The 57,052-nt window shown below is 61.3% G+C and carries 49 protein-coding genes, 1 tRNA gene and 4 pseudogenes (1 of these 54 cut by a window edge); 11 read left to right on the top strand and 43 right to left on the bottom strand.

The window, feature by feature from the left end; all coding sequences use genetic code 11:
* Together AC0L3B_RS31680 and AC0L3B_RS31675 are read right to left on the bottom strand one after the other, a co-directional pair.
* Positions 1–1,003 carry the 5' portion of an amidohydrolase family protein gene (locus tag AC0L3B_RS31680; protein WP_473381640.1) on the bottom strand. It extends 620 nt beyond the left edge of the window, so only the first 1,003 of its 1,623 coding nucleotides appear in the window; the start codon lies at positions 1,001–1,003; the stop codon falls past the left edge of the window.
* Positions 1,004–1,418: 415 nt separating this feature from the next.
* Positions 1,419–1,613: pseudogene (locus AC0L3B_RS31675) on the bottom strand (transposase); the annotation flags it as partial.
* 253 nt (positions 1,614–1,866) lie between these two features.
* On the opposite strand from AC0L3B_RS31675, the gene AC0L3B_RS31670 reads away from it, so the two are divergent.
* The gene (locus AC0L3B_RS31670) at positions 1,867–2,202 is read left to right on the top strand and encodes a hypothetical protein (protein WP_473381657.1); all 336 of its coding nucleotides are present in this window, start codon (positions 1,867–1,869) and stop codon (positions 2,200–2,202) included.
* Between the two features lie 152 nt (positions 2,203–2,354).
* Here the strand turns inward: AC0L3B_RS31670 and AC0L3B_RS31665 are convergent, their stop codons facing one another.
* A complete protein-coding gene (locus AC0L3B_RS31665; protein WP_473367936.1) occupies positions 2,355–3,143 on the bottom strand; it encodes an IclR family transcriptional regulator in 789 nt (262 codons plus the stop codon).
* A gap of 570 nt (positions 3,144–3,713) precedes the next feature.
* Here AC0L3B_RS31665 and AC0L3B_RS31660 point away from each other — a divergent pair.
* Positions 3,714–4,013, top strand: a complete 300-nt coding sequence (locus AC0L3B_RS31660) for a hypothetical protein (RefSeq protein ID WP_473381639.1) — start codon at positions 3,714–3,716, stop codon at positions 4,011–4,013.
* A gap of 398 nt (positions 4,014–4,411) precedes the next feature.
* Here AC0L3B_RS31660 and AC0L3B_RS31655 read toward each other — a convergent pair whose 3' ends face one another.
* The 8 genes from AC0L3B_RS31655 to AC0L3B_RS31620 all read right to left on the bottom strand — a co-directional run bounded on the left by AC0L3B_RS31655 (position 4,412) and on the right by AC0L3B_RS31620 (position 11,857).
* Entirely contained in the window at positions 4,412–5,014 is a 603-nt protein-coding gene (locus tag AC0L3B_RS31655) for a plasmid pRiA4b ORF-3 family protein (RefSeq protein WP_473381655.1), read from the bottom strand.
* The gene (gene tnpC, locus AC0L3B_RS31650; protein ID WP_473381638.1) at positions 5,011–6,576 is read right to left on the bottom strand and encodes an IS66 family transposase; all 1,566 of its coding nucleotides are present in this window, start codon (positions 6,574–6,576) and stop codon (positions 5,011–5,013) included. Before tnpC ends, AC0L3B_RS31655 begins: the two co-directional genes overlap by 4 nt.
* A 51-nt stretch (positions 6,577–6,627) precedes the next feature.
* Positions 6,628–6,981 carry an IS66 family insertion sequence element accessory protein TnpB gene (tnpB, locus tag AC0L3B_RS31645; protein WP_473381637.1) on the bottom strand — a complete coding sequence of 118 codons (354 nt, stop codon included), beginning with the start codon at positions 6,979–6,981 and terminating at the stop codon, positions 6,628–6,630.
* Positions 6,975–7,397, bottom strand: a complete 423-nt coding sequence (gene tnpA / locus AC0L3B_RS31640; RefSeq protein WP_275174649.1) for an IS66-like element accessory protein TnpA — start codon at positions 7,395–7,397, stop codon at positions 6,975–6,977. The genes tnpB and tnpA overlap by 7 nt, the downstream gene beginning before the upstream one ends.
* A gap of 614 nt (positions 7,398–8,011) precedes the next feature.
* Positions 8,012–9,742, bottom strand: coding sequence for a relaxase/mobilization nuclease domain-containing protein (locus tag AC0L3B_RS31635; RefSeq protein ID WP_473381636.1), 1,731 nt, complete (start codon positions 9,740–9,742; stop codon positions 8,012–8,014).
* 241 nt (positions 9,743–9,983) lie between these two features.
* Positions 9,984–10,682 (bottom strand): lytic transglycosylase domain-containing protein, encoded by a 699-nt coding sequence (locus tag AC0L3B_RS31630; protein WP_473381654.1) that lies wholly within the window; start codon positions 10,680–10,682, stop codon positions 9,984–9,986.
* A 204-nt stretch (positions 10,683–10,886) separates the two neighbouring features.
* Positions 10,887–11,393: a S26 family signal peptidase gene (locus AC0L3B_RS31625; RefSeq protein WP_473381653.1), complete on the bottom strand. Its 507-nt coding sequence runs from the start codon at positions 11,391–11,393 to the stop codon at positions 10,887–10,889.
* Positions 11,393–11,857, bottom strand: a complete 465-nt coding sequence (locus tag AC0L3B_RS31620; protein WP_231189405.1) for a DUF2840 domain-containing protein — start codon at positions 11,855–11,857, stop codon at positions 11,393–11,395. The genes AC0L3B_RS31625 and AC0L3B_RS31620 overlap by 1 nt, the downstream gene beginning before the upstream one ends.
* 326 nt (positions 11,858–12,183) lie before the next feature.
* Between AC0L3B_RS31620 and AC0L3B_RS31615 the strand changes: the two genes are divergently transcribed.
* Positions 12,184–13,233, top strand: a complete 1,050-nt coding sequence (locus tag AC0L3B_RS31615; RefSeq protein ID WP_204513418.1) for an IS110 family RNA-guided transposase — start codon at positions 12,184–12,186, stop codon at positions 13,231–13,233.
* Between the two features lie 587 nt (positions 13,234–13,820).
* Here AC0L3B_RS31615 and AC0L3B_RS31610 read toward each other — a convergent pair.
* The 5 genes from AC0L3B_RS31610 to AC0L3B_RS31590 all read right to left on the bottom strand — a co-directional run bounded on the left by AC0L3B_RS31610 (position 13,821) and on the right by AC0L3B_RS31590 (position 16,329).
* Positions 13,821–14,693, bottom strand: coding sequence for a replication initiator protein A (locus tag AC0L3B_RS31610; RefSeq protein ID WP_204514060.1), 873 nt, complete (start codon positions 14,691–14,693; stop codon positions 13,821–13,823).
* 33 nt (positions 14,694–14,726) lie between these two features.
* Positions 14,727–15,005: a helix-turn-helix transcriptional regulator gene (locus AC0L3B_RS31605; protein ID WP_085398892.1), complete on the bottom strand. Its 279-nt coding sequence runs from the start codon at positions 15,003–15,005 to the stop codon at positions 14,727–14,729.
* A gap of 124 nt (positions 15,006–15,129) precedes the next feature.
* Positions 15,130–15,651 (bottom strand): DUF2285 domain-containing protein, encoded by a 522-nt coding sequence (locus AC0L3B_RS31600; protein WP_204513417.1) that lies wholly within the window; start codon positions 15,649–15,651, stop codon positions 15,130–15,132.
* Positions 15,652–15,709: 58 nt separating this feature from the next.
* On the bottom strand, positions 15,710–15,892 hold the full coding sequence (locus AC0L3B_RS31595) for a transcriptional regulator domain-containing protein (protein ID WP_204513416.1): 183 nt from the start codon (positions 15,890–15,892) through the stop codon (positions 15,710–15,712).
* 158 nt (positions 15,893–16,050) lie between these two features.
* Positions 16,051–16,329 carry a DNA -binding domain-containing protein gene (locus AC0L3B_RS31590; protein WP_231189409.1) on the bottom strand — a complete coding sequence of 93 codons (279 nt, stop codon included), beginning with the start codon at positions 16,327–16,329 and terminating at the stop codon, positions 16,051–16,053.
* 107 nt (positions 16,330–16,436) lie between these two features.
* On the opposite strand from AC0L3B_RS31590, the gene AC0L3B_RS31585 reads away from it, so the two are divergent.
* A complete protein-coding gene (locus AC0L3B_RS31585; RefSeq protein WP_473381635.1) occupies positions 16,437–16,718 on the top strand; it encodes a helix-turn-helix domain-containing protein in 282 nt (93 codons plus the stop codon).
* A 160-nt stretch (positions 16,719–16,878) separates the two neighbouring features.
* On the opposite strand, the gene AC0L3B_RS31580 is transcribed toward AC0L3B_RS31585, so the two are convergent.
* The 7 genes and pseudogenes from AC0L3B_RS31580 to AC0L3B_RS31550 all read right to left on the bottom strand — a co-directional run.
* Entirely contained in the window at positions 16,879–17,199 is a 321-nt protein-coding gene (locus AC0L3B_RS31580) for a DUF736 domain-containing protein (protein WP_007605948.1), read from the bottom strand.
* A 554-nt stretch (positions 17,200–17,753) separates the two neighbouring features.
* Complete coding sequence (locus AC0L3B_RS31575) at positions 17,754–18,233, bottom strand: hypothetical protein (RefSeq protein ID WP_204513413.1); 480 nt, start codon at positions 18,231–18,233, stop codon at positions 17,754–17,756.
* A gap of 140 nt (positions 18,234–18,373) precedes the next feature.
* A complete protein-coding gene (locus AC0L3B_RS31570; RefSeq protein ID WP_473381634.1) occupies positions 18,374–19,297 on the bottom strand; it encodes a DUF2493 domain-containing protein in 924 nt (307 codons plus the stop codon).
* Positions 19,298–19,628: 331 nt separating this feature from the next.
* Positions 19,629–20,691 (bottom strand): annotated as a pseudogene (locus AC0L3B_RS31565) (DUF7146 domain-containing protein).
* Positions 20,691–25,013, bottom strand: a complete 4,323-nt coding sequence (locus AC0L3B_RS31560) for a strawberry notch-like NTP hydrolase domain-containing protein (RefSeq protein WP_473381633.1) — start codon at positions 25,011–25,013, stop codon at positions 20,691–20,693. The pseudogene AC0L3B_RS31565 and the gene AC0L3B_RS31560 overlap by 1 nt, the downstream one beginning before the upstream one ends.
* A gap of 182 nt (positions 25,014–25,195) precedes the next feature.
* Positions 25,196–27,310, bottom strand: a complete 2,115-nt coding sequence (locus tag AC0L3B_RS31555; RefSeq protein WP_204513409.1) for a ParB/RepB/Spo0J family partition protein — start codon at positions 27,308–27,310, stop codon at positions 25,196–25,198.
* 108 nt (positions 27,311–27,418) lie between these two features.
* A pseudogene (locus AC0L3B_RS31550) lies at positions 27,419–27,712 on the bottom strand (zincin-like metallopeptidase domain-containing protein); the annotation flags it as partial.
* A gap of 147 nt (positions 27,713–27,859) precedes the next feature.
* On the opposite strand from AC0L3B_RS31550, the gene AC0L3B_RS31545 reads away from it, so the two are divergent.
* The 3 genes from AC0L3B_RS31545 to AC0L3B_RS31535 are packed head-to-tail and all read left to right on the top strand — an operon-like array spanning position 27,860 to position 30,998.
* On the top strand, positions 27,860–29,071 hold the full coding sequence (locus AC0L3B_RS31545; protein WP_473381632.1) for a tyrosine-type recombinase/integrase: 1,212 nt from the start codon (positions 27,860–27,862) through the stop codon (positions 29,069–29,071).
* The gene (locus tag AC0L3B_RS31540) at positions 29,068–30,009 is read left to right on the top strand and encodes a tyrosine-type recombinase/integrase (protein WP_473381631.1); all 942 of its coding nucleotides are present in this window, start codon (positions 29,068–29,070) and stop codon (positions 30,007–30,009) included. The genes AC0L3B_RS31545 and AC0L3B_RS31540 overlap by 4 nt, the downstream gene beginning before the upstream one ends.
* A complete protein-coding gene (locus AC0L3B_RS31535) occupies positions 30,006–30,998 on the top strand; it encodes a tyrosine-type recombinase/integrase (protein ID WP_473381630.1) in 993 nt (330 codons plus the stop codon). The genes AC0L3B_RS31540 and AC0L3B_RS31535 overlap by 4 nt, the downstream gene beginning before the upstream one ends.
* Positions 30,999–31,080: 82 nt before the next feature.
* Here AC0L3B_RS31535 and AC0L3B_RS31530 read toward each other — a convergent pair.
* The 12 genes and pseudogenes from AC0L3B_RS31530 to AC0L3B_RS31475 form a co-directional block, all read right to left on the bottom strand.
* Positions 31,081–31,734 (bottom strand): annotated as a pseudogene (locus AC0L3B_RS31530) (ArdC family protein); the annotation flags it as partial.
* Positions 31,735–32,241: 507 nt separating this feature from the next.
* Positions 32,242–32,424 carry a hypothetical protein gene (locus AC0L3B_RS31525; protein ID WP_204513407.1) on the bottom strand — a complete coding sequence of 61 codons (183 nt, stop codon included), beginning with the start codon at positions 32,422–32,424 and terminating at the stop codon, positions 32,242–32,244.
* Positions 32,425–33,471: 1,047 nt separating this feature from the next.
* Positions 33,472–33,738, bottom strand: coding sequence for a DUF3551 domain-containing protein (locus AC0L3B_RS31520; protein ID WP_204513406.1), 267 nt, complete (start codon positions 33,736–33,738; stop codon positions 33,472–33,474).
* A 372-nt stretch (positions 33,739–34,110) separates the two neighbouring features.
* A complete protein-coding gene (locus AC0L3B_RS31515; protein WP_231189412.1) occupies positions 34,111–34,338 on the bottom strand; it encodes a hypothetical protein in 228 nt (75 codons plus the stop codon).
* Between the two features lie 502 nt (positions 34,339–34,840).
* The gene (locus tag AC0L3B_RS31510; protein ID WP_231189415.1) at positions 34,841–34,993 is read right to left on the bottom strand and encodes a hypothetical protein; all 153 of its coding nucleotides are present in this window, start codon (positions 34,991–34,993) and stop codon (positions 34,841–34,843) included.
* A gap of 37 nt (positions 34,994–35,030) precedes the next feature.
* Positions 35,031–35,258, bottom strand: coding sequence for a hypothetical protein (locus tag AC0L3B_RS31505; protein WP_204514111.1), 228 nt, complete (start codon positions 35,256–35,258; stop codon positions 35,031–35,033).
* Between the two features lie 264 nt (positions 35,259–35,522).
* Entirely contained in the window at positions 35,523–35,714 is a 192-nt protein-coding gene (locus AC0L3B_RS31500; protein WP_204513402.1) for a hypothetical protein, read from the bottom strand.
* Between the two features lie 498 nt (positions 35,715–36,212).
* Complete coding sequence (locus AC0L3B_RS31495) at positions 36,213–37,034, bottom strand: hypothetical protein (RefSeq protein WP_231189417.1); 822 nt, start codon at positions 37,032–37,034, stop codon at positions 36,213–36,215.
* A 740-nt stretch (positions 37,035–37,774) separates the two neighbouring features.
* Positions 37,775–38,488 (bottom strand): hypothetical protein, encoded by a 714-nt coding sequence (locus tag AC0L3B_RS31490; RefSeq protein WP_204513396.1) that lies wholly within the window; start codon positions 38,486–38,488, stop codon positions 37,775–37,777.
* A gap of 10 nt (positions 38,489–38,498) precedes the next feature.
* Entirely contained in the window at positions 38,499–39,650 is a 1,152-nt protein-coding gene (locus AC0L3B_RS31485) for a hypothetical protein (protein WP_204513394.1), read from the bottom strand.
* A complete protein-coding gene (locus tag AC0L3B_RS31480) occupies positions 39,647–41,938 on the bottom strand; it encodes a sensor histidine kinase (RefSeq protein WP_204513392.1) in 2,292 nt (763 codons plus the stop codon). Before AC0L3B_RS31480 ends, AC0L3B_RS31485 begins: the two co-directional genes overlap by 4 nt.
* Positions 41,939–41,975: 37 nt before the next feature.
* On the bottom strand, positions 41,976–43,253 hold the full coding sequence (locus tag AC0L3B_RS31475; RefSeq protein WP_204513391.1) for an Eco57I restriction-modification methylase domain-containing protein: 1,278 nt from the start codon (positions 43,251–43,253) through the stop codon (positions 41,976–41,978).
* A gap of 206 nt (positions 43,254–43,459) precedes the next feature.
* Here AC0L3B_RS31475 and AC0L3B_RS31470 point away from each other — a divergent pair, with 206 nt between their 5' ends.
* The 3 genes from AC0L3B_RS31470 (at position 43,460) to AC0L3B_RS31460 (ending at position 46,125) form a co-directional block, all read left to right on the top strand.
* The gene (locus tag AC0L3B_RS31470) at positions 43,460–44,596 is read left to right on the top strand and encodes a DNA cytosine methyltransferase (RefSeq protein ID WP_204513390.1); all 1,137 of its coding nucleotides are present in this window, start codon (positions 43,460–43,462) and stop codon (positions 44,594–44,596) included.
* Between the two features lie 18 nt (positions 44,597–44,614).
* Positions 44,615–45,127, top strand: a complete 513-nt coding sequence (locus tag AC0L3B_RS31465) for a very short patch repair endonuclease (protein ID WP_311979633.1) — start codon at positions 44,615–44,617, stop codon at positions 45,125–45,127.
* A gap of 922 nt (positions 45,128–46,049) precedes the next feature.
* Positions 46,050–46,125: transfer RNA gene (locus AC0L3B_RS31460), tRNA-Ile, on the top strand.
* A gap of 653 nt (positions 46,126–46,778) precedes the next feature.
* Here the strand turns inward: AC0L3B_RS31460 and AC0L3B_RS31455 are convergent.
* From AC0L3B_RS31455 to AC0L3B_RS31420, 8 genes are all read right to left on the bottom strand, one after another.
* The gene (locus AC0L3B_RS31455; RefSeq protein ID WP_231189421.1) at positions 46,779–48,074 is read right to left on the bottom strand and encodes a DUF4365 domain-containing protein; all 1,296 of its coding nucleotides are present in this window, start codon (positions 48,072–48,074) and stop codon (positions 46,779–46,781) included.
* Between the two features lie 198 nt (positions 48,075–48,272).
* A complete protein-coding gene (locus tag AC0L3B_RS31450; protein ID WP_204513387.1) occupies positions 48,273–48,593 on the bottom strand; it encodes a UvrD-helicase domain-containing protein in 321 nt (106 codons plus the stop codon).
* Positions 48,590–48,910, bottom strand: a complete 321-nt coding sequence (locus AC0L3B_RS31445) for a 4Fe-4S dicluster domain-containing protein (protein ID WP_204513386.1) — start codon at positions 48,908–48,910, stop codon at positions 48,590–48,592. Before AC0L3B_RS31445 ends, AC0L3B_RS31450 begins: the two co-directional genes overlap by 4 nt.
* Entirely contained in the window at positions 48,907–50,535 is a 1,629-nt protein-coding gene (locus AC0L3B_RS31440; protein WP_231190976.1) for an FAD-dependent oxidoreductase, read from the bottom strand. The genes AC0L3B_RS31445 and AC0L3B_RS31440 overlap by 4 nt, the downstream gene beginning before the upstream one ends.
* A 74-nt stretch (positions 50,536–50,609) precedes the next feature.
* A complete protein-coding gene (locus AC0L3B_RS31435) occupies positions 50,610–51,485 on the bottom strand; it encodes an ABC transporter permease (RefSeq protein WP_204513385.1) in 876 nt (291 codons plus the stop codon).
* The gene (locus AC0L3B_RS31430) at positions 51,478–52,347 is read right to left on the bottom strand and encodes an ABC transporter ATP-binding protein (RefSeq protein ID WP_204513384.1); all 870 of its coding nucleotides are present in this window, start codon (positions 52,345–52,347) and stop codon (positions 51,478–51,480) included. Before AC0L3B_RS31430 ends, AC0L3B_RS31435 begins: the two co-directional genes overlap by 8 nt.
* Positions 52,344–53,381 carry an ABC transporter substrate-binding protein gene (locus AC0L3B_RS31425; RefSeq protein ID WP_231189423.1) on the bottom strand — a complete coding sequence of 346 codons (1,038 nt, stop codon included), beginning with the start codon at positions 53,379–53,381 and terminating at the stop codon, positions 52,344–52,346. Before AC0L3B_RS31425 ends, AC0L3B_RS31430 begins: the two co-directional genes overlap by 4 nt.
* A gap of 46 nt (positions 53,382–53,427) precedes the next feature.
* A complete protein-coding gene (locus AC0L3B_RS31420; RefSeq protein WP_204513378.1) occupies positions 53,428–54,357 on the bottom strand; it encodes a TauD/TfdA dioxygenase family protein in 930 nt (309 codons plus the stop codon).
* A 559-nt stretch (positions 54,358–54,916) separates the two neighbouring features.
* Between AC0L3B_RS31420 and AC0L3B_RS31415 the strand changes: the two genes are divergently transcribed.
* A complete protein-coding gene (locus AC0L3B_RS31415; protein ID WP_085383571.1) occupies positions 54,917–56,260 on the top strand; it encodes an LLM class flavin-dependent oxidoreductase in 1,344 nt (447 codons plus the stop codon).
* Positions 56,261–57,052: the final 792 nt, after the last annotated feature.

Raw genomic sequence — 57,052 nt, 5'->3', positions numbered from 1 at the left:
GATTGGCCTCCAAGATGGCAAGGGTGGGGACGAACGTATGGTCGAGTTCGAGGAAACGGTCGAGCGTTTCATTCCATTTCGCGCTTGCAGGCTCAGCCGCGTGAATGAAGTTCTGGCTGCTGGTATTATACCGCAGGTATTCGTCCATGTAGTCGTAGTTGGCCGGGTACGGCTGTATGCTGGCTCGTTCGAACATGGTCTCGGGGACACCGTAGAAGTGTTCCGTGCTCGTAAGCCCCCACCTGGCCGTCGTCAGTGCGTTCAACCGAGAAAGCGCCATTTGCGGGTGATGGCAGCCACTGCGCAGGCCAAGCGCCTTCGATTCTTCAAGGGCGGCTTTGAAGATCGCCGGCGCGGCGCCGTAGAACTTGACACCGTCAGCGCCTCTTTTGGCGATGGCCCGCAGCCAGGCGCGCCCTTCTTCCGGAGTGTGAATGATGTTGAGACTCTCGTGCGCTGGAAAGCCGGCATAAGCCATGATCCGCGGCGCGGCGATCTCGTTAGCTTCGGACGCGGCCTTCTGCTGGAGCGTCCAGCCCAGGCCGTTTGCCGACCACATATCACGGACGGTCGTGATACCGTGCGCCAACCACAGCTTGTAAACGTATTCGACTGGCGGCTGCTCGCCGTTCGCCGCGTGAGAAGAGATGCCGGTGTGCACGTGGGAATCGACGAATCCCGGAGTTACCCATTTCCCGTGGCAGTCGATCTCGAAGTCCCCCCGAGGCGGGCGGCGTTCGGGGTTGATCGGCATCTTGGGGAAGCCCACGCTTACGATCTGAGTTATGCGGCCCTTCTCAACGACGATGTCGATCGGCCCCATTGGAGGAGCCCCGGTGCCGTTGATGACCGTGGCCCCGCGAAGGACCATCCGAGGAAACGGCCCCACGCCGCGGTCGCGGCCGCGGCCCGGCGCGAGCGAAGGCATTCCGCGGGCGGCCGAGACTATCAGATCTTCGTCGCCGGCCGGAGTTCCGGGGGGTGGAAGGATTGTGTTGGACATACGTAAGCGTTTCTCCCGTTTTTCGGTTATTTTTGCCGGTTTCTGGATTTATTATGGTGGCTACGCGGGAGTCAAGGGCTAACGGGTGTCACGGAGATTGCGAGACGGAATAGCGGCTCGCGGAGCCTCGATCCCGCGATTTGAGTTGGCATTACATTTGCGAGCCGCGGCGCCCGGCGAGCGCAACGGTACAGCCAAGCAAGCCGGGATAAGGCGCTCCGCAAGCCTCTGCTCGGAGAGAGACACGAGCGAGCGGCAGACAGCTTGCAGGTGCCGGCGGCAGGTCTTGTGCGCGCTGAAGGTGCATAGTCGGACGTCCGACGAACGGCCGCCGCATTCCCATAGCTCGCCGCCGAAATCCGCCGGCTAGGAGCCTGTCCAGGGAAGGCGTTTTTATCTTGATAGTGGTGGCGGCTCATTCGGCCCTCGCCAACTTGACGAGGTTGTGAGCGATGCAAATCAGCGCCCATTCGGCCTGCACTGTATCGATGCGGCGCAGCAGTAATTGCCTGAACCCTCTTGCCTGTTTGATCTGTCCGAAGAGGGGTGTGACGATCTGCTTGCGCAGCGGTGACGACTTCGGTAGCCGGCCCGCCTGAGCTTGGTGCTTATCCTGGCGATCAGCGAGCTGAGTCTTGAAGCCTCTTTCGCGCTGGCGGACGTGGTGCCGTGCTTCTGCCTTCCGGTGGCGATGTAACGCTCGATGCGCCGTTTAATGGTTCGAAGATTGGCGTCGGAGCAGTAGCCGGCATCTGCCGATACCTCGTCGGAGAGTCACAGATTGGCCCTGATCCGTCGGCAACGGCAGCCAGTTGCACCTGATCGCTGGAGGAACTGGTAAGCGTCTGCGCCAGGATGATCTGATGGGCACCATCGACCGCGGCTTGGGCGTTGTAGCCGTGAAAGTAACCGTCCTTCGTCTTCAGGATGCGGCTTTATCGGTGAAATTGCGTTGCGCCTTGCCGTCGGGCGCAGCATTCGCGGCGCCGGAGTCTTGCCTCTTCTCCGCCCGACATTTGTCCTCCGCCTCGGCTCGTGCCGTGCTCTCCGCTTCGGCGGCGGCCTTGGCTTCGGCGTCCAGCGCAGCTTGGCCTCGCGATCTTCTCAAGCCGCTTCTGCTTCTCGGCCAGCCAATCGGGCATCTCGTCGCCGCGCTTGTCGCCGTAGAGCGTAACTGGCATGACTCCTCTACCTTGTGATGCGCGGTTCGCTTGGGATACAGTCTGGCATGAGCTGATGAGTGGAGGTGAAGCGCTGGCAAACGCCATGCTTGATGCCAGGCCGGAAGGCGATGCGGCACTTAGAGTGGCAGAATACTCGTTCTGCGCGACAGACGGCCTGACCGTGCCTATCAACGGCCTGCGATGTGGGCACCCGGCATGAAAGCATTTGCAATTTCGGCGGCCGTGGACTTGAGGCGTTCAAGAAACTCCGGGATCGCCCGCGAGCGCACGCGCTCAGCTGGGCCTGTGAGTCCCAAGGCGTAGATCGGCGGTGTTTCCGGTAAAGAAAGTACCGGACAGGCAAGCGTGTAAAGACCTTGAATGTGTTCCCCGTTCTCGACGGCGTAGCCCTGCTTCCGAATCTTCGCAAGTTCACGCTCAAGATCCTGGCGATTGCTGATCGTCCTATCCGTCAACTTGGGGAGTTCGGTATCCAGAATCGCCTGGCGCAACCGGGGGTGCTGCATTGCCGTCAGAACCTTCCCTGAAGCAGTCGCATGGGGAGGCAGCACATGCCCGGGTGCGACATAAACCCCGACACTTGCGTCCGGCGACTCCATCACTACGGAGTGGACGGACGAGCCGGACAGACGAGCGACGAAGCAGGTTTCACCGGTTTGTTCGGCCAATGCCTTAAGCCGGCGCTTGCTTGCGCCAACTATCCAAGATGTGTCGGATTCCAAAATCCGACGGAGTCTCCCCCCAAGCTTGAACTCGCCCCCCCGCCCGCTGCTGGCGACCAGATCACTGCTTTCCAGAGCGTTTACAAGCCGATTGACCGTCGTCTTTGGGAGGTCCAGCACAGCCTCGATCTCGCGGCCGGTAAGCCCATCGAGCGACCCGGCGATCGCTTCCAAAACCTGTGTATAACGCTCCAACGGGCCTGATTTATGCTTCGGAGTCTTCTTGGTTTTCATGGCGGTTCTGCATCTGCGGCATCTTCGGAATTGCCAATATACACATCAAAGTTTCGGAAAGCGAACCTGCGGCCTTCGTGCCGGCAGTTGCGACAATGGGGCGCCTACCGGTGCAGGCTTGATGGCGCCTGTGTATAGGGGCAGATGTCGTCGTCTTTTCTATTCGGGTGGTGAGGTCAAGCACTTCCCTGACTGTGAATACCTCTGGTGATGAAAGTCTCCGCAGTATCCCGCTGCTCTCGGGGAGCGGCCTGTGTGGCCTTCCAATTGAACTAGGAGAAGCCGGTGTCCTGCGAAGACGTCTTTTCAACGGCGGCAGAATCCTCTTGTCTTCCTCGTTCTCATTAGTCTCGTTGCTAAACACGAATTTGCCCCTTACTTTGCGCCGCGACCCTTGGGACCGATAAGGAAGGGGCTATGGAGCTCATCCCAAGAGTCCGAGGTCGAAAGGGTGGCGCAGGTGCTCGCGCACCAGCAATGGGTGGCAGATGCAGATTATGCCGGTCGACGCGCAGAACGGCCCACGTTCTGGGCGTCGCGATTGGCACGAACGCTCTCGCGAGATTCACGATGCTGTGCATCACGCAATACTCATTCAGATCGTCAGGAGCACGGGGCAAACGCACCAAGGCGCTGTGGGTCCGTGCAAAGCCGGCATCGGTCCGAGCCACCCTCGTTGACCACCGCCATCGCTTCCCCGACGTCGATACGCATTTGGTCGACGGATCGAGCGACCATCTTGTCTCCGACCTCGTCAGTTCCGGCATTGACGTCGGCGCCGTGGCAGGGACAATCCAAGTGGAGCGACAGGTCATTATTGGTCTGGAGTCGAACGGGTCGGCGCTGCTCTCCCCGAGAGGCACCCGCTGACAGGTCGTTATGTTGTTCACTGGGGCGAACTGAGGCGCGGAGCGCTTTCGGCACAGCGCGGTACGGGCCGGAATTCCTCAAGCTCCTCATCAGCAAACTGGGCGGCTCCGATCCTTGCCGCTTGTTCCGCACGATGTGGTGCTCGACCGGCTTCTCAGCTTGGTCGGCACGGGCAGGAGTCTCCTGCTGGTAGGAAGCACGACTGGGGCAGCCTATCCGGATGTCCCCTTCCGCGAGGTGCATGATGTCGAGGGGCGGCGCGGCTGTCCGACTGCTCGCCGGCCAGCATACACCGATAGCCTCGCGCGAATGCCTGCACAGTCGAGCAGTTTAAAATCGCTATTCGCCCGCTCGATCGTAAGCGCAGCTCTGCGGCCCTTTTGAATGGCGTTTGACGTCTATTTTGTTCGCGTAGCGCGTCGCCGCGGTTTCCATGTGTCGGACAACGCGTTTACGTCGGCCTCGAGGGCATTCCGGTCGATCACGTTGGGATCGAACCGCTCCGGACCCCAGCGGCGCATATGTTCGTGCTCCGGATGAGCAGGGTCGCTGATGGCGTCGAGGTATTCGGCATAGCCTGGCGCACCGCCGACGCCTTCCGGAGGGCAACGACCGGCGGCCTCGAGCAGGAAGGGCATGCCCTCCGTCGTGGTGTTGTCGAACCATTTTTCGAGCTTGATCACATGGTCCCAGCTGTCGCCGAAGTCATAGAGATAGTGGATGGTCTTGGCGCCGGTCTCTCGAACGATATCGCAAAGCCGCGCTTTACGAGCATCCATGGGCTGGTGGCCGTAATCATTGTCGGGGTCGGGAATCCCCCAATGCGCCTCACCAGCGAAGAACTCGAAGAGGTGGCTGTTCGTCCAGCCAAACGCCTCCTGAAGCGTCAAATGCAGCCGGTCTAGGCGCAGGGTGACGGGTACGACAAGGCGACGCACGACCTCCGGTTTTACGTCCTTGAGGGTCACCTTGATCCGGACCGCGGTCCTGTTCAGGCTCATGCCGCCAGCCTCGGAACGTGTGCATGCATCGTGTAGATCGATGCCCAAGGGAGCAGTTCGTCCAGTCGCGCCGCAGGCCAACCATTGACGAGCTTCGCGAGAACATCAGCGAGCCAGTGCTCGGCACTGACGCCATTGAGCTTACAGGTCTCGATCAACGAAGCGAGAACTGCCCAATTCTCGGCGCCCTCGTCGCAACCGGCAAACAGGGAGTTTTTGGCGTTGAGCTTGATCGGCCGCATCGCACGCTCGACAGCATTCGTGTCCATCTCGATGCGCCCGTCATCAAGATAGAGCGTCAAACCGTCCCAATGACGCAGCGCGTAGCGCAGGGCCTTCGCCGTGTCGCTCTTCTGTGCAAGGTGATCAAGCTTGGCCTCAAACCACTGCTTCAAGGCTGTAGCCAGAGATCGGGCATGCGCCTGCCTGCCAGCACGGCGCTCGGCATCCGATCGGCCGCGGAGCGCTTTCTCGACCGCGTAAAGCTGGGCGATGCGCTCAAGAGCCTCGCGCGCAACCGGAGCTGGCGCCGGAGCGGCCTCGCGCTCGATCTTCACAAACTGGCGCCTCAGATGCGACCAGCAGAAGGCGAGCGTCACGGACAAGGCGTCCGCACGCGTCTCTCGGGTCATGGTCTTGTAGGCCGGATAGCCGTCGCAATGGATGATGCCGCGATAGCCTTCGAGCAGCCTCAAGCCATGGACGGCCCCACGGCCCGGTGCATAAGCGTAAACCACGCCAGGTGGGTCAGGTCCGGCCCAAGGCCTGTCATCGCGTGACAGCGCCCAGAAGTAGCCGGTTTTGGTCCTGCCGCGCCCCGGATCTAACACCGGTGCGGGAGTCTCATCGACACAGAGCTTCGAAGAGGCGAGCAGAAGCTGGCGCAGACGATGCCACAAGGGCTTCAATTCCTGGGCGGCATAGCCGACCCAGAAGGCGAGCGTGGAACGGTCCAGCGCTATTCCGTGCGTCGCCAGCATCTGCGCCTGGCGGTAAAGCGGCAAATGCCAATGATACTTGGCGTCGATCACATGCGCGACCAGCCGCTCAGTGGGCAATCCACCTCTGATCAGTCGCTCGGGAGCGGCGTGCTGGAGGACGACGCCCTGACAGGCGCGGCAGGCCAGCTTGGGTCGGCGGGTGACGATAACGCGATACTGCGCCGGTACGACGTCCAGCCTCTGGCTCTCATCGTGACCAATCTCAAAGAGGTCGCCCTCACAAGACGGGCAACAAGTCTCCGCTGGCATCAGGGTTTCGACGATGCGCGGCAAATGCTCCGGCAACTGACCACGGTTGGCCCTGCGCGCGGCCGTCCTCTTCTCGCAAACTCTGGGATTGGCGCGATCCTCGGCCGCTTCGAGGGCTGCGACGGCCTGATCGATATCCTCCAGAACAAGGTGAAGCTGATCAGCGTCAAGCTTTTCCGAGGACCGACCGAACCGCGCATCTTTTGCAAGCTTGAGCAACCGCTCGAGCCTGGCGCAGCGATCCAGCAGAGCCGCGGCAAAGACGCGCAACTCGGCTGGATCGCTCGGCAGCTCATCAGGCAAATCGCTCATTAGCCCGAGTTTGCCATGCTTTGCGCGCCGATGCAGCGAAGATTTTATGTCCTACGCAAGCGCTTTCGGCTGCGGGATTCGAGGCGCGTGCATGCGCGTCCAATCCATGCCGGCCAGAAGCGCCGACAGCTGGGCGGCATTCATCCGCATCACGCCGGCCACGATGGGAGGCCATTTGAAGCCGCTGCCATCGAGCCGCTTCCAGTACATCACAAGGCCGCTGCCATCCCAGACGACGATCTTCACCCGGTCAGCGCGCTTCGCACGGAAGACCACGGCCACGCCCTTCATCGGATCATGGCCCAGCGTCGCCTTCGCCAACAGCGCCAAGCCCTCCGCACCTTTTCTGAAGTCCACAGGTTGCGTCGCTACGTAAATCGTAAGGCTCGCAGGCGGCGTCAGCATGAACGTGTCCGTCGAAGCGCTAAGAACACATCACTCAACACAGCAAGGCCAGGCGCCCCCCGCACCTCTACGCGTGCTCCCTGGAGCTCAACCGTCACAATGGCTGCTTCCGGCGACCCGGTAGGCTCTGCGGCCGCCGGTAACGCCGATTCCGACACTACCGGCACGAACGACAGCGTATCCGCCGAAGCCGGCAGCACCAACTGGCCCAAACGCGCCCGGCGCCGCCAGTCATGCACCTGCTGGGGCCGGCAGCCATGGCGACGTGCGACATCTGTTACGATCGCGCCCGGCTCGAGACTGTCCGCGACAATCTGCGCCTTCAAATCATCTGGCCACTGTTTCCGGCCGCCGCCGGCGTACACTTCTATGCGCGATGACAACGGTCGTCTTATGTCGTCCGAATGGTCGTCCATTGTGAGCACCCTTCCAGAAGATGACTCTTCTAACGGCGCTCACAGGTCTACGCACAAACAATCTGATGGGCCTCGCAGCCCCGCTTACGCTCGATCACCCCGCACAACGGGCCAGCAAACTGGGCTCTGGCGGACGGAAAAGCTGTGAGCGAAACGGGGGAGTCTTCTGCAGAACATCTGAGCATCCGCATCCGCATCCGCATCCGCATCCGCATCCGAGACGAGCACGGTATCGTCACCGCGATCAAGCCAAAGTCAGACACCTTCCGATCACTTCAAGATCGAAGGTCCCATGCCGTTTCCGCGACACGGGATGGCCATCATCTAGATTCGAAGGTCCTGCTAGCCGATTTAGCCGTTGAGAGCTGACGAGTCTCAGCAAGCTCATCGTGAACGGCACATTTTCCACGCAGCTGCGTCCAGCCGACGATCTGCCGTCAAGATCGAGGGAACCCGGAGGCGTAAAGAGATAGGTCCAGAACTGTGGATCCTCCATTTGCCATTTGCTGCTCACTGTCGCTCCTCTCCCATATTTCCGTCTTGACCAGTCCCCGCAGGGTAAGCAAGCCTCGCCCGCCCTGCAAATGGGCGCAGTGCAGCGCCAGGACCTCAGGTCAGAGCGATAGGCCGCGCTTGCGCCCGAAGTCCCAGTCGACGCGGCCTAGACCGGCGATACCGCTAACCTGTTTGCCCAATTCCCGATCGAGCGAAGGCGACCAGGGCACAAGCTGAAAGCCGAGGCCGTTGTCGATCATCGCGAAGCGGCCCGAGGCCAGTGACAGGCGCCGACGATAAACCCCCGAAATCTGGTCACCTGCTTCAGCGGGTAAATGCGCCAGTCCCATCTCTTCGGCCACTTGACGCCCGACCATTCCGAGCTCGCGGCGGCGCAACGTCTCGATCAGGTCGCGGCTAAGCCGGACTTTGCCATTGTGGCGTTGCGCGAGCCCCTGTCCTACCAGCACATTGATGCGTCGATCGAGCGCATTTCGGACTTCGGCCCCGAAGCCGGCGCGCGGCAGCTCGGCAGGATCGCGCGCCACGAGTTGCCGGTCCAGCCAGGTCGCACCTTTCGCCGTAACCTGCTGCTCAAGGTTGAGGTCGGAGCGAACCGCGAGCGCAACTCGTGCCCGGCCGCGCGGATTTTCAAATCGCCGGAGCTCCACAATCCCACCGACCGGGCCGTCTCCGATCGCATCGATGTCGGGCATTTTGAGGTGATGAACACGTCCATCTATGCCGTCGACGATGGCGAAGGCGGTACCCTTGAGCTCGTGGTCCAGGCCGCGCCCGATGAGACGGCCTACAACTGCTTCGCCATGGCTTTCGGCTTCGAGCGCCCAAGAGGAAGGTGCGCGAGCGGCGCCATCCTGCGTGATCGCCTTGTGCAACCGCTTGATGATATCGCCGCGCTCGCCGAGGGCACGAAGGCGCGCTTCCGTATCCTCGGCCAGCACCCAGCGCGCAGGTCCGACGGGTTCCGCCAGACCCAACTGCCCAAGCGTCCGCATCCGCGCCATCCGCAGTTCTCGTAAGGGATCGCGCGCAGTATTTTGGTCCAACCTCAAATCGATCACTCCGTCCGCCGAGCCCGCTTCGCGGGCAAGCACCCGGTCCAACCTCGTCAAGCGTTCTGCCGTCACGTCGGCTTCGAGACCTTCACGGACCTCGAGCTCCGATCGCGGGCCAAGCTCGCGCGTGACGAGCTCGCCGGCGCGGGCACGAAATCCGTTGGCGATATAATCTCTGCTGATGACGAGGTCTTTTCCGTCATCTGCACGTCCGCGCACGAGGATGTGGATGTGTGGGTGCTCCGTGTTCCAATGGTCAACAGCAACCCACTCGAGGCGGGCGCCCAAATCGCGGGAGGTCTGTTCCATGAGCTCCCGGGTGAAATCGCGCAGGCTCTCGAGCTCGCCCGCATTATCGGGCGATACGATGAACCGGAAATGATGTCTGTCTGATTCACATCGCTCGGCAAAGGCACGGCCGTCTGCATCATCTCCTGCTGCGTCGAAGAGCTTGCCTGGCGCCCCGTCACGGGTAACCCCATCGCGTTGGAGGTAGCCAATGTGGGCTCGCAGCGCACCGGGCGAGCGCATCCGCCGCACGACACGCGCCTTGACGATTGCACCACGGGCTCGATTGTTGAGGAGCCTGGTCGCCGCAAGACTTGCCGCGCGGCCGCGCCCGAACCTGCCGCCCCCCCGGTCGCGACCATGACGTGAAAAACCGCCGGCCTTTTGCGCGGCTCTCAGCGCCTGCGCCAAAAACGGCTTGGCTCTGGGCGAGCGCGTGGATCGTATGCGACCCGGGCGGACGCGAAAATCATTGTTATCGGCCATTCTGGCTCACCAAAGTACCGAAAGCTGAGCAACGACAGCGCGTTATCAAAATCCGCAATGTGTGCTCACAGCTCGCAATGTTCGTCGGCTCGTTGAAATCCAAGCAATATCCCCCACAACCGACCGACCCGCACCTTGCGGCTTTTATCCTGCCCTCCCCGGCCGCCCACTCCCGGCTCTCTGCCGACCACTCTCAACGTTGCGACTAGCTTCGACATCATGCGACGAAATGCGATTGCTGTCATCGGGACTGCACCTCGTCTGATCGCCGCACAAACAGGCCCGTCGCGCGAGGGACGAGTGCAGTTGCACCCGCTCTAGCCGCTGCTTTCGACGAATTCATTGCGCGGACGCAGGATGCCGAGTTGGTGTTGTCAGCCGATAAGCTCTTGGACCGCTCAACAAGGATTGGCCCTTGCTGCCACGCGGCGAAACGTCTAGCGGCCGATGCACCGCTGTTGCGCTGCTCAATACCAATCAATGGTGCGAGTGTAGCGATGTAGATCTGTGTTTCATCCGGAAGCGCTCGACCGGTGGCCAGGTGCTCCTCGTACCGTCTGGGTCCAGCATTGTAGGCGGCGAGAAACCCTCCCGATCCGAAACGATCGAGCATCTCGCGAAGGTACGCTGTCCCAGCCATCATGTTGTCGCGCGCATCAAACGGATCGATACCGAGATCGTAACGAACGCTAAGCTCGACCCAGGTCGCGGGCATGATTTGCATCAACCCGAGCGCTCCGCGAGGTGATATGGCGTGCGCATTACCACCGCTTTCGGCCTGCATGACAGCGCGGATCCAACGCTCCGGGACCGCGAACCGATGCGAGGCTTCGGTCACGAACGCGGCGTATGCACGGCCTGGACGCAGGTTTGAGGAGCGCGCAGCTTGTGCGCGTGATCCAGCCTCCGCTCTGCCGGCCGATGGCGCTCCGAACGTCATGAGAATTCCCAGAGAGCAAGCAGCGGCGCGAGATAGCAATGTGCGGCCAGCCGCCAAGGACAAGGCTTTTCCCGGCCGGCACTGAGCCAGCGCGAGACGGCCGCGACGCGCGCCAATTGCCGACAATTCGGCCGGGATGGAGGAATGACGGTGCCATCGGCCGACTAGAGAGACCGCAAGCCATTGGAGCAATGCCGCCATTTGTCAGTCCTCCCTGGTCCACACCGGAACCGCTTGCCCTATGACGGCCGATCTCGGGAGCGGTCCGAAATATCTGCCGTCCAAGGACTCCGCCGACTGCCAGTTCATGACAAAGACCTCGTCCTCAGCGACGACCCGGCAGCCCTGCCAAGCCGGCAATGGCCTGCCACGGCGGTCGCGCTCGCGTGCCTGGCCCATTTCGATGCCGTCGACGACGATTGTGAGGCCCGTTCTGCAGACGGTTTGTCCGGGCAACGCCAGCACGCGCTTGAGCATCGGAAGACCGCTCGGCAAATAGCTGTTGAACTCGAGGAAGCTCGCAAGCGGCTCTGGTGGCCGAACGGCCACGAGCTCAGTGACGTGCAATCGTGCTGTCCCTTGCAAACGGTAGAGGCCGATCGGCACACTTTCGGAAGCGTTCCAGATGTACGACGGTGAGGTGTCGGTGACCGGCCAAAGCGCGAGCGTTGTGGCCCCACATATCGCAAGAATGATCCTTAGCCGCCCCATCAGAACACCACCCTGCGCCGGTGGAGCCACGCCTGGTGGCGCGCACGCGTATAAGGTCGTGGCGTTTCGTTGACGGAAAGACGGTTGTGGATGTGATGCCAATACTCGGGCGCTGCATCGGCAGGTTCGATGCCGAGTGACTCCACTGCGTCGATCAACTGGAGAACGCGCTCGACCTTTCGCCAGCCCGCCAGTCGCAGTAGGCTTTCGCCGCCGGGGCTGACCCAAGGCACAGTCGAATACCGCTGCCCCGGTGTGATCGCGCGCAGAATGTCGATGCGAGACAGGATGGTTCCAAAGTCATTGGACGACCAGCGCACGAACGCAAAGATGCTGCCCGGCATAAACGAGAGAATGCGCCGGTGCTGGTCAATGATCTTCTCCGATACAGGCTTGCCGAACCGGATTCGGTTCTCCATCCGCTTCTCGAGCCACAAGAGTTCAACACTTGTGAGATCGCTCACCCGGCCACTCCATAGTTTTGAGAGGAATTTCGGACATGCCAACGGGTGCGCTGTCGCCAGCGCATCGACGTCAGAGCCTTGGTTTCGGCAGAACGGTTGCGATGAAGCGTCGATGATCGGCGTTGTCCAAGCGTTGCAGCGCTCCTGCTGCTGCCAACGATCGCAGCCGAGTGGCTCCAATTCGTTAGAAGAAATCTGAAGGAGAGCGGGTTAGCCGGGGTGCTGACCGGTGGCTCCTCGCCGGTCGCATTGCGACGCTGATGCATCGCGACGATTCGCGAATAGAACGCGCGGCGCGTTCCGGCGTTCGGCAATGGAGGCGTATGATGGATTTCTATGCAGGGCTGGACGTGCCGCTGGAGGCGACGAACATTTGTGTAGTCGGCGGCGACGGCGAGGTCATCTGGGAGACGAAGCTGGACACCGATCCGGACGCGATCGAACTGTTGCTGGCGGAGTGGGGAATTCATCTCAAGCGCGTCGGCCTGGAAGGGCTCTCGTTCAGCGCCTGGCTGTTCACGGCGCCTGCCGAAAAGGGGCCCACGATGATGTGCATCGAGACCGGTCACGCCGAGGCGGCGCTGAACGCGATGCTGAACAAGACCGACCGCAACGACGCCAGGGGCATTGCGCAGATGATGCGGACCGGCTGGTTCCGCGCGGTTCACGTCAAGTCGGAGAGCGCACAGACGTTGCGCGCGCTGCTGGTCGGGCGCAAGGCTTTGCTCGGCAAGGTGCTGGACATGGAGAACATGATCCGCGGCCTGTTGCGCCCGTTCGGCCTCAAGGTCGGCGAGATCTCGGTCGGCCGTTTTGAGGCGCGGGTGCGCGATCTCCTGGCCGGGAAGAAGGAATTGGAAGCGATCGTCGTGCCGCTGCTGGACGCCCGCAACGCCATGCGGCTGCAGTTGGCAAAACTGCACCGCCTGGTGCTGGCGGCCGCACGCGGTGACGAGGTGGTGCGGCGGATGATGACGGTGCCGGGCGTCGGCGCGCTGGTGGCGCTGACATTCCGCGCCACCGTCGACGATCCGTCGCGATTCAAAAAGTCGACCAATGTCGGCGCCCGTTTCGGGCTGACGCCGCGGCGCTATCAATCCGGCCGGACCGGCCGGATTGGCAGCATCTCCAAATCCGGCGATGAGCTGACGCGAGCGATGCTGTACGAGGCGGCGATCGCGCTCCTCACCCGCATTCCGAAGAACTTTAAGCTGCGGCTCTGGGGCCTGCGGCTGGCCAGGAAGAAGGGTCTGAAGCGCGCGGCAACCGCGGTGGCGCGGGCGCTCGCCGTGCTGCTGCACAAGATCTGGATCGATGGCACCACCTTCCGGTTTGGCGCCGGCGGCAAGCGCGGCCGGGTCGCTGCCGCGGCTTAAGGGCCTCCGCGACCGCGCCGCTTCCACGCGCGCCTTCTCCTTCCGCCAGGGCGGAGCAGCGTCTCCCGAGGAGACGGGGATCTGGGTGAGATCGCAACTTTTCTTCCCGGCGGCTTCATGACGAGGTTTGAAGCCATCAAGCACGGCGCTGGTTAGCCTGACCGCCCTTTCCTCAGATTCCGGCTTGTGGTGGCCATCGTGCCAACCACGGATGTTAGCGAGTTCTCCTCGACGAGCGAGTGGCTGCAAAAGGACGTGACGCGCACCTGGCGATGATGTCGACGCCAGCGATCGCGAAGATTTGCGCGCGATCGCGTTCGCGCGCGCAGATTGGAGATAACAATCGTATTGCAGCGAAGCTTTGCGCGTGAGAGAGTCGAGGCCTGAGGCATCCTCGCTGCACGCGCCGCCGACTTGTTCACAACGTACTGATTCACAACTGGAAGTTAGTGTCAGTATGTTAGTAAAGTTACAAGAGCAGGAAGACTTGGCGCCGCAGGACCTTAGCTCTGATTCCGGTCCTCGATAGCACGAGCATCGCGTCCCTGATGGCACGAGGGTTCTGGTCCCTGATAGCACGAGCGAATTCACAGCTTATCCCCAGCAGGAAGGACGAGGCCACGGTTGCGCAGTCGCTTGCTCAACGGGCCGCTTGGGACTGGTGCGAAATTCAATCGCTCTGCGCCATTCGGATGATGCGTCATGATGAGCCGATAGCCTGGCAATCTCTGACGACGGACGATCTGACGCAGGTCGTAGGCAAAGTGTTTGAGCGGCGACAGGCTGCCGGACTTCGCATGCAAGTGCACAAGATCGAAGCTCCAGCCGCCATTCTGACGGCCGCCGTGCTTGCGGACCAGCCGATAGAGCCAGCGCTCCAATCCACCGGTCAGATCGAAATAGGCCCCGTCAATCGTCAGCACGAGCGCTTCATCGAGAACGCCCGTGTAGAACCAATCGGGCAGTATCAGCTCGATTCCACGGGCATGCCCGTGCAGATCGGCTGTCTCTTTCCATTCGTTGATCCAGGAGAAGCGATACCGCCGCCGTTCGCTCGGCTGACGGATCGATGTCATCACAGTGGTCGATTGCAGCCGGTCGAGCGCAGCCTTCAGGCGGTCGTAGTCGCGCACGCTGGTGCCGCGGCCGACAAAGGTCAGGATCTCGTAAGGGGTCGCTGCCATCAGCCGGGACGTTTTCAAGCCGGCATCGCGGGCTTCGACAATCTGCGAGGCAGCCCAGATCAGAACGTCCGCGTCCCAGATCGTCGCCATGCCATGTTCCGGCACGGCTTCGACACGAATCGTGATGGTGCCTGCGCGGAAATCGATGGGAACAATGCGCCTCGACTTTGCCAACGAAAAGAACGGATACGCCATCAGGTCTTGCGCGTCCCGTGGCGCCAGATCGCCTGGGAGGGCGCGAAACAGATCGAGTTGGTCGCGCTCTGATCGCCGCATCTTGCTTGCAGTGGAGTTGCTGTCCGGCATGGGTCAGCGCCGCTCCTTACCGGCATACGGAACGGGTGTGTGCCGTTTCGCCGGCAGGACCGTGCCTGTGCCGGGATCGCTGGTGGACGTTTTGGCGCCGCGGTCAACCCACGCCTTCAGGTCCTCGAGCGCATACACAACGCGACCGCCGAGCTTGCGATAGGTCGGGCCTGTCCCATAGGTGCGGTGCTTTTCCAGGGTTCGGCCGGAGAGGCCGAGAAAGCGCGCCGCTTCGGGCGTGCGCAGGTATCGCGGCGGCAGGCCAGCGTTCGGATCGGGCATTTGCGAGGCTCCGTGGTCGTCTGGAGCGCGGCCGGCTCGGCCCGCGCGTCGACGGCCACGATGGCGCAGTAGGCGTGCTCAGGGGGATGCCGAAAATCAAGCGATGATTTTCGGCACCCCTGCTCTACTCCTTGCGAGACGAGGGACGCAGCAATGCGCGATAGCCACCGCGCATCAGAGCCAAGCCAGCCTGCACCAGGCGGATGGTCCGGCTGCGCAATTCGTGGGTTTTCCAGGCGCGCTCAGGGATGCGTTTTCGGCCGAACAGCACCTCGGCGATGACGCGATAGGAAGCACCTTCCATGCGTCCGTCGAGCGCTCGCAGCACCAAGACGAGTCGTTCGCGCCGCTGCGCGGAAAGCTGATGAAGGGGAGGTCCCGGCCGGCGGCCCTTGATTACGCGCCACAGCCGATGTGAGGCATGGGCGCGGATCTCAAAGTCCGCATCGAGCGGCAGTTCGGCAGCATAAGTGACACCAAACTGCGGCGCCTCTTTCAGCCAGAGATGATGTTGTGCCCCTTGAATGCGCAATACGGCATGCCAGCCGTCAGATGCCTGTCTGATGGTGCCTGATGAAAGGTCGGTAAGCCGCAGCCTCGCGCCGACCGCTTTTGAGCCGGACGTGCTGCGAACGAGCGGCACCACCGTCGGCAACGCCTCAGGTGCCCAGAAGATTGTCTGTTGGTAAAAGGGCCCCTGAGGGTCATGAGCGAAAGCAGACGCCCCATCTCCTTCGGAATTCGGAGGTCATCTGCGATCGATTTTCACGATAGGAAGCTCGATAGTTAGGGCTGCGCCGCAGTGACTCCCAGGCGAAATCCGCCATCTCGCCCGACTTGATAGCGTGCTGATACGCCTCCGGTGAGCGCCAGTCGAACTCGGACATTGCTGTTATCCCCTGCCGTAAGTCGATTGCGGCGCAATGTTTATGAAGCTTGGGATTGCCGGGGAAGTCACCAATTATGCATTGCGTGATGCCTGCAGGCGATCACGCGTCAGCGGGGAAATCTGTTCTCGAGCGCGAATTCTTCATGACAGATTTTACTATTTAAGCGCGCTGCCGCGAAGCAAGTCGCGGTAGCCGTGGTCTGACATCCATTTTGCTCGCGCCAGATGACTATCAAACGCATTGCGGGCGCGAGCCGGTTCGCGATCCGGATCGATGTGCAACACGATCCGAGCCACTTCTTTCCAATCGGCGCCGTCAGTCTCGGCATCAAGAAGTCGCCAATACGTTACCAGATGCTGCTCGTCATAGGTCGTCAGCACCGGCTCATGCGGCGCGACATCCGCGACATCGGGATCTAACGGTGGGTTCGTCATGTAGGGTTATGCGCGCACTTCGCCAATCTGCATTGTAAGCGAAACTTACCAAAATAGTTCGGTTATAGCCAGTGGTTTGATGGTCTGCCTAATGGCTGTTTGAGCGCATGAAAGCTCGTGCGCTCGTGGCCTGGAATGTGCGCCGGATCCACGTGGATCGCGGTATTCCGCAAGAGCAACTGGCCTACGACGCCGGGATTGACCGCTCATACATGAGCGGCCTTGAGCGGCAATCTGAGAATCCGACAATTGATCTTCTCGACCGACTCGCCGAGACGCTGGGTGTTCATTTATCTGAGTTCTTTGTTCAGCCACCCAAGGGAGCGGCGACACCCAAGACATTGCCTAAGGGTCGCAAGTCAGCGCGTCTACCTTCCAAGAAGCAATAGCTTTGGGCGAGTTCAAGCGGCGCGGACAAGCGCCACGTAAGTGCGTGTCTTAAACTCGAAAATCAACTGACCAAGCCGGTCCAGCTGCAGCGTTGCTCAGTTCGGCTTTTGTCCAAGAGGAAGCCCCGCCCGAGGTCGTCGGGCGGGGCGATAATGGGCCTCACTCTCCGTTCTTGCGCGGACGCGACCACAGGAGCGTGTAACCTTCGCCGCCTTCCTCATCGAACAGGTTCGCGTAGATCGGCGCGTTGAAGGACGGATCGTCGAGCTTGAGCGAGAGATAATCGCGGCCCTCTTCGGAGCGCTTCGACCAGGCTGCCCCAATTTCCGCGCGGCCCACGTAGATGCGGTGGCTGGGGGCGTTGTCGTTGGAGCGGTTGGTTTCGGCGACGATGCGGACGCCCTTGGCCTGCAAGCTCAGGGTGATGATCTCGCCCTGGAAATCGTTGCCGACCTTCTTGAAGGAACCGATGTTAGCCATGTCTCTTCTCCTGTTGTGTTTCGAGCCCGCGACCACCGCGGCCTCGATGGCGATCTAGAGGCCGAAGACGATCGGCGACGCACCCGCTCGCGGGCCGCAGCGCAGCGGAGGACGTCGTTGTGGCGACTTTCTTGTCTCGCGAGGAATGGGCGAAGCCCAGGGGAAGAAAGTCGCATCAACGGCGTTGCGGCTCAGACGATCGAGGCGCAGCCGGTCTTCGGCCAGATCGAGCCATCAAAGAGGCCACGTGGTCTGCGTGCTGAACCGCAATCGTGAGGAGAAGTCTGGCGAATCTCGGTTCTGCTGAACAAGAGGTTGGTACGTTCCGGCGCGGAAAGAGAAACAATCTGCCGCAAAGGGCGGTATCGTCCCGGAAGGAATGATCGAGCGTGGCGCGTCGCTCCACCGCAGCCATGTGGGCCAGACCGAGATTGCTAGGGCTTGCCTAAAGGGCTCCGAGGAGAAGCGCGGCTACCTCTCGTTCAAGCTCGACGCCCCCTCGCTCAACGTGGCGCCATGTGCGACCTTGCTCCACCGATGATGGCGACGAAGCATCACCGCTCATGCGGCGCGGCTGTGAGAACTGGTTGCCGCATCTTCTCCACCACGCCAGCCGAATCCAACGGGCGGGTCTCCGCGAACACGGTCAAGCGCGCCCATGCAGTGCCGCCGATGCAAACCGCACCTCCGCAAGCAAAGGCCTCGCGCCAAGCCAGCGAAGGCACCCCGATCTGCGAGAGGGCAAACACGACATGATAGCCAGCGATTGCCGCGGTGACCGCGAATGCGGCTGCGATCGCGACGCGCAAGGCCAAGGACCGACTAACGGCGACGGCAACCCGACCAGCTGCAAGTGTCAGCGCGCCAGAAACAATTCCGATAAGCAGCGCGCCGACGACGCCTGCGCCATCACGAAATGCCATCCCGACACTGAGTGCGACGAAAAACGGCAGGGCGTACACAGCGAGCGCAAAGATCGCCCAGCAGAACAAGCCAATGCCGAGTGTGTTGAGAACAAGCCCAAGCGCGAGCATGGTGTGGCTCCATGTGCATAGATGTACCCGTCGCGCCTTCCACCACCACCTCGGCGCGGATTCGGAGGTAAAATCCAAACGAGGCGGAGTTGCGGCGCGCAACTCCGGCTTGGTTGTCTCGATGTCAAGAACGACGGCGCTCACGCGCCGCCGAACCTCCAGACGGGAATACCGAGCCGCTTCGCCTTGTCGGCGAGGTTGTCCTGAATTCCCGTGCCCGGGAAATGCATGACGCCGATCGGCAGGAGTTCGAGCATCGCATCGTTGCGCTTGAACGGCGCCGCCTTGGCGTGTTTCGTCCAATCGGGCTTGAAGGCGATCTGCGGTACTTTGCGGTTGGTCGCCCATTTGGAGGCGATCAGTTCGGCGCCTTTCGGCGACCCGCCATGGAGGAGGACCAGGTCGGGGTGCTTGGCGTGAACCTTGTCGAGGCGGCCCCAGATGAGGTTGTGGTCGTTGAAGTCGAGCCCACCGGTGAGTGCGATTTTCGGTCCAGCTGGCAACATGACCTCGGTCTCGGAACGACGCTTGGCGGCGATGAAGTCGCGGGAGTCGATCATTGCTGCGGTGAGCGTTCGGTGATTGACCAAGGATCCCGACCGCGGGCGCCAGGCCGAACCGGTGTGGACCTCAAATTGTTCGATGGCCTGGTCGCGGAAGAGCTCCAGGCAGTTGCGGCGCTCGATCAGCGTGATGCCTTCGGCCGTTAGGCGCTCGAGTTCGACCGATCGGACTTCCGAGCCGTTCTGCTCGCGCTGGCTCTTGTGCTGCGCTTGTTCGTTGTCATCGAGTTGGCGTTCGACGCGGTCGACGGCACGATGGAACAGGTTGACGGTTGACCAGAGCAGATCGTCAAGCTCCGGCTCAAGTCGCGTATCGTTCAGGGTGGCAACCAGGGCGTCGAAGATATCGACCACGGCGCCGACGATCATCTTGCCCTCGGGGAGCGGTCTTGGATCGGGCTGGTCGTTGAAGGGACGGTAGCCGAAGAGCTGCAATTCGGTGAGGACGTGGTCGGTTGGGGAAGAGGCACGCGGCGGTTCGATGTCGTCATGGTCGGTCATGGGAAGAGGTCCTTTGCCGGATCGGCCGCGACCATCGCGGCCTTCGTGGCGATCCTCTAACGGCAGGCGGAACGGGCCAGCACCCGAAAGGGCCGAAGCGACAGCGGAGGATGGCGGAGGCCGGCTATTTTGCTTCGCGATGCAAAGCGCGCTGGTCCAACGTATGATGTGTCCTCACATCGCTGGCGCGCGGCGGAAAATAGCCGGACGCAGCCATTGCCGGGCCGGGCCGCTTGCCGTCCGATCGCCGTCTAGAAGGCCGAGGTCGCGTCCTCTTCCGGTATTGGCCTCGCCTATGACCGACCTGGCAGCATCGATCGAACACCGGAAGCTATTCTGCGACGGCCCTCGACGAATGCAGGGAAGCGAACGACGTCCTCTGGCACGAGCTGAAACCGCAGGGCTGCCCGGAGGGCATCGAGACCGAAGACATGCAGATCTTCGTTGAAGTCGCCCAGCCGCGGCGACAGCGCGATGGCTTCAATGCCGGCATCTGCTGCTCGCTGGCTGAGAATAGTCTGCACCGCATCGCCAGCGGCATCGGCGTCGCGGGCGATATAGAGCCGACGAAGGCTCGAGGGCAGCAATATTGCCGAAAGGTGATTGGCTGAAAGCGCAGCCGCCATGGGCATCGTCGGCAGCACGTAGCGCAGCGAAAGCATCGTCTCGATACCCTCGCCGGCAGCGAGCACGTCGTCTACCACGCCGAACCGAACGGCGTTGCCGAGAAGGTCGCCCATAGCACGTCGTGGGGTATTGATCGGAGCCTTGCCGAGCCGAACACGATCAAAGCCATCCGGATCGAGCCATGTGCGGTGCACGCCGGTGATCCGACCATCGAGATCCGTGACGCGGGCGATCATCGCCGGCCAAGTCTCGGTCGGCAAATGTTCATCCGGCCGATAGAAGCAGCGTGGGTGGAAACGCAGACTACCACCATGGTGCACGCGGGCTATTCCGCGACGCTGCAAATATGCCTCGACCACGGTCCCCTCGATCGGTTGCGATATGACAAAGAGCCGTCTCGCCGCCTCTTGCGATCCAGCCGGTGCTAACGCACGAATGGGTTTCGGCACGAGCTCCGGTTCAGTACGAGGCAGACACAGAAACCGCCTCGCTTCCTCGGCGACCTCGCGGAAGTCTCGCAAGGCCAGACTTTCGCGGATGACGTCGAGGAGATCACCATGTTCGCCGGTTGCGGCATCGGTCCACTTGCCCGCCGGCCCCCTTGGCGATTCCTGGAGCCGCACAAATAGCGAGCGGCCTGGGCTGTTGTGGACGTCTCCGACCACCCAGTACCGCCCCGCGCGCTTCCCATTGGAGAGATAGTGTCGGCACACCGCCTCGGCCTCGCGCGCGAGGCGGCCTGCCAGTTCGGAAGCATCGCGGGACATCACGCGGCCTCCCGCTCGCTTATGCCAGCAACCGGATAGGTGTCGAGCACCTTCGACAGGATCTCGACACCGCTCGCGTCCGTGGGCACAAACATGCGCAGCTTCCAGGAAATGATCTCTCCAAAGAGGCCGTAAGCCCGGAGGCGATCGCGTATCGTGTCGTTGAAGCCCGACAATTCGATGCGGGCTGTGCCCATCACCCGGACTCGGCGAAGTAGGAGCCCCTCCGTAAGCTCGAGGACGGTCCGTCCCTCTACCAGCGCGGTAAAGGCGGTGTCCGGCGTCAACATCGGCGCATCCGCCGCAAGGACGTTCGCGACCCAGGTCGCCGAGACCTTGCGGCCGATGATGCGCTCGCCCGCGTCGGTCCGAAGCCGATAGACCCGGGTCGATTCATTCGGCAGCCGCTTCCAGATGGGCAACAGCAAGCCCGCCACGACGTGGATCGTGCTTTCCGTGAACTCCGGGATTTCGGCAACCTCTGCCAGCCAGGCCGTAGCAAAAACTTCGCGATCCGGTTCGATCCAGTGGCTCTCCGCCATCATATTCAGGGGGATCGTATGCTGCTCCATCGGCCGGATCAGGCGGACGCGCCGCTCGATCTCGCCGTCGTCAAGCATGAAGCTCGGGGCGGGGACCTGCACGGCGGCTCGTCCCGAGCGCTCATTGATCAGCAGGACAGCGTTGCGATCGGAGGCACGAACAAGCGCATCATCCAGATCCACAGGATGGTTGCGCAGGCGCTGGGTGATCGTGAGAAGTCGGGTCTCGGCGCCAGTGCCCGGATGGACGTAGATCGTCCGCCGATCGGTGACGAGAAAGCTCGCGGCGCGAAGCGTTTCCAGCCCGGCGTCATAGGTGGCCGAGGCGACCGCGCCCTCGATCCGACCGGTCAAGAGCTGCTCGAAGACGGTGAACAGGATGTTCTGAAGATCAATCGTGAGCGCCAGCAACCGGTTCAGGAACGTCGTGATCGGCGGCAGGTCATCCCTGAGCCCATTGGCATCCGTGAGCTTCAGGCCGGTCGCATCCTCGAACCTCTCGAGCGCGCAGCCCTCGACCTTGCCGCGCGCGAGCAAGGTGTAGAGCTGACGCAACGCATCACGGCCGTACTGGCTTTCGAGATTGTCTTCGGGACGGAACAGCCCCTGCCCTCCGGTCTGACGCTGGCCGCGCGTGATGGCACCCAACGTGTCGAGCCGACGGGCGATTGTGCTGAGAAAGCGCTTTTCGGCCTTCACATCGGTTGCGATGGGACGAAACAGCGGCGGCTGCGCCTGGTTGGTCCGGTTGGTACGGCCGAGCCCCTGGATCGCGGCGTCCGCTTTCCAGCCGGGCTCGAGCAAATAGTGGACCCGCAGGCGGCGATTCCGGGCCGACAGCTCGGCATGGTAGCTCCTCCCCGTGCCGCCCGCGTCGGAGAACACGAGGATCCGCTTGACGTCATCCATGAACGCCGAGGTCTCGGCGAGGTTGGCCGAACCAGTTCGGTTTTCGACGACCAGCCGGTCGCCCTTGCGGACGATGCGACGTGAGCGGCCGGTCACCTCCGCGACCATGTCGGTGCCGAAACGCTGGATGACCTGATCCAATGCCCCAGGCACCGGCGGCAGCGAGGCAAGCTTCTCGATGAGGCGGTCGCGGCGGGCGACGGCCTCCCGGCTCTCGACCGGTTGGCCGTCACGGTAGACAGGCCGGGAGCAGAGATTGCCTTCCTGGTCGGTGAAGGGCTCGTAGAGCTGGACCGGAAAGGAATGGGCGAGATAGTCGAGGACATACTCGCGCGGCGTGATGTCGACCTGGACGTCGCCCCATTCTTCGGTCGGGATCTCGGCGAGCCGGCGCTCCATCAGCGCCTCGCCGGTCGAGACAATCTGGATGACGGCGGCATGGCCGGCCTCAAGATCGTGCTCGATCGAGCTGATGAGCGACGGCGTCTTCATCGAAGTCAGGAGATGGCCAAAGAAGCGCTGCTTTGCGCTCTCGAAAGCGGATCGCGCGGCCGATTTGGCGTGGCCGTTCAGTGTTCCGGTCTCGCCGGTGATGTTGGCGGCCCGCATCGCGGCATCGAGATTGTTATGGATGACGCTGAACGCTCCGGCATAGGCGTCGTAGATACGAACCTGTTCGGGCGTGAGCTGGTGCTCGACGAGCTCGTACGCGACGCCCTCGTAAGAGAGCGAGCGGGCCGCGTAGAGACCGAGCGCCTTGAGGTCGCGGGCCAGCACCTCCATGGCCGCGACGCCGCCCTCCTCGATCGCCTCGACAAACTCGGCGCGGGTAGCGAACGGGAAATCGACGCCACCCCACAATCCCAGCCGCTGGGCGTAGGCGAGATTGTGCACGGTCGTGGCGCCGGTCGCCGAGACGTAGACGACCCGGGCATTCGGCAGGGCGTGCTGGAGTCTCAGGCCAGCCCGCCCCTGCTGTGACGCCGCCTGGTCACCGCGCTCGCCCTTCTGGCCTGCCGCGTTCTGCATCGCGTGGCTCTCGTCGAAGACGATCACTCCGTCGAAATCGGAGCCCAACCATTCAACGATCTGCCGAACGCGCGAAAGCTTTTCGCCGCGCTCGTCGGTGCGCAGCGTAGCGTAGGTGGTGAATAGGATGCCTTCCGAAAGCCTGATCGGTGTGCCCTGCCGGAAACGTGACAGCGGCGTCACGAGCAACCGCTCCATTCCGAGCGGGGACCAGTCGCGCTGCGCATCCTCGATCAGCTTGTCGGATTTGCTGATCCAGACCGCGCGGCGGCGGCCCTTGAGCCAATTGTCGACAAGGATGCCTGCGGCCTGCCGGCCCTTGCCCGCGCCGGTGCCGTCGCCCAAGAACCAGCCGCGACGAAAACGCACGGCATTTTCTGCGCCGTCGCGTGTGGCAGCCACAACATCAAAGGTCGCATCCACCGTCCAGGAGCCCGCAAGACACTCGGAATGCGCCTGGCCGGCATAGATGATGCTCTCAAGCTGCGCGTCGGACAGGATGCCATCCGCCACGACATTAGCTGGCAGATGTGGCCGGTAAGACGGCTTCGGCGGCGCGACCGAGGCCATCGCGGCGGACTGCACGAGTTTGGTCGGATGCGCATGCGCGTCCGGAATACGGACCGCCTGCAGCGCGCATTCCTCATAAAGCGCGTCGGTCAGTCGAGCGCCCTCGAGAGGCGTCCACTCGACCATCTCGTAGGTAAGTTCGACGCCCTGTGGCGCGCCATCTCCCGAAGGGGACGATGGACTTGGTGCAGAGGCGCCGGACGGCCGAGACGTCGCACGGCGCCTGATGACGTCGACCATGACGGGCGCGACAAGAGGCAGCCTTGGAGGCACATGCTGGGTCACCCAGTCAAGCAAGGTAGCGACATCGCTCGCCATGCCCAGCGAGGCCGGAAGGACTTTCGGATCCGCGGCGGGCAACTTGTCGATCACAAGCAGCCTTGTGTCGGTCTGCGTTCCCTGTTTCGCGTACACCGCGCCGTCGATGGCGGCAGAAAATACCACCCGCCCGCTCTCCTGGAGACGAACGACGGCGTCTCGCCACGCCGGATTGTCCGGCGCAAGGCTCGCGCCCGTAATGGCGACCAGACGCCCGCCGTCGCAAAGACGCGCCAAGGCAGAGGCGATGTGCCGGAGCGCAGCATCCGCCATGCGTCGATCCACGTTTGCCAATGCCGAGAATGGCGGGTTCATCAGGACCACGCTCGGTACGACACCAGCATCAAGGTGATCATCGATCTGGGCGGCGTCGAACCGCGTCACTTTTACTTTGGCGAACAGTTGATCGAGCAGTGCCGCGCGGGCCTCGGCCAGCTCATTCAATACCAAGGCGCCGCCGGCGAGCTCAGCAAAGATGGCGAGCAAGCCGGTCCCCGCGGAGGGCTCCAGAACGCGATCGGCAGACGTAATGCCGGCTGCGGTGCATGCAGCCAGCCCCAGCGGGATCGGCGTCGAGAATTGTTGAAAGGCCTGGCTGTCCTCCGAGCGGCGTGTGTGGGTGGGAGGAAGGCTGGCGATCTTCGCGAGGATCGGCAGCATCGCGGCCGTCGAGCCGGCCTTGACGCGGATAGCCGGGCCAAACTTGCGAAGGAACAGAACGGTTGCCGCCTCGCAGACATAATAGGCGGTCTTCCAGTTCCAGACGCCGGTCGCGTCGGAAGCGCCGAAGGCAGCTTCCATGGCGCTACGCAGGACAGCGGCGTCGATACGTCGGCCGCGTTCCAGATCGGTCAGAAGCTGTCGCGCAGCCCTGACGGCGGCGGTGGTGAGACTTGCAGCGGCACGCATCGAGAGCGGCGCGGCGGCAGCGCCGCCGGCGAGAGATTCGGTCATGGCAGGAATCTTTCGGAGAGCAGGAATGGGTCGAACCATCAGGCGCTCTCCTTAAGACCCGACGGCTCAAACCCTTCCCGGCCCGGCTCTCCCTCTCAGCCTTGGCCCATAAGATGGGGACCGGCGCGAAACACCGGTCCCCAAGCAATTGCCGGACGGCCGGAGCCGTTTCTTCTACGATGTCACTCAGCCGCGTCGAGCTGTTGCGGATCATCGTCCTTCGCGTTGTCCCGATCCTCGTCCTCGTCGAGGAATTCCGGCAGGGGCCCCGCTTCACTCTCCTGTTCCACTGACGCCGCATTGGGATCGACGAGGCGCAGCGGCTCCGGCAACCAGCCCGAACCATCGAGGAGACGCTCGGCTTCCTTGGCCATGTCGGCCTTCTTCAGGTGGTCGATCAGTTGCGCGGAGGATTCGCCCTTGGCTTCCCGCACCGCCTCCAGGATGCGAGGCTTGGTGACGCGGCCGAGATAGTTGTCGACGGTCGGTCTCCAGCCAGAGCGAACCATGTCGAGGCCGACGGCACCTGCCAGCACATCAGCCTGGTCGAGCCGGGTGCGGACGCCGTGGGCGGAGACGCGGCCCTGATTGTAGCGGTTGGCCGGCTCATAGACGGCGTTGACCGCAAATGACGCACAGTGAGCGAACAGGGATGCCTGTGCGGCGCCGTCGAGGGCCGTGAGCGCATCCCAGAGATCGTCCTCGCCCTTCGGCAACCGTGCCTTCCAGGACTCATGCCGCGCCTCAACGGCCTTCGCGGACACGCTTTCCCTCAAGCCAGGCGCTTGAGCCGGAAAGGTCGGTGTGCGAAGTCCGACCTCAAGGCAGCTCCCGGACGATGCCAACCGGTAAAAGGCCGTCCGCACGAAGTTGTGCAGCACCGCCTGGAACGCAATTGCAGGATTTTCTGCCAGCGCATCCCGCAATGCCAGCGTGCGATGCGCCGTCAGCTCGGTGATCAGCCGATCCGGCAGAGGTTTTGTCGCGTCCTCATCTTCTTCCGCGTCAGTCGCGCCGCTAGCCACGGCGATGACCGTGCGCTGGACGGAAGTGCCAGCCGCCTTCCCCTCGATCGACAGTGTATCGGCGCCCTCCCCGACATCGGCCTCGGCTGCCGAGACGTCGTCCTCCGGCCGGACGTAACCCCGATCGACCGAGAGGCGGCCTTCGAAATCGATGCTGACGAAGGCGCCGGCACGGGCGATCTCGGCCGGATTGTAAATTATCGGCCGCTCATCAAACGCCATCAGTGCCGTCTCGATTTCGCCGAGACGCTGATCTACCTCTTCGGGCAGCTCGTCGGCATCCTGGTAATCGGATTCAAGCTTGGCTCGCTGCGCGTTGAGGGCGTCGATTGTGGCCTGCTCTTCTGGGGAGAGATCGACCGGTTTGCCCTCGAGCTCACGCAAGCCATCCGTGTGGCCGTAGGGGAATTCGACGGCGAGCGAAATCCACTTCCACCCCTCCGCTGCAATCGTCTCAGCCTCGGCTTTAAGCTTTTCTGTCACCAGACGATCAAGCAAGCGGACGTCCTGAAGCCAGCCGCCATCGTCGTGCGCGAATAGATCCCGCAGGACACCGCCGCCCGCCTGCTCGTAAGCATCAAGCCCAATGAACTGAACGCGGCGATCGGACGCGCGCACGGTATTTTCCGTGAGCATCCGCCGGATCTGGTAGGGCTCGTCATAACCGGATCGGCTGACGTTCTCCCACACCTGCTCCTGCCTGGCATGATCGGCTGTAACTGAGAAGGCCATGAGTTGCTCGAGAGTCATGCCGTCTTCGGCATAGACGTCGTGGAGCTTTGGCGACACCGACGCCAGCCTGAGCCTTTGCTTCACGACAGCCGGTGTCACGAAGTGCCTTGCAGCGATATCCTCCTCGGACATGCCCACGCCACTCAAGGTCTGGAAGGCTCGAAACTGGTCGAGCGGATGAAGCCCTACCCGCTCGTCATTCTCGGCAAGCGAGTCGTCTTCAGCGATGCCGCCCTCGCGCACGACACAAGGAACGGCCTGCGTCTTCGCCATGCGCTTCTGCTTGACGAGAAGCTCCAGCGCGCGATAGCGCCGTCCGCCGGCCGGCACCTCGAACATGCCGGTCTCATGGCCTTCGGGATCCACAACCGCCCGCACGTTGAGACTTTGCAGCAGCGTACGCTGCGCGATGCTTTCGGCGAGTTGCTCGATCGAAATGCCCGCTTTCACATGTCGGACGTTGGATTGGCTCAGCACCAGCTTGTTGAACGGAATGTCACGCGAGGGGGAGAGCGTGATCTTCTGAACAGCCTTCGTCATGTCGATTCTCCACGACGGGCAGCCGGGAGACTCTCTCTCGGCCTCCAACCCGTCGCGAAAGCCGCCGCTCCCCTCTCACTCTCTTGTTCGAGGCGACACGGGTGAAACTCACGCCACCTCCTGCTCCGCTCTCTCGGCAGTGACTTCCGGCAGGAAGCCAAGGAGATAATCCGCAACCTTGCTGGCCTGCGAAGCAGCTCGCACGATCGCGCGATTGTCCTCGCGCAGCACCTCCAGCCAGGACCCGATGTAGTCGGCGTGCCGCACCGTCGGCACGATGCCGAGCGAGGCGCAACTGAACGCAGACGAGATTTCCGCAACCAGCTCCTCAAAGGCATACTTCATGGTCCCAAAGCTGCCCGACAGGTCGCGGTTGAGGCGTGACGGATGTCCGCTGGCATGCACGTTATGCCGATATCGGCATAAGGCGCATAATGCCGCGATCCAGATTATGCCGCATCTGCTCGGCTGGGCCCGGTTGGCGGCATGATCCCGCCAATCCCATTCGGCATAATCTTCGTCGCTCCAACAACAAGGAGCACGAAGATCATGTCTCAATATTTGCAGACCTGCATCGAGCCGCATCTTGGCTCGTTCGCAGCGAGTTTTGCGGCGGAGAATTACAGCGCCGGCACGGTCAAGACCTACCTATCGATCCTACGAAAGGTGGGTCACGCGATGGATGTCCAGGGCATCGGTCCTTCAGCGTTGACGCTCGATATGGCCGAGCATCTGGGACGCAAGGTGCCGCGTAAGAAAACCGGCACGATATGGCCGTATAGGTTGGTCCGCCGGTTCGCGCAGCATCTTCTCGATATCGGCGTGACGCATCCAGTGCCGTTGAGCGAGGCGCAGCAAGCGCGTGCGGCCCTACTGGCGGACTTCGAGACCTATTTGGTCAAGCATCGCGGCCTTAGTCCGCGGACGATCTATCACACGCTGCGGTTCGCCAACCGGTTCCTCGATCATCGCTTTGGCGATGCGATGGTTGATCCGGGGCGGTTGCGGCCCGCCGACGTGATCAGCTTCCTTGAGCACGTAATGGCAAGTGCGCGGCGCGACAAGACGGTAGCGACGCATGTTCGTATCTTCCTGCAATATCTGTTCGGCAGTGGCGCGACAGCGACCAATCTAGCTCTGAGTCTGCCTAGAACGGCGAAACGCTGGGGAGCACGACTGCCGCGCCATCTGGTGCCCGAGGGCGTTGAGGCGGTGCTCGCCTGCGTGCGCCACAACCCGCGGCACGGGGCTCCGGACTATGCGATGCTGCTCATCATGGCCCGGCTTGGCTTGCGTGCTGCCGAGGTCATCGCGATCCGGTTGGACGACGTCGACTGGCGCGCGGGCGAACTCTTGGTTCGTGGCAAGGGCAAACTCCACGATCGCGTGCCGATCAGCTCGGGGGTTGGCGATGCGCTGAGCCGCTATCTGCGCGAGGAGCGCGGCCCCACGTCCTGCCGCATGATGTTCGTTACCCATCGCGCGCCACATCGTCCGTTCAATGACGGCCAAATCGTCAACGCCGTCCTAAAGGATGCCCTGAAGGCGACCGGCCAGAAACCGGTGACGCCCTATGTGGGATCGCACCTGCTGCGTCATAGCCTTGCGGTCCAGTTGGTGAACTCGGGTGCATCGCTCGACGAGGTGGGCGACGTGCTGCGGCATCGCTCACGCACATCGACCATGATATATGCCCGTCTCGACATAGATGGGCTGCGATCGATAGCAATGCCCTGGCCCGTAGTGGGAGGCGCGCAATGAGCCTCACCTCCCAACTCGATCGCTATCTGGCCGTGCGGCGCAGCCTCGGCTACGACCTGAGCACCAGCGAGCGCATCCTCCGCCGCTTCACGCGGTTTGCCGACCGCGAGCGTGCGACGCATATCGACACGGCGCTGTTCCTGCGCTGGCATGCTACGCTCGACGAGGCCAACGGCAGGACGCGAGCGGCGCGGCTTACCGTCGTGCGCCTCTTCGCGCAGTGGCTAAGTAGCTTCGATCTGGCGCATGAAGCCCCGCCCCGGGGATTGTTGCCGAATACCGTGATGCGCTCCCGACCGTATATCTACAGCGACGCGGAAGTCGCTTCGATCATCGCGGCCGCAATGGCACTTCCGTCGATTTGCGGATTGCGCGGGCTGACCTGCTCGACGCTGTTCGCACTCATCGCGATCACGGGCCTGCGCGTCAGCGAGGCGCTCGCGCTCGATGGAGACGACCTCGATGCCGATAGTGGTGCGTTACGCGTCCGACAAGGTAAGAACGGTAAGGAGCGACTGCTGCCGCTCGACCCCAGCGCCGTCGAGCGACTGCTAGACTATCGCGTCAAACGCGACCGGTTGATCGGTCATCCGGCGAAGCCGATGTTCATAACTGACAAGGCGACTCGGCTCACCGACTGTGGGGCCCGCTACAACTTTGCGCAAGCATGCCAGCAGATCGGATTGCGATCCGAGCAGCAGTACCAGCGGCACGGCCGGGGACCGCGCATCCACGACCTGCGCCACACCTTCGCCGTGCGTACGATGATCAACTGGTACCGGACTGGCAAGGACCCGGCGCGCGAGATGATCCGGCTGACGACCTATCTGGGTCATAGCAACCCTTCTGGAACATATTGGTATCTGGAGGCGGTCCCGGAGCTGCTCGATCTAGCGATGGGCCGCGCCACCGCGAGCGGCGGGGAGATGGCACAATGAGCACCATCGCCTTACCTGCGCTGATCCAGCGCTTCTTCACCGAGCGGCTTTGCACGCAACTGGAGGCGAGCCGACATACGGTCGCTGGCTATCGCGATACGTTCCGGCTACTGCTCAGGTACGCGAGCACTCGCCGCAACAAGCCGCCAGTCAACCTGACGGTCGAAGATATCGACGCCGATCTGGTCGCGGACTTCCTCGCCCATACCGAGACCACGCGGGGCAATAGCGCCCGCAGCCGCAACACCCGGCTCGCGGCGATCCGATCGTTCTTCCGCTTCGTCGCGATGACCGATCCGACCTGGCGACTACACTGCCAGCGTATCCTGGCCATGCCCAACAAGCGCTATGTGAAGCGTGCAGTTACGTTCCTCGATGCCGAAGAGATGGCGGCGTTGCTGGCGGCTCCGGATCGCACCACATGGGCGGGCCGGCGCGATCATGCTCTGCTGTTGCTCGCAATCCAGACAGGCCTGCGAGCTTCCGAACTGGTCGGCCTTACCCGGGGCGATGTCGCGCTTGGAACCGGCGCTCACATCCGTTGCATGGGCAAGGGCGGCAAGGAGCGCGCCACCCCACTTCGCCGCGAGACAGCCAAGCTGCTGGCGACGTGGATCGGCAACGACAAAGACCAGAGCAAGCCGCTGTTCCCGTCGATCCGGGTCGAACGGCTGAGCCGTGACGCTCTTGAGCATCTGGTCCGCAAGCACTGCCTCACGGCGTCGCGCGCGTGCCCGAGCATCGGCACCAAGCGGGTCACACCGCATACGCTGCGCCACAGCACGGCGATGGACCTGCTCCATCATGGCGTCGATCCTGCGGTGATCGCGCTCTGGCTTGGTCACGAGAACGTCGAGACCACCCAGATCTACATCCACGCCGATATGCGGATGAAGGAAAAGGCGCTCGCTCTCGTCGCCGCACCATCCGCGCCGCCGGGTCGGTTCCGGCCGGACGACAAACTGCTCGCGTTCCTTGAAGGGCTCTGATTATGCCGAACAGCCGCATGGCCAACACCGGGATATCCAGCCTCCAACAGAGGCCATGCGGCATAATCTGGATCGCGGCATTATGCGCCAGTTCGTGCAAGGCCGTTCGATGCCAATTGATCGGTTCGAAATAGGCTTGCGGTGGGGGCACCTGCACATAATCTTCCGTCGGCGCATAAAAGGCGCGGTTGCCGCCGATGCGGAAGTCGATGCCGGTCGCCTTGATCAGGTATTCGACCCGCGGCTCGATCATGCCGGATGGCGGTGGTGGCGCAGCAGTTACGATGTCCGAAGCCAGCCCGTCGCATTGATCGAGATTGAAAACGGTGAAGCGCTTCAAAAATGGAACAGCTTGTGCCTCCTCGCCGGTCTCGTGTGCGCGGCGCTTTTCGTCGACCGGCACAAAACGGTCGGCATAGACGACGGTCGTGCCGCGCTCGCCCTTGCGGACGTGACCACCGAGCGACAGCGCCTGGCGGAAAGTAAGCCAGCTCTGACCGGTGAATCCACGTTCCGTGGCGGCACCCCAGAGAATTAGAATGTTTATGCCGCTGTATTGGCGGCCGGACGTGGCGCTTTTCGGCATGGCCAAAGGCGCCTTCGCCGCCCCGGTACCCCAAGGCTGCACCCACGGCACGCGGCCGGCCTCCAGCTCGGCGATGATCTTGTTGGTGATGTCGTCATAAAGGCTCGTTCGGTCCTCACCGGTGCGCCCCCGAGGATAATGTCTGGACATCGCGGATCTCCGCGACGGGGACCGCGAGCCTCTCTCGCAGCCTGTAACCCGTCACGGCAAAACCCGGCCGACACTCTGACTCTCGCCTCCACCTGAGACAATCCGAAATCTGCGACGCAGCCCGCCTTCCATCGGACAATTCATGAGAATTGCGTTGAGCTACTTAGGGTCGCAGGCCCGACCAGGCGTGCGCCAGGGCGCATCGCCTCAACGCAAAATGGCACCCGGAGAGCGTGAGCATAGCGACCCGAAGGGACACGCGGGTCCGAGTGCAGCGACGAGACCGGTTCAATAGCGGCACCCGGGAACGGGGCAGTGATAGCGGTCGCCGCAGGCGAGCCCCTTTTCCGAGTGCCCCCGGCGAGGAGCTCCGCATCCCCTGCGCGAGGGATCGACGCCGCACGGCCGAGACGCAAAGCGGCTCGGTTTACGAGAGCCCGGTGCGGCGACAGCCGCACGCGCGCAAGAGGAAGAACTCCGCTAAGGCTCGAGTCGGAGTCAGAGGACCTAGATTTCCTCGCGCGCATGCGTCTGCACGTCATAGATCCTGATCTGAAGCATAGGAAAACGCTTCTTCAGTTCTTCTCCGCCCGCCTTGGCGCCATCTCTGGTCGCAAACTCGGCCTTGAGTCGACCGTCCACTTCAAGGGCGTAACCAGAGGCCGGCAATTCACGAGTGGCTGCAACCATTTCATTCCCATTGTGCGGTAAGTCAGGGAATGATGGATACCGTGAGTCGCCCGAACCACGCTAAAGCCATCTGCCTGAGCGGCGCAGATCAGCCATTGCACGTTATGGACTTCGATGAGACCCTCGTCACACGAACCTGGACGCGAAAAGCAAGTCTTGCCTGTTTCCGGCCGCCACAAGCAGTCCGGCAGAGCCGGGTTCATATTAAAATTTCAGCTCTTCAGCGGCCCCATAGCCTCGGCTCTGGGTCCATCGACCGGCAAGCGCGATAGTGACTACGCCCTGACTCAGGCCACCGCATAAAGCCACGCCTGCGCGACGGTTCAAAAAGCGTCGGAAGCAGGAAGACTAGCGGATCGAGCACGCCTGTCAGCAGGTCGTGAGTAGCTGGACAGGACCGATGGGGTGGAATCCATTGCGGTAAAAAACATGTCCGCTCGCCGCAGCACGTGAGGGGCTCCAGAGCATGGCATCGAGCACCATCACGGCCAGCGGCTGCCGCCTCCAAGCGAATGAACAACAAAACAAGGCAACAGCAGGTTTTTAGTCTGGATCACCGCAAATGCGAGTCGCACCGTGACCGCAGCGGACAGACTTTGGCGCTCCTCGAGCAGATGGCGGGACGCCTCACGCGAACCGAACTCTAGGAACGGTTTCAGTTCGCCCTGACTTGGGGAGCACACGCAGAATGCGTCGAGCCAGGCAATCCCATAGGCCGGCTACAGCAGCGCTGCCGAAACGATGCATGGCCATAGACACCTGTCCACGGGGAGACCAGCCTTATTGAGGAAGGACGGGCGGGTGAATGCCATGCGCCAGTCGCGCCAAGACCTGGCTGGAGGAACCCACTCACTCCGGCCAGCAACAGACGCTATGCGAGGCCGACAATCCATCGCGCTCCAGGCTTACGTCCCGGTCGAACCGAGAGCGCGACCCTACTCACGCGGGATGTCAACCGGGCAGAAAGCTCAACGCTTAAGCTGCACAGCCGGCGCATCCATTTCCATGAGCAATATTGATAGCTCGAGCACGCTTGTCGATCACGCGTCAGCGCAATTGCTGTCCTTGTCGCTGGAATGCGTAGGTTGGATTCATCCCGCAATAGGCCAAGGTACCGGAGGCAGTGGCCATGCACTGGTCATAGGTCGAGAACTGGCAATTGCCCGGATATCCCCAGGCGCGTCCCTGCAAGCAATAAACGTCCTGCCGAGCCGGTGGAATGTACGAATGCCCCCGCGAAGCGGCAAGCGAAGGCGATCCGAAGCCGGCGAGGATCGGAAGTGCAAGCATACAAAAAACGAGAAGGTTGCGCATTGGACTGTAGCCTCCGTTAAATCTTCGAACAGAGTCTAAATGTGACGTTTTTAGTTTTGGTCAATGCCAAAAACATTTGGTGGAGTGCTTGGCCGATCGCGTACGAAAGAACTCCGATCGTCAGCGGCTCCGAGATTGGAGCAGGATTCCTGCGGCTTCTTAAAAAGCAGTGCAGCTTTCAGGCCTCGGGGGGAGCGAAACCCTGAGGGAATAGTCGACCCGAGCTTGCAAACTATCGGTTCGGGGCGATCCAACTGGGCTCGGTTATCTCGAACGCCGAAATATCCCGCCCGTTTGAGCATGTATCACTTGAGAAGAGGCCCTCGAGCAGATCTGGCGGGGCCTAGGAAGATTCAGCGAGCTTGAGCTCTCCTAGGGCTTCGTCATCGGCCTGATCCGACCCAGCAGCGACTCGGCATGGTCCTCGCGCTCGCGCGTGAAGCGCTCTTGATGTGCTTTGAATCGCTCGACCCGCTTCCTGATCTCATCGCGCTCGCTGCCGCCATAGTTGGGCAACCTGAGCTCATGCGGCTCAACGCCTTTTTTCAGCTCAGGCCTCGGCCCCTCGATTTCTACCTTCAGCGATTTGGTGAACGCCATCGTTTCAGCGACGAGCGCATCGAGTTCCCTCTTCCAATTATGCATTAACGCCCCCGTGTGGCACGCCGCGCGGGCGCGCCAATCCGTTACAAGCCAACCGGCGACTGTGGCGCCGAGCCCGATCGTATCTAGGCCGGCCCAATCCTATCGAGTATCCCCGAAAAAGGCCGCCGACAATCACGCCGGCGGCCTTCCGGGTTGAAAATGCCAACGTGAATAAATGTAGTCCAGCCCCGGTGGCACCGATGATAGACTCAAAACGCGCCGTTTTCTAGTTCTACAGATTCCGAAACTTAACGCAGCTCTCGCGAGCCTCATCCAAGTCGGCGACGCATCGAGTGCCTATCGCCCCATGCCTGCAACTGCCGGTTCAGGCAGGTTAAAGCCCGGAAAGATTTGGGTCGGCGTGCCAGCCGTCGTCACACGGCGGACGCAGCTCCCGCTGTGCGGCTATTCGCGGTGGGCCCGCAGTGAGCCGATGGCGGCGCGCTCCGGCTGGTCGTTACACCAGTTGACGAAGGGTCGGCTTCTCCCGATCGGCGGTATCGATCACAAGCTTGTTGGGACTGGCGACGCCGTGCGCGCCGCCAGTATCGATCAACTGATGCGGAAAGGGTTCGTCGAAATCCAACCCTGAAAGGCTGAGATCGAGCATCTGACGCGCAACTGCGTCAGCGAATACTCTGGCTGGATCAGATCGTTGTATTCTTTCTGCAATCGGTCTGGATAAGCGCCGACAACATCCAGACCAAATTCGAGATCGGCGCGCGGAAAGGTTCAACCTCATGCCGGCTTGGCCACGTGGTGGTGTCGACATCTTCGCCGAGCAGGTCGTGCCGATCATGCGCAAGCGCGCTCTGTCCGGCACGACTACGCGGGCAAAGGGCGGCGCGGCCACCATGGCCCGGACCGGGCAGCAAGCGTTTTCTCCAACTCGGTTCAGTCGATCGCTGTACTTGCCGGAACTCCTCACATCTCGCTTCATATAACGGGCTTTCTCCGTCTCTGAGGTTTATTGTAGCAGATGAAGTAGGGCCTACGCTGGATCTCACTGCGCGGGATCTTGCGACCACGAAGGCTCAGCGATCAGTTTCTTGCGTGTTTGGCAGGACATCCTCGGCGACAGCGGGAGACCCCGTTGTCCCAGGATCGAAAGGCGACTTGGGTCGCATTCGGCTAGCGGATCATCTCGGACATATTGCAGCCGCGGCTTCTGGAGGTGCTGCATCACTCATGAAGGCAACAGGCAGCCCGACGCCGATGGCGCCAATCATGATCGATGCCGCATTCAGCAGCGTGACGCCGCTGATCTGGACAAGGATGCCGCCGAGAAAAGCGCCGATGGCGATCCCTGCCAAGGTGGTTGAGCTGTTCATTGCCAGGACCAGCTTCGACCTATCTCCGGCCAGACCGGAGAAGCCGATGCTGGAGCGGGACGAGATGCATGTAGCTCACGTTGGCCCAAAGGAAGGCGATGAGCACGTGAAGGCACCATGCTGTCCGAACGCAAGCAAACCTAGGAAGGATGAGTTGTGCGCCTGCAGCCGCGACGAAGAGTCTACGGTCAGTCAGAACGCCACACGCAGCGTTTCCCGTCACGCGTCCGAAACCGTGGGCAATGAGCGCGGCCGAGAGGAGTGGCACCCCCGCAAGCAGAGAACCGCTCATAAAGACGCTCACATAGGAATAAGCGATGAACTCGGAAACCACGATGAAGAGCGTCACGGAAAGGATGCCGATAGTTTCTAAGAGCGCTTTCGAGGACGGACCGTTTGCGCGCTCCGGCGCCTTGGCAGGTATTCCAGAAATCATCGGGGCGAAGATTACCAATGCGGCCAAAAGAGCGACTACTCCAAACATCTCGAAAAAAATGGCTACGCTCTGGCGGATTCCCACCGCTCCAGCAGGAGCCTCGCGGTCAACAGGACTATATGTAGTCTGTAGGTACTGTCTTTTTCATTGGACAGCCCGGGATGCGCGCCCTCCGGATGCAGGCGCTTCATAAGGCCGTTTATGAAATTTTTTCCCTCGCCTCCCCACTCGTTCAGATCGATGCGGAGAATGCCTTCCCTCGCCAATCGCTGGCGTCGGCCTTCACCGCTCTGGGCGGCCGTTGCCGGATCGATCGCTTTGGCAAGATCATACAAAAGAGCTTCATAGAAAACTCGTATCTGGCTGTTTGCCGCCGCCCAGTCGCCTCGACCATGTGCATCGAGCGCCTGGGTGAGGTGCCCCCTCGCGACCTCGAATGGCGGCTGAGACAATATGCGGGTTACTTCGTCTTCAGCGGCTGCGATGCCCAGCTCTACCGGTGATACCCGCCGCAGCGTCCTATCCACAATGGTGAATCCGTCCCGCTCCAGCGTCGCCCTGAACTTCTTGAGGACCGAATTTTCCTCGACCAGGTCGGCCCACGGATACTGTTGCGGAGGCTCGGCCACATGCGAGGCGGCCGTCTCTACGATGAACTCGCTGAGGTATTCGCCGTCCCGCAGTTTCCTCATAGGGTCTTCGTCGTACATCTCGATCAAGTCACTGTGACGTTTCCCGACGCTGACGTCTTCGTGTCGAACCCAATTGAAATACTCAGTACCTAGGTCCTGCAAAAAGCGCGAAAACTGACCCTGGTTGAAGGGCAGCGTGTCGACCGCGGCAAGCACGGTCTTGCGTGAAAATTGCGGCGACCTGTCTGGCATTATCAACACCTCGATAAGATAGTCGCTGAGTGCACCATCATGGGAGCATGACGCAAGGGATCACGATAGCAAGGAGCGAATCGTGTTTTCCGATCCAACTCTTTGCGACGCATTGGCCTTCTGAGTTGCCCGATGAGATACAGGTTGTCCGGGGGGTAGCTGCAAGAGTTCGTGCTCCGGTGAGCTCGAGATGACGTTCTCGTCGGGTCAAGGATGGACATTCGCATCGTCCGAAGAGTCGGAGCGCTTTCGGCTTGCGCGGATGCGTGCACGATGGACATACGGCTCGCTGAACTTCGTGATATCTGCCCTTCGACTATTGGGGCCAGTCCAGCGCACGACCGTTGGGTACAAAGCCATTCCCAAAACCCTCCTGCGACGGAACAGGTCGCGGCCGTGCCGCCGCGCAGGTCGAGCCTGAGCGGGACACCCTCGTAAGCGCCGAGCTCGTTCGCAGCCGTCCGACTACAACGTACTGTGAACCGTCATACTTTAGAAGGATGCGGGGCCAGGGAGCCGTACGGCCACGAATTGCGACGCCGCCACGACAAGCGCTGCTCCGTTGGCCAGAACAGACCAACCCGTTCACAAACAGTGGTCTAGGCGGCGATCGCGTCGGGCGCATTGTTCGGCGTCGTCGCGCAAAACCTACAAGACGAGGTTTGCGTTCCGGGGCTACAGAGCGGCGCATGCGGCCCGGCAATCTGCAAGCACTACGCTGGATCCTGAACGGCTCCATACTATTGCGGATAGAGATCGAAAGGCTGGGCAGGCGTAGCCTGCAAGCTGACCAGAGGTGCAGTATCGTTCTCGGCGTCCAACCAGCCACTGTATTTCTGCAAGACCGCCTTGAGCCGAGTACGTTGGCTGGCGGGAAAGGTATGCAGCTGAGTCCGACAAGTGATCTTGGAACGCTCTCGCCGCCAGCTCTCTTGAAACACTTCCATCAGCGTGAACTCGAGAATGTCGAGTGGATGAGCAAAAAAGGAAGGCAAGCGCGGCAGCTCCTTGACCTCCCCGACGAACTGAATGTGCAGCGTCGGATGTCCGGCCTTGTTGGGATGGACGTCGAAATGGCACTCTGTACAGTCGCTGTCACCTTCCTTCCACATCAGCTTGATGCAAGTCCCACCCGAAGTTACGATCATGCGGCCGTTGTCGTCCTCAGCCAAGTGGCCTTTGAAGTTGAACGAAACTTCAGCCACGAGCTCTTTTGCGAACTCGCCGTGACTGCGATAGCTCTTGCTTGGGCGTGTCCTGATGGGCTGGGCGGCTTCGCCTTGGCCGGTACCCCACCGTATGCTGCCGTCTCCCTGTCTTGCGTTCGCCACAGCCGTAGCCAGTAGCGCCTGCAAATCGTCCAATCGCCTGTGGTTCGCCAAAAACCTGGAACTGGCCTTTGAAAATGCACTCAGGTCGCTTTGCATCAGCTTCACGTCGAATACCACAGGCAAAGAAAGCTCCTCAAACCAAGTCGTTCGGATCAGCCATTGCCGTGAGCACGGGATCGGCTTTCACTTCTGCTTTCAGCATCCAAGGCTCCAGCGCTTCAGCTGGCCAGCCGGGCGGATGAACCTGGATAGCTTCCTCGATCGTCCCGATCTCCGACTCAAGAAGGTCTTCATCGCAAATCACGACGTGAGACGATGACGGCTTCAGCTCTCCAAATTGAAATCCGGGAACGGCCAATCCCAGTCCTTCGAGCCGTGTGCCGCTTTTCGCAGTCGCCTCATCCAACAACCAGACGAGTTGGTCTATTCCCGGGCGCCACCAACGCCGACCCATCAAGCTCTCCAGGGGACCCGTGTACTTGGCTCGTTTCAGTTCGGCCAACCAATCGGTCGATGGCGCAAGATCTGCTATCTTCCTGAAATCCTCGGCCGATATTCCCAGTGCCCAAGCGGCATAGAAGTCGGACAAGAAGACCCCAGGATACGGCAGCGCCTTATGGCATAACCATCGCATGATCTGGGATGCCCCACGAGCCGACTGGGAGGTGCCCTCTTCCGTTTGATCAACAGGGGGTCTTGCATTCTGCAGCTCCTCCCCAGCCTGTTCCGACCACACACAGTCTGTGGGCGCGTTCAGGATTTGAAGGATTTCATCCAGGCTGGCGCCGTCGTTCCCGACTCCATCTCGTATTTCTTGAAAGGCCTCTGCCAAGTTGGCCAGACGTTGTGTGGCTCGCTCATCGTTCTTGAACAGAATCCACTCTACGTCGAGAGCCGGGGCCAGCCGATGCTCCCGATTGACGAAGGATCCCTCGACAGGGAGCGCCGGTCCAACGGCTGGAACTTCGTTGGCAAAGACCTCGACATCGTTCGTGAACATGATGATAGGCGCGAGCGGCTGCTTGTTGAAACGCGACCAGGAACGAAGATGCGATACGAAGCTCGAGCCGTCTTGAGCATCCAGCGAAATCGAAATAGGAGTGTCGTGGAATTTTTGGTCGAGCAATATAAGGCATGCCTCGCCGACCAATTTCGACATCAACTGTGCGAACACTTCTCGGTCGGATTTCGGATCGACGACTTCTAACGCGTATCCGTCCGGGATTTTAGGTCTGACTTCGTTCTCGTCGTCGTCGATGGCGAGAATCAGCGGCGGCTTGCTCATGATGTTGGTATCCGGGCCTCGATAGCTGTGGCAAATCCTCTGGAAGGCGAAACGAATTGAATGCCTCCACCGTACTCGTCGAGAAGGCTCTTAGTGACAGTCAGACCCAATCCCATCCCCTGTCCCAGCGATTCTTCCACTTCCGAGGTCGACGATCGGAATGGTTCGAACCATCTGTCGGCGATCTTCAGATCGACTGCATCCCCCGTGTTCTCGAAGCGCACGACCAGTTCGCCATCATCAGTCGTGGCAGAAACCTTGATCAGCCCGTTCTCGCCCGCGAATTTGATCGCATTACTGAGGAGGTTGTTGAAAACGGCGGAGACTTCGGCCGGAAACATCGCGGGTGTTTTTGTGTTTGCAGGAATGTTGGTCTTGATTTCAATTCTTCTCTTCTCAATTGAAGATTTGTGAAAATCAAGGACCTTCTCGAAGCGCTCCAGCAGCGGTTGCTTCGACCTGCGCCGTCGGCCTTCGATACCGGTCATGTCGGCCAGATAGACGGCATTTCGGCGAAGTCTGTCGCGAATGTCACGGCAATCCTTGGCGACCGCGCTGATGCGCCGCGACAGCTTCTGGTCCGTGATCGACTTGGCGAGGCCTTCCAAACTCTGAGCGATGCCCTGCGACAGGATCGCCAGCGCATTGACCTCGTGAATGAACGCCGCCTGCTCCAGCCCCATCGACGCAAGGACGCGATACATGGTCGCTTCGGAAGCGCCCTCCTCGATCAGTTCCTTGGCCGAGGACAGAGTCTTCTCCACGGAGGAGATCGTTTGTTGAACCGCATCGGTATCTCCGCGGGCCAAAGCCGCGCGGGCTTGCCTCAACGAGCCGATGGCATCGCTCTGCATGCTGTTGACGAGATGCGAGGTCGGCGCCTGTGAAGCAGGAGAGGCTGGAACGGCTCTTCTCTGTCGTTCCTGCTCCTGCTTGCGCGCCTGCGTCAGCACCATTCTGGCCGAGTAGTTCTGACGGATCTGGAGATCGATACCAAGCCTGACCATGTCACCGATGAAGTCGAACTCTGGGCCGGGAAGAAAGCCTTCCCGGTTGACGAGCATTTTCAGGTCGCCTGCATGCGCCCGTGTGAGAAACACGGCCCCGAACCACATCTTGTTGCCTTGAAGCGTCAGCGCCTCGTTGGGATCGCCGTCGGGAAGCTTCCAGTCCGAGAACCTGCGCAGTCGTCCGAGTTCGCCTCTGCCGCGCGAACGATAGTCACGATCGAGATCAAGCCAGTCGTCGGAAGGATCGCCGTATGGCAGAACCCGAAATCCCTCGTAATACATTCTGATTCCGGCCAACGCCGCCGGCCACGCCGTGTGTTGGCGCTGAAGTATTCGCGCCTGAAAACCGACCGCCGGTGCATCCTTGTCGAGCTTGCGCTTGAGCTGAAAGGCCTCGGCGCCCGGAAACTCCTTGCGAGTGGCCTTGGTCGGCAGGACCGCCAACTTCAGCATCCGGTCTTCGGCACCGCAGTCGATTTCGATGACCCAGGCGGCGCTTTCGATGGAGCCCGGAATGTCGGGTTCTCTCTGCAGGAACTCGCCGGCAAACTCGATCTTGAAGCCCGCCTCGCGCTGGGCATCGCGGACGTTTACGACCGGAAGGATGGTACGCCCCTCGACCAGCCCCTTGGGGAGGGGCTCCACCAAAGCAGCAGGTGGAGTGAGAGTGATGACCTCGCGGAAGAACCTATCGAGCGTCCTTGCGCTCCAGGCGCGACGCAGTTTTTTCAATATCAGGCGCGTTCCGGCGGGCCTTCCCTTCAATTCCTGTTGGGGCAGTTCGTGAGTCGCGACCGACTTCGATTTCGCGACCTGCTGCAAGGTTTCCAGCCTCTCGACGCCGTCCCAATCGATCGTGGCTCGGACACCTTTTCCGGCAGGAAAGCCAGTTTCGAGATTTCGTTTCGCACCGTTCCACTTGCGGGATACGATTTCGAGATTCCGCGCAAGCTTGTGGGCTGCAAGGCGACCGACGCCCTTTTCTCCCGTGAATCTTCGCTTGAACCAAGGGGACCGTCTGTCGGTCGTGTTTTTCGTCCGTCCGGCGATACGAAGGAAGCCCTTCTCGAAATCCTCGACATCCATGCCGATCCCGTCGTCCTCGACGATGATGCTGCCCTTCTCCGGGTTCTCCAGGTTGGTGCCGAGGATCGTAACCTTCGTTGCATCGGCATCGTACGAGTTCTTCACGAGCTCGACGACAGCCGTCGAGTCGCGCCCGACGAGCAATTCGCCCAACTCACGAAACAGCTTGGTGTCTACCGTGAACTCTGCCATCGCAAGCCAAAAGATTCCGCATCAAAACGATAGAAGGCTAAGCCAACTCTATACTGTCGAGAAAACGCTTGTAACATCTGAAATACCCGCCCTTGACCCTCGGGGCGATCTTCTCGAGAGCAAGGGCCAAGCCCCCATCTCGCAATTCTTCGTGCAGCTCGTGGATCATTCGCTCTTCGTCTGCGAAGATTGCATATACACCGTGCGAAGGGATTGAACCGGAGCGATCAAGAGCGAGACGCGGGATTTTCGCCAGCTCTGGTACCAGCAGTTTAGGCCGCTCCCAGCCGGAAGCAAGGACCTTGTCGATCGGGCTGTACCAAGCTGCTCCATTGATGACGATGGCCCGCTGCGTCAACTTCGGTCTGAAACGACGCAACCGCGCGGACAGAAGCGGGTATCTTTCGAGCTCCCGCAGATTTCCGCTGGAATCGTGCATTGCGACGATGCGCTTTCCCTTCGAGCGAATGCTTCCTTCTTGGATTTCGGCTGCCTCCACCCACGGGCGCAGCAGTTCGGGCTCGACATCGTTCTCGTCCGCTCCCAGAACGAACGCCGCCGTGTGCCCGAGTGCGGGGCCGACCCGGACCATGAACCCGGCTTCGCGGATCGTGTTCGACTTCGACCGTCGAAGCTGCCGGACTGGCTTGCAACGGGCGGCTATCAGGATACTCGGATAAGCGTCCACATCCTTCACGAACGCGTTGGAGGAACACAGCTGATGCTCCGAGGAGATGAGGAGCTGAGGCAGCCACTTTTGTCGGAAAGATTCCGCAAACGCCATGAAGCGCCATCGATCGGAGCAAAGGAAGCCGCATTTTCCAGCGAGAGCGAGCCGGCTGAGTGCCATGTCCAGGAACGGAAGAAACAGGTCTCCGCCCGTGAATTCCTTGGCGACGCTCGCGTCGTATTCGGCCTTGAGTTGCGGCGGAATCTTCGACCAGCGGACGTAGGGAGGATTTCCGACCACGTGGGTGAAAGACCCGCCTGCCGGCGGGGTGAGAAGGAAATCACCGCAGGTGACCCATCTGCGAGCCAGTGCATGGGCAGTCGCGGAACGAACTTTCAACTCTCTGAGCGCCCGCGCGATCCTGGATCGAGCGCGCCCGGCCTCTCTTGGGTGCAGCTCGAACGATGCGATACAGCGCGCCAAGCTCCCCACTGTCGGCTTGAGCCCGAATTTTTTGCAAGACAATACCAATCGACGGGCGGCTTCCACCACGAAGGCTCCGTCACCAGCAGCCGGCTCCAGCAGCCGCTTCTGGAAGAGCTTTACCCGTGGTACCCAGCCGACCTCATCGAGAATCGATGCCACAACCTCCGGTTTGGTGTAGATTCCACATCGATCGTGGAGTTTCTGTACCTCCACTCTCCGTGGGACCGCTGATCGTCGAGGGCCGGGCGTCTCAGATAACTGTCGATGACTGGCCTCTTGCATGCATTATCCGGGTGATTTCTCTGGACGGTCTTTCCTATGGCCGTAAATAGTGTATCGCTGCAAGCTCTTAACAGGTTAACAAGATGCCGATTGCGGGACTTTTTTCGGGCATAGGGGGATTCGAGGTCGCTTTCGCTCAGGCTGGCTACCAGGCGAAGCTGCTTGCAGAGATCGATCCTGCCGCCCAATTGGTGCTCAAAGAGCACTTTCCGGACGTGGCTCATTTCGGGGATGTGGCGAGCATCGAGGCATTGCCGTCGGACACCGAAATCTTGACCGCCGGGTTTCCGTGCCAGAATCTCAGCATGGCAGGAGACAAGACCGGGATCCGAGGCAGCAAATCGACAGTTGTCGAGCGGATGTTCGAGCTGATCGAGAAATCCCATGTGCCGACGGTCGTCATCGAAAACGTCTACTTCTTGCTCCAGCTCGATCGCGGCAACGGCATGCGTTGGCTCGTGGAGCAATTCGAACGCCTGAACTACTCCTGGGCCTACAGGGTGCTTGATAGCATGGGATTCGGGCTGCCGCAGCGCAGGCGCCGTGTGTATTTGGTAGCAAGCCGCAAGCTCGATCCGAGAGATGTCCTGTTGGCCGACGAGGCTGTTGCTCCCCAGCCTCCCGAGCGGACGCTTCGGCAGCCCTTGGGCTTCTATTGGACCGAAGGACGATCGGGCATCGGATTGACGGTCGACGGCATTCCCCCATTGAAGGTAGGGTCGTCGCTTGGGATTCCCTCAGCCCCCGCGGTTTTGTTTCCTGACGGGGAGGTCCTGATGCCGAGTCTTTCCGCCTGCGAACGCCTTCAGGGGTTTGCTCGGGGATGGACGCACGCGTCGACGCAGCATCCAGGAAGAAGGGCCGAATGGCGATTGGTGGGCAATGCCGTATCCGTTCCAGTGGCACATTGGGTCGCTCAGCGCTTGAAATCTCCCGGCAAGCATCGAGAATTCGCGGAAACGCCCATTCGTGAAGGCAAGATGTGGCCGGATGCCGGATGGAACGTCGGGCAGGGGCGCGTCGGCGCGGTCGCGAGTGACAGGCCCATTACTGCGCCCCAGAAATCCATTTCCGATTTCCGGGACGGCACCTGGACGCGCCTATCGGATCGCGCCTTGGATGGGTTCATCAAACGCGCCGAGGAAGGCGGTCTTTGGGTTCCCGAAGGATTCCTGGAGGCGCTGCGAAGCGCCGCAAGAAAGATACCGCGAGCAGCGTAACCTTCGGTCGGCAGCAGTATGCGGCCCATGGCTTCAAAACAAAAATCGAAAAAAGCGGCGGCGAGGAGACCTGGCGCGTTCGAGCCGATATCGCCAGCCAGATCCGCCCTCATGTCCAGGATTGGACCAAAGAACTCTCGTCCGGAGATGGTGGTGCGGCGGATCGCCCATCGGCTAGGCTACCGATTTCGATTGCATCGACGCGACTTGCCAGGAACGCCCGATGTCGTTTTCCCAGCCCTGAAGCGAGTGATTTTCGTGCACGGATGCTTTTGGCATCGTCATCGGAATTGCTCGCGAACGACCAGCCCCAAGACGCGCGCCCGTTTCTGGGCTGAAAAATTTGCAACGAACATCGCCCGAGACAAGAGAAATGTCAGGCTGCTTCGGCAAAGCGGGTGGCAAATCCTTGTCATTTGGGAATGCGAAACCCTCGACCCCGATCGAGTAACCAAGCTTTTGGTGGCGTTCTTGCGGCCGGATGGCCGCAAGGGCCGACCATGGGACAAGCGAACCGAGCCGACGCAATGAGGATTCCGGCGTCTCGGTCCTTCAAATTCTCGAGCAACAGACGGTCGATCTGCCGCGGACAGCCATTTCGTGTACTGCATCTGAGCCTTGCGGCGCGGTGATCGCCTCAATGAAGCAACTGCAGATTAGCTAACGTATCCCAAATGAACACGCCTGCCTGACAGCTCGCGGCAGCGCATGCCCATCCGGCAGCCCGAGCGTTCAGTCTGCCTTGTTCCTTCAGCGCCTCGGGATACGGGCCGCTACCGTCCCAGTTCGTGCCTGCAGTCAGATTTGGGATCTTGACGATTGCCGATTTGGCCCAATTGACGGACGCCAAGCATGTGCAAGCCACCGTGCCCACAGACAGCAGAAATTTCAGAAAGCTAACCCAGTCCATCGCTTTTCAGCACCATCGACGACGATGCGAATGGCTGATAGCCGATCACAGCGTTTTTGCAAGATGGGAAGGTGCTGATGTCGGCCGAAATTGTTCTCGACTGAATGCGCGACGCGCTCGCGCAATGTCGACATGGTTGGGGCCTGCTGCTGTAAACACGAATGGCTTGCAGCACGCCGAAAACTATATACTGCTGCTCGGGTGCCATACAGCACTGGAACGGGCAGTTGACCGCCACTGACGTGATTCGCCGCCAATGTCCGTCCCGACGCGACACCGCCGATCACCTTGGCTTAACGATCGAACCGTCTCGCGTGCGGTGTCCCGGCTGCACCATGACGGCATTCTCGGCTTCATCGGCAATACGCCACGCGAGATTATGATTTTCGACCGGGAGCGGCTCGCGAGCTTTGACCTGCAAAGCTGAAGGCGGACTGAGTTCAAACACTTGGCCGTGTAGACGATCCTGGGATTGCCCGAATAGCTGCTTCCCTGTAAACGATCCCCGCACGCCGTCTGCCGCATTTGGCGGTCTTGCGCGGCGGGCCTGTAGCTCAATGGTTAGAGCCGGCCGCTCATAACGGTCTGGTTGCAAGTTCGAGTCTTGCCGGGCCCACCATTATTGTTGTTGTTATGCGGGCACTTTGAAAACGACTCGATTTCCGCTTTAAGAACGACTCGATTTCATTTTGAAAACGACTCGATCTCACATCCCCCTGACGCGGCTAACGAATTTCTCCTCGCTTTTTTCGCCGATTTTTGACTGCCAAGAAATCGAGGGGGGTCTGTTTGGTGGCCGAGGCGGCTTTCAGTATCTCCGTTTGACGGCTTGGGTGGCAGATGGAGGGCGACGGTGGCAGTCGGACATGTTGTCAGTAGCGACGTCGCCCCGACCGGAGGCGAGCACCCGGCGCATTTCTCCGCATCAGGCTGCTTTCAAGCATCGGCCTCTACCCGCAGGGAACCATCAAAAGCGGCAAAGGCATCTGTCACCTGGATGAGCAACTGGCCTTCGTCGCGGTTCAGACCAACGAACAACGAAACCACGCCTACTGGTCAGAACTGACGTTCTTCGCTTTTGAAGAAATACGATTCCTCTCCGCGCTCCTTCTGTCGATGAGACCGGATTTCGGCATTCTGCGCCTCTACCCTGGCGGCGCCCACGTCACCGAAGTGGTTTCTGATGAACTGGACCTGCACCAGCTCGCCAAAGATCTCGCGAGAAGCGCCGGCTCGACTGTCGCAGTTCCTCTCATTGGAGGCAGGCCTTATTCAGTGTCTGACCAGAAGATTGACCATACGCTTTATAGAAAGCTCTTCGGGAACGGCCATGGGCATCTGGATCGGTTCGAGCGCCTCGAAGTGTAGCGGCCCGTTCAAGGACTGTCCCTGCAAGAGCAGGTCACTTTGCTGTTGTCCCGCACCGGTCAGCAGATAGCGCCACATCAAGAACTGACCCCGCACTGCGCCGTTCTTCTCCATCTTTTTTTTGCCGGCTAGGAGGTTGCTTGAGAAGTTGTGCGGCCGGTATCCGTCGCGGGTGAACACGAACGTGGGTGTCACTGTAAGAAACCAGTCGTCGCCGATCCGGTGGAACCGAGGAACGAAGGCGTGGTGTCTAACGCTTCCAACCATGCCATCCTTCTTCCGAACCCAAGGGGCCACGACCAAGGCGGACGTCTCGTTGATCAATGATCGATAGCAATACTTGAACCCCTTGTTCATCGCCTTGGCTCGGAAGTAGAGGGCTTTGCTGTCCCGGTCGAAGGAAAGCTTGTCCTCGAATTGGACGCGCACCGTCCGCCCCAAAAGCTCGATGAAGGCGTTCTCGTCACAGATATCGTCGGAAGCCGAGATGGCCGTGGTCTCTACGGCCTCGACGGTCCCCTCGTCGAGCACCTCCATCAGCGGAGTGCTTTCGGGATCCCGGAAGGATATAAACCGCCGATCGCGGATGACCCAATCGAAGGGCGCGTCCGCATCCACTTCGGCCAAGGCATCCCGGCCGGAGGCAAACAGCGATGTCGCGACGAAAATCTTCTCCGGCAACACGACGTTGATCATGTTGATGTGCACGCCCTCCCCGGACAACATTGGCGGGACATAGGTACCGAGCTTGTCGCGTTCGATGCAGAGCGAGGCGATCCGGTCCGCCGCCGACTTGTCGAAGCGGTCGGCCTTCTTGTCGAAACATAACCGCCGCGGCTCAGACGCGGGCCCGGCATCGACCTGCTTCCAGTACATCTCATTGCTACTCAGACGCACCAGGACGATGATCACCGGGAGGTTCGATCCGCGCCAGTAGTTCAGGTCCGCCGGCTCGAGCAGATACTCAAACTTGTTATCGTCCTCGCGGGTGTAGCGACCGTTCTCAGTGGTCTTGACCTGCGCCCCGATCCATTTGGCCAACGTGCGCCCGGTGCGCGGATCCCGAAGCTCCAGCATGCCGTCCACGCCGGTCTCAAGACGTCCTTTCTGGTCGAACGCAAAGCCTATCGACATGGCGCGCTCCCCAGCCAGGAGTTCACCTCGCTCGCCGATTAGTTGATTTTGGGAAAGTTTCTTCATCCCCGGATTGTAGGGAACAGACCGTGACTCGCCATCCCGGATTCTACGGTCTCCCCGTGTTTCTGACGGCTAACCCGCCTCAGACGTCACCGTTGAGCAGGAGAACGCTTGTACCCCCTCTTTTTGCCGACGACGCGGGTCTTTGACCGGCCCAGCCTTACTCGCCAGGCTCCCGCTGCGCCGGCTCGAGGTGAGCAATCAATTCGCTGGGCTGGCCGTTACGTCGGCCGCGAGGTTCGACGTGAAGGTCGTGAACAGCACCCGGCCGTTCTGGTCATTGCGTTTAGAAATGAGATCGGACAGCCAGCGCGCACGGTGCATAGCGACGACGGTCTTACCGGTACCAGCGCCTCCGCGGACGAGAACGGCACCATTCCAAGTCCGCTGGACCAACTTCCGTTGAGAGGGATGCAGGAAGATGCGCCAAAAATCCAGCGGTTCGTCGAGCATCCGGCGGAGTTCGTCGTCTTCGACCAGCCAGAAAGTCCGGCGACTCTCCGCCGTCGAGCCGCCACTCATTGACCAAACAGGAGATAGCTCTGGTCGATGCCACGGCGATCCCGGGTCTCCTCGGTCCAACCGACAGCTCGGCGATAGCTTCCCATCGCCGCCGATCGCTTGAGCACCGTGAGGTCCACGAGCTGATTCTCATCGGCGAAGGGGGAGACCCAGAGCGCATCTTCGGGACAATAAAGCTCGCATAGGAAGCAGGTCTGGCAGTCGTCCTGACGGGCAATGACCGGAATCCCATCCGTCTTGTCGAAGACATTGGTTGGGCAGACGTTGATACAAATATCGCACGATGTGCAGCGTTCCGCATCGATGACCTCGATCATTCCGCGGCCTCCGCATAGGCGGTCTCGGGGTGGGGCCGAACCGAGGTCCAGACATCGTCGAGACCGCCTGTCGTTACATAATGACGCTGCTGCGCATCCTGGTCAGGGAAATCGTCGCGGCGGTGCATACCGCGAGTTTCCTGACGCGCCAGCGCGCTGCGGTACATCCACCTGGCCGTCGCCAGCATGGCCGCGCTTTCGCGGGCCCGCAACACATCGGCTCCGGTCGCCGCATCCGCGTCCGAGACGCCGAGCCACGCCGCGTCGAGACGCGCCAGTGCTCCATCGAGGCGTGCCCCATCGCGAAAGTAGTTCAGTTCATATGGAAAGACCTCGTCCTGAACCGCTCTTGCGAGCGCCGCGGGTTCGAACGGGCGCAGCGACCGGTTACGAAGGGCGACCGTGCCCGCAGATGACAGTTTTCGCCTGGCGGTCTTACCAAGCTGCTTGGCGTAGTCGGCGGCGCCCTGCCCCGCCCAGCTTCCCGATGACATAGCCCAAGCCGCATTGTGGCTGCCGCCGCCGGTGAAACCGCCGCAGATCAACTCGCGCGTCGCGGCATCGCCGGCCGCATAGAGGCCCGGGACACTGGTCGCACAACTGTCGTCAACGATCCGGAGCCCGCCGGTGCCGCGTACCGTGCCCTCGAGCCTAAGCGTGACCGGAAAGCGATCGTTAAACGGGTCGATGCCGGTGCGATCGAATGGCAGGAAGAAGTTCGGCTGCGAGGCACGCATCTGGTGCTGCACGTCATCCGCAGCCTTGTCGAGCCGCGCATAGACCGCGCCCTCGAGCAACGCTCTGGCAATAGCCGAGCGCCCAGCCTTCGAGGCCGCGCCGGGGACAACGCTGCCATCTTCATAGGTAAAGGTTGCCCAACCGTAGAAGAGGGTCTTGGTTACCGAACCGAAGGCCGGGGAAATTGCATATGGATTCGAGAACTCCATGCTGCTGAATTCAGCGCCAGCCTCCGCCGCCATAAGGTAGCCATCACCGGTCAGGACATTCGATCCCAGGGTCTTGCTCAGGAACGCGCAGCCGCCTGTCGCAATCACGACCGCCTTGGCCCGCACCGTCCAGCGATCATGCTTCTGCCGGCGCAGGCCGCTGGCACCAGCAACGGCGCCATTGTCGTCCACGAGCAGTTCGAGCGCAGGACTATGATCTAGAATGGTGACGCCAGCCTGCTTGGTCCTCTTGCGCATCAGGCGCATGTATTCTGGGCCCTGCAGCGAGGTGCGCTGCGACTTGCTCTCGTCATTGGTGGGATAAGGATAGCCCCAATCGGCGAGCCGGCTGCTCTGCTGGTAGGTCTGCTCGAGGACGCGCGCCATCCAACGGCGGTCTTGGAGCTGTCCGCCCAGCTTCTCGCGCTTGGCCATCGCCGCCTCGCGCAACGCAGGATCCGGGCCGACGTACCACACGCCTGTGCCGGCAGCAGCTGTAGCCCCGGACGTGCCACAAAAACCCTTGTCTGCCAGCACAACGCGCGCCCCGCGTTCCGCCGCACTCACCGCAGCCCAAGTGCCCGCAGGTCCGCCGCCGAGGACCAGCACGTCGGCGTCGAACTCAACCGATCCCGGCGGGGCGGACACGCGCTCGGCGCGATGGGGTTGGCTTGTCATCGTACACTCCTCTAAGCGGAACAATCTCAATTGCGCGCTGCGTCGGCTAAATCATCACATGTGGAGCTGACGGATTACGCCGTCACTGACGCCTTCCAGCGCATGAAGCGCCGCTCCAGCGCTTCGAGAACTGCATTGGACGCCAGCCCGATGACGGTGATCCCGAGGATGCCGAAATACATCTGCGGGATCAGGAAGCTGTATTGGCTGTTGATGATGAGATAGCCGAGGCCGGCCTTCGCGCCGACCATTTCGGACGCCACCAGCACCAGCATGGCCGACGCGCTGGCGAGGCGTATCCCGACAAAGATGGTGGGAAGCGCTGCCGGCAGGATCACCTTGCGGAACAGCTGCTGCGGGGTCGCCCCCATGGTCCGTGCCGACTTGATCAGCAACGGATCGACCTGCTTCACCGCGGCAACGGTATTGAGCAGCAGCGGCCACGCGCAGCTATAGACCACCATCGTGATCTTCGACGTTTCGCCGATGCCGAGCAGCAGGATGAAGACCGGCAGCAGCGCGAGCGGCGCGGTATTCCGGCAGATCTCGATGAACTGATTGACGAGATCACCGAGCCGGGCATACCAACCGACGGCCACGCCGAGCGGGACGATCAACGCGACCGAAATCAGAAATCCGCTCAGGGCGCGCAACAGGCTGGCGGAGACGTCATCGTAGAGCTCGCCGGTTTGCGCAAGCTGCCAGCCCGCAGCGATCACCTCCGAGAAGGGGGGCAGGAACACGGCATCGATCAGCCCGATTCTCGGAGCTGCCTCCCAGACCGCCAGCAGGGCAATCAACAGCAACGAGCGGTGCCCGAAGGCAGCCAGCCCGCGGGCCGCGGCGCGGATCCGGTCCGCCACGGGCGATGCCGGTCTTTCCATGCTGGTGAGCGGCTCTCGGCGCCCATGGGCAACCTCCAGCAATGTCAACATTTCGAGACTAGACATGGGCAACCTCTTTCACTTTGCGGGCGGCGGCACGCTGCGTGTCAATGGCGCTGGCCAATTGTCCCTGCTGTGCTTTCAACACTTCCTCGCGCAAAAGACTCCAGACGTCGTGACGCACGCGGCCGAACTCGGATAGCGAGCGTACGTCGCCATCTTCACTGCGCAGCACATCTGGAATGTCGAATACCTGCTTGATCCGGCCCGGGCGCGACGTCATCATGGCCACCCGCTGGCCGAGCACGATCGCCTCGTCGATGCCATGGGTGATGAAGACGATGGTTTTTCCGGTGGCACGCCAGATCCGGAGCAATTCTCCTTGCAGCGTCTCGCGGGTCTGAGCATCGAGTGCGGCGAACGGCTCGTCCATCAGCAGCACCTCCGGATCGTAGGCGAGACTCCGCGCGATCGCGACGCGCTGCTTCATGCCACCGGAGAGCTCGTGCGGGTAGCGGTCGGCAAAGCCGGACAGGCCGACCAGGTCAAGGAAATGCCGGGCGATGTCGCGGCGCTGCTTGGGCTTGAGCCCTGCGATATCGAGCCCGAACTCGACATTCTCAATGGCGGAACGCCAAGGAAACAGCGCATACTGCTGGAACACGATTCCGCGGTCGCGACCTGGTCCGGCAATCGGCCGCCCATCGAGCAGAATCCGGCCGCTACTGGGCAGCGTGAGACCGCCCAGCAGATCGAGCAAGGTGGACTTTCCGCAGCCGCTGGGGCCGACAAGAGCCAGGAACTCGCCGGAGCGAACATCGAGCGTGATGTCCTCAAGCGCGGCAAAGTGCTTTCTTTGCTCGCCCCCTTCGCCACGCAGGAAAAACTCCTTACGGACTTGCTCGATACGGATTTTGACCGAGGTCATCGGGCCTCCGCCGTCTTACCGGGACGAAAGTAGTTGAACTGGTTAGTGTAAGTGTCGGAGGCCTTGACCTGCCCCGGTTTGAACAGGCCGTCCTTCTCCAGCCAGTCGATCCAGACCTGGATTTCGGCATCCGAGATCACGCCGCCCTTGGAGGCGACGCCCGTACTCTTCCAGTACTTGATCGAGGAGGCATCCTCATTGCGCTTGCGCTCCGCGATGATCTTGTCGAACCGGGCCCTCACCTCTTCCGGAGCTGTGGTCTGGGCCCATTCGATCGCCTGCGAAATCCCTTCCACCAGCTTGCGCGAGGCATTGGGATTGTCCTTGATGAATTTGTCTCGCAGCACGTAGGCACCACCGGTGAACTGACCGAACAGATCGGTGTCATTGAAAAGCGAGCGGATGCCCCCACGATCGAGGGCCTTGTCGCGCAAGACCCCGCTGAGCGCGCTCACCTCGACCTGACCCTGGCGCAACGCTTGCTCGCCGCTCACCGGTGGGATCGCCACCAGCGTGACCTGCTTGGCCTCGCTCGGGCTGAGGCCGGACCTAGCCAGGTACTCGCGCAATACGAACTCCAGATGTGCGCCCAGCGTGTTGACCGCCACCTTCTTGCCGATCAGGTCACGCGCGCTCTTAATCGGACTGTCGTCCTTCACGAAGTAGCCATAATAGGTATTGGCATCGGAGCCGTAATAGCCGACGACCGCCTTGATCGGGGCTTTCGCCGCGATCAGCTTGAGGATCGCACCATAGAACGCGCCGCCGATGTCGATGTCACCGGTGACCACGGTCTGAATATCCTGCGGTCCGCTGATCGTATTGCCGACCCATTTCAGTTTCAGCGGCGCGAGATAGCCGAGGTCCTCGGCCAGCTCGGTAAAGGTCACCTGTCCCGCCCAACCCTGGTAACGGATCTCGGTCTTCTCGAGCGGCGGCTCGGCGAACGCCGGGGCCGTAAGGCCGAGCGCCACGGCCCCGGCCAAAAGAACTCGCGCGGCCGAGCGCACGGTGTGCCGCGGCGCGTGGAGCATTCGACTTATCGCGTTCATTTCATGGTTTTCCTGGAGTGGGCTTGAATCAAGCGGCTTTTGCGGCCTGAGGTTTGGATGCCTTGACGCGGGTCACGCTGGACCGGCCGTCCACGCTCAGCGGCACCTCGCCATCGATCGTGGCGCGCCGGACGATGCGGTGCTGATCGCCGTAGTCGTTGACCGCGTAATGCTGTGTGGCGCGATTGTCCCAGATCGCCACGTCGCCGGTCTTCCAGCTCCAACGCAGGGTGTTTTCCGGCGCCGTAATGTGCGATTGGAACAGCTCGAACAGCTTCTGGCCGTCATACTTCGGCAGCCCAACGAAACGCTGGACGAAATTGCCGAGCACGAGGGTCCGTTCGCCGGTCTCGGGATGGACACGCACCACCGGATGCTCGGTTTCGTAGATCGTTCCGGTGAACACCTCGTCGAAGTGTTTCCTATCCGCTTCAGTTGCTTGCGTCTTCACGGCGTAGTCGTAGGCATTGCTGTGAACCGCCCACAGCTCGTCGGCGAGCTTGCGCAGCGGTGCCGGCAGCTCGAGATAGGCTGCCGCCGTGTTCGACCACACCGTGTCGCCGCCATAGGGCGGGATCACCACCCCGCGCAGCACCGAGATCTTCGGATAGGCATCGACGAATGTGACATCGGTATGCCATTGGTCCGCGCGGCCACCGCCTCGACCGGAATCCAGCTCCAGGATCGACGACGTCCCCTTGATCGCCCCGACCGTCGGATGGGGAACCAGCTTGCCAAGCCGGATGGCAAAGCGCTCCTGCTCGGCATCGTCGAGATGTTCCTGGTTACGAAAGAAGATGACCTTATGCTCGAGCAGCACCTGGTTGATGGCACGGACGGTCTCGTCGCCGAGATCGCCCGATAGCTTGATGTTGCTGATCTCGGCGCCGAGCCGCGCCGCACGCTTGACGATGTCCGCGCGCGGAATGACATTGTCGATGCTTGTCGTGTTGCTCATGATCGTTTCTCGCCATGCGATCCCAAGGCAAAGCTCCGCCGAACGCCGGTCGCAAGAGCGACGGCGGAGATAAATCAGGTCATTTCAGGCTGCGGGCCCTATTCGGCCGCAACATGCTCCCGCACACGGCCGGAGCCGCAACATCGATCGCCGGGATCAAATTGGAGCATGACGGACCCTCGTGTTGAGGTTCTGAATGGTACGGGTGATCGGCCGCCAGTCAATGAAACGAAATCAGCTTTGTTTTTGGCGATAGGCAACGAACGCTTTGCCATCGATGCTCACGCCGAAAGATTTGCAATGATGACGCCTCGTCGGATCGAAAGAGGGATGCAATCTTCACCGAGGCAACGCACCATTGCTCGGTATGAGTGATGAAGTCGCTGCAGCTAGCACCCTTTCTGGTGCTGGCGCTTGCCCTGATCTTCGCTTAGCGCTCCGCTCGCAAGATTCATGCTTGCATCCGACTCAACAATGCAAATTCATTTCATCGACATCAAACCGGGTGCAGACGTAGAGTTTCGCTTCCTACAGCTCCCAATGGATGCGGATCTCAGACATGAGCGGACGACGGCAACTTTCTCTCAACTTCTTCATATATCCTGACGGCCATCACGAGGCCGCTTGGCGTCACAGAGATTCAGCATCCGACCGTATTCTCGACGTCACCTACTATCAGGAGCTGGCGCGGCGCGCCGAGGCGCACAAGTTCGACGCGGTCTTCTTTGCCGATGGCCCGGCGCTGGCGGACAATGTCCGTTATGCCCAGCGGTTTCGGCTCGAGCCGATCACCCTGCTCACGGCGATCGCATCGGCTACCAGTCGGATCGGCTTGATCGCGACGGCGTCGACGACCTACACCGAGCCGTACAACCTGGCGCGACTGTTCGCCTCCCTGGATCATATCAGTGGTGGTCGCGCGGGTTGGAACATCGTGACCACGAGTTCGCCGCAGGCCGCGCAGAACTTTGGTCTACCCGAGCATCCTCCGCATCACGAACGCTACGAGCGGGCGCGGGAGTATCTCGACGTGATCACACGGCTTTGGGACAGCTGGGAGGACGACGCGCTTGTCAACGATCCCATCTCGGGTATTTTCGCCGACACCGGCAAGATCCACGCGATCAATCACGTCGGAAAGCATTTTCGTGTACGTGGGCCGCTGAACATCTCAAGGACGCCTCAGGGACGGCCGGTCTATGTCCAAGCAGGGTCGTCCGACGATGGACGGGCCTTTGCAGCACGTTTCGCCGAGGCGATCTTCACCGCGCATCAGACACTGGCGAGTGCCCAGGAATTCTACGCCGACATCAAGCGCCAGGCTCGCGCCTTCGATCGCAGCCCGGATCAGATCAAGATCCTGCCCGGCATCAGCCCTTTCATCGGCAGCACGCAGCTCGAGGCCGACCGGCTGCAGGAAGAATTCAATGACCTGATCCAGCCAGAGTATTCGCTGACCCAGCTGCGTCAGATGCTCGGGCTCGACCTTTCAGGCTTTAACCTCGACGATCCCTTTCCCCGTCATTTGATCGATACTGGCAGCGCGCACGGCGTGGCCAGCCGCTTCAAGCTGGTGGTCGATATCGTGGATCGCGAGAAACCGACCCTTCGTCGACTCGTGCAACGACTAGCGGGGGCGCGCGGCCATTGGGTGATCGCTGGTCCGCCGGAAAAGATCGCCGACAACATCCAGACATGGTTCGAGAACGGCGCGGCCGATGGTTTCAACGTCATGCCGCCTTGGCTACCCGGCGGATTCGACATCTTCGCCGAGCAGGTCGTGCCGATCCTGCGCAGGCGCGGTCTGTTCCGGCACGACTACGCGGGCAAAACGCTGCGCGATCACTACGGCTTGGATCGGCCAGCAAGCGTTTTCTCGAATTCCATTCAGGCGATCGCGTAGCTTGCCGGACCTTTTCTCATGTCCTTCAGCGCCGGCTTTCTCGAACTCTCAGGTCGATTGTAGCGGATCGACCTGACGCCTTCGCGGGATTTAAGCTCGCAGCGACCTTTCGAAACCGCAGCCTCATAAATCGGTTTCTGACGCCACAACGGAGTCGATCTTCATTCTTCGAGACGCGAATTTGCGAACACCTTCCAACGCGCATTTCCAGCCGAAGCAGGTTCTCCTGATTGCGGCCACCCTTGCGGCCCTTGTCAAGCTTGTTCTTGTCGATCGCCTGCGGGATCCGAACCGCGGTGTAGTACGCCAATTCACCACCCTTTCGCGTCCGCCGCGATAGTGAGAATGATGGCATTCGGGAAAAGAACGTCGCTCTCGACCCAGCGACAGCCTTTAAGTGGGCCCTGATCTCCGGTTCCAGTGATCCTTCGATGTGGCAGCCGGCCGAATGCTTCATGCGGGCAATATTCCACCGAGAAGGGATGATGATGGCGGCCAGCAATTAGCCTGCAAAACTTGCAGGCCGATTAACACTCTCCGGACCTGTCGCAGCCCATGAGCACGTGAAAGCATGTCCTCCCAAGTCATGAAAACACGCGATCGGCAGCGCGAACCCGCCGCGGGCGCCCGCCTACCGAATGCGACGGAACGGGCCACCGAGGGTCGTTGGGGTAAACCGCTGATCGTTCGCGATGGCGCGACACGACGGAAAGATATCTCGATGGGGCGACCGGCTTCTCCGAACTTACTTGTTCGAGGCCGCCACTGTCCTTCTTTATCGAACCAAAAAGT

Source organism: Bradyrhizobium sp. Kon56, from assembly GCF_055807635.1.
Note: the sequence above shows the minus strand (reverse complement) of the source record. Positions and strands in the feature narration are given on the sequence as shown.

Bases quoted from the DNA above. Each gene is read 5' to 3' on its own strand.
- AC0L3B_RS31625 (WP_473381653.1), bottom strand. From the start codon at position 11,393: ATGGGGCGGCTAAGGATCATTCTTGCGATATGTGGGGCCACAACGCTC.
- AC0L3B_RS31535 (WP_473381630.1), top strand. From the start codon at position 30,006: ATGAGCACCATCGCCTTACCTGCGCTGATCCAGCGCTTCTTCACCGAG.
- AC0L3B_RS31445 (WP_204513386.1), bottom strand. From the start codon at position 48,910: ATGATCGAGGTCATCGATGCGGAACGCTGCACATCGTGCGATATTTGT.
- AC0L3B_RS31590 (WP_231189409.1), bottom strand. From the start codon at position 16,329: ATGACGAACCCACCGTTAGATCCCGATGTCGCGGATGTCGCGCCGCAT.
- AC0L3B_RS31495 (WP_231189417.1), bottom strand. From the start codon at position 37,034: ATGCCAGACAGGTCGCCGCAATTTTCACGCAAGACCGTGCTTGCCGCG.
- AC0L3B_RS31560 (WP_473381633.1), bottom strand. From the start codon at position 25,013: ATGACCGAATCTCTCGCCGGCGGCGCTGCCGCCGCGCCGCTCTCGATG.
- AC0L3B_RS31480 (WP_204513392.1), bottom strand. From the start codon at position 41,938: ATGGCAGAGTTCACGGTAGACACCAAGCTGTTTCGTGAGTTGGGCGAA.
- AC0L3B_RS31670 (WP_473381657.1), top strand. From the start codon at position 1,867: ATGGGCACCATCGACCGCGGCTTGGGCGTTGTAGCCGTGAAAGTAACC.
- AC0L3B_RS31510 (WP_231189415.1), bottom strand. From the start codon at position 34,993: ATGCTCGATCTCAGCCTTTCAGGGTTGGATTTCGACGAACCCTTTCCG.
- AC0L3B_RS31610 (WP_204514060.1), bottom strand. From the start codon at position 14,693: ATGCGGCGATCAGAGCGCGACCAACTCGATCTGTTTCGCGCCCTCCCA.
- tnpA (WP_275174649.1), bottom strand. From the start codon at position 7,397: ATGGACGACCATTCGGACGACATAAGACGACCGTTGTCATCGCGCATA.
- AC0L3B_RS31415 (WP_085383571.1), top strand. From the start codon at position 54,917: ATGAGCGGACGACGGCAACTTTCTCTCAACTTCTTCATATATCCTGAC.
- AC0L3B_RS31450 (WP_204513387.1), bottom strand. From the start codon at position 48,593: ATGAGTGGCGGCTCGACGGCGGAGAGTCGCCGGACTTTCTGGCTGGTC.
- AC0L3B_RS31470 (WP_204513390.1), top strand. From the start codon at position 43,460: ATGCCGATTGCGGGACTTTTTTCGGGCATAGGGGGATTCGAGGTCGCT.
- AC0L3B_RS31430 (WP_204513384.1), bottom strand. From the start codon at position 52,347: ATGACCTCGGTCAAAATCCGTATCGAGCAAGTCCGTAAGGAGTTTTTC.
- AC0L3B_RS31440 (WP_231190976.1), bottom strand. From the start codon at position 50,535: ATGACAAGCCAACCCCATCGCGCCGAGCGCGTGTCCGCCCCGCCGGGA.
- AC0L3B_RS31455 (WP_231189421.1), bottom strand. From the start codon at position 48,074: ATGAAGAAACTTTCCCAAAATCAACTAATCGGCGAGCGAGGTGAACTC.
- AC0L3B_RS31500 (WP_204513402.1), bottom strand. From the start codon at position 35,714: ATGAACAGCTCAACCACCTTGGCAGGGATCGCCATCGGCGCTTTTCTC.
- tnpB (WP_473381637.1), bottom strand. From the start codon at position 6,981: ATGCTGACGCCGCCTGCGAGCCTTACGATTTACGTAGCGACGCAACCT.
- AC0L3B_RS31665 (WP_473367936.1), bottom strand. From the start codon at position 3,143: ATGAAAACCAAGAAGACTCCGAAGCATAAATCAGGCCCGTTGGAGCGT.
- AC0L3B_RS31520 (WP_204513406.1), bottom strand. From the start codon at position 33,738: ATGCGCAACCTTCTCGTTTTTTGTATGCTTGCACTTCCGATCCTCGCC.
- AC0L3B_RS31435 (WP_204513385.1), bottom strand. From the start codon at position 51,485: ATGTCTAGTCTCGAAATGTTGACATTGCTGGAGGTTGCCCATGGGCGC.
- AC0L3B_RS31555 (WP_204513409.1), bottom strand. From the start codon at position 27,310: ATGACGAAGGCTGTTCAGAAGATCACGCTCTCCCCCTCGCGTGACATT.
- AC0L3B_RS31585 (WP_473381635.1), top strand. From the start codon at position 16,437: ATGAAAGCTCGTGCGCTCGTGGCCTGGAATGTGCGCCGGATCCACGTG.
- AC0L3B_RS31465 (WP_311979633.1), top strand. From the start codon at position 44,615: ATGCGGCCCATGGCTTCAAAACAAAAATCGAAAAAAGCGGCGGCGAGG.
- AC0L3B_RS31580 (WP_007605948.1), bottom strand. From the start codon at position 17,199: ATGGCTAACATCGGTTCCTTCAAGAAGGTCGGCAACGATTTCCAGGGC.
- AC0L3B_RS31635 (WP_473381636.1), bottom strand. From the start codon at position 9,742: ATGGCCGATAACAATGATTTTCGCGTCCGCCCGGGTCGCATACGATCC.
- AC0L3B_RS31485 (WP_204513394.1), bottom strand. From the start codon at position 39,650: ATGAGCAAGCCGCCGCTGATTCTCGCCATCGACGACGACGAGAACGAA.
- AC0L3B_RS31605 (WP_085398892.1), bottom strand. From the start codon at position 15,005: ATGCCCGATCCGAACGCTGGCCTGCCGCCGCGATACCTGCGCACGCCC.
- AC0L3B_RS31595 (WP_204513416.1), bottom strand. From the start codon at position 15,892: ATGTCCGAGTTCGACTGGCGCTCACCGGAGGCGTATCAGCACGCTATC.
- AC0L3B_RS31630 (WP_473381654.1), bottom strand. From the start codon at position 10,682: ATGACGTTCGGAGCGCCATCGGCCGGCAGAGCGGAGGCTGGATCACGC.
- AC0L3B_RS31615 (WP_204513418.1), top strand. From the start codon at position 12,184: ATGGATTTCTATGCAGGGCTGGACGTGCCGCTGGAGGCGACGAACATT.
- AC0L3B_RS31540 (WP_473381631.1), top strand. From the start codon at position 29,068: ATGAGCCTCACCTCCCAACTCGATCGCTATCTGGCCGTGCGGCGCAGC.
- AC0L3B_RS31655 (WP_473381655.1), bottom strand. From the start codon at position 5,014: ATGAGCCTGAACAGGACCGCGGTCCGGATCAAGGTGACCCTCAAGGAC.
- AC0L3B_RS31420 (WP_204513378.1), bottom strand. From the start codon at position 54,357: ATGAGCAACACGACAAGCATCGACAATGTCATTCCGCGCGCGGACATC.
- tnpC (WP_473381638.1), bottom strand. From the start codon at position 6,576: ATGAGCGATTTGCCTGATGAGCTGCCGAGCGATCCAGCCGAGTTGCGC.
- AC0L3B_RS31425 (WP_231189423.1), bottom strand. From the start codon at position 53,381: ATGCTCCACGCGCCGCGGCACACCGTGCGCTCGGCCGCGCGAGTTCTT.
- AC0L3B_RS31660 (WP_473381639.1), top strand. From the start codon at position 3,714: ATGCTGTGCATCACGCAATACTCATTCAGATCGTCAGGAGCACGGGGC.
- AC0L3B_RS31570 (WP_473381634.1), bottom strand. From the start codon at position 19,297: ATGACCGACCATGACGACATCGAACCGCCGCGTGCCTCTTCCCCAACC.
- AC0L3B_RS31575 (WP_204513413.1), bottom strand. From the start codon at position 18,233: ATGCTCGCGCTTGGGCTTGTTCTCAACACACTCGGCATTGGCTTGTTC.
- AC0L3B_RS31525 (WP_204513407.1), bottom strand. From the start codon at position 32,424: ATGGTTGCAGCCACTCGTGAATTGCCGGCCTCTGGTTACGCCCTTGAA.
- AC0L3B_RS31515 (WP_231189412.1), bottom strand. From the start codon at position 34,338: ATGGCGTTCACCAAATCGCTGAAGGTAGAAATCGAGGGGCCGAGGCCT.
- AC0L3B_RS31545 (WP_473381632.1), top strand. From the start codon at position 27,860: ATGTCTCAATATTTGCAGACCTGCATCGAGCCGCATCTTGGCTCGTTC.